This is a genomic window from Micromonospora sp. LOL_021, from assembly GCF_048060215.1.
Lineage (GTDB): Bacteria > Actinomycetota > Actinomycetes > Mycobacteriales > Micromonosporaceae > Micromonospora_E.
In genome coordinates this window covers 57672-112803 of record NZ_JBHMIN010000015.1, presented here as the reverse complement: position 1 = coordinate 112803, position 55132 = coordinate 57672, and the positions used below count along the sequence as shown (strand labels likewise).

Here is a 55132-nt window from a genome sequence, read left to right as displayed (position 1 = left end):
ACGGTCGACGACAGCGTCGGCTGGTTCGTCCGGCCCACCCTGTTGACCTGCACCGATCCCGGGCACGAGGTGTTCAGCACCGAGTACTTCGGCCCGATCCTGGCGGTGTCGGTCTACGATGACGACCAGTTCTGGGACGTGGTGGCCCAGGCCGAGGAGATCGCTCCGTACGCGTTGACCGGGTCGGTGTTCGCGACCGACCGGCGGGTGATCGACCGGGCCGGTGCCATGCTGCGGTACGCGGCCGGCAACTTCTACGTCAACGACAAGCCGACCGGGGCGGTCGTCGGGCAGCAGCCGTTCGGCGGCGCCCGGGGCAGCGGCACCAACGACAAGGCCGGGTCGAAGCACAACCTGCTGCGCTGGACGTCGCCGCGCACGATCAAGGAGACGTTCGTGCCGCCGGTCGACCACCGCTACCCGCACATGGGCTGAGCCGGTACCCGCACATGGGCTGTGACCGGGCCGGCTGGCCCGGTCACAGCAGCGTCTCCAGCTCGGACACGTCGTACCACTCCAGTTCGTGGTCCTCGGCACCGTCCACGACGAACTGGGCGTCGGGGTCACCGGCGGCGGCCTGCGACACGGCAGCCACCGCCGCCGACACGTCGTCAACCGCCTCGTCGCCGTCGACGTGCACCGCGGCGACCGAGGCGAAGGCGATCGGGCCGGCCAGCGTCACGGTGCTGGAGCCGAGCTCGGCGACAGACCGTTTCAGCGCGTCCGCCGGCAGGTCGACGGCGATCACCACCCGGCGGCGCGGGGCGGCCGGATCGTCGCGCAGGTGGCGCAGTGACTCCTGGGCGGCACGGGTGAACGCGACGTACTCCAGTTCCTCTTCGTCACCCTCGACGTACCACTCCCGCAGTGCGGGGGTCACCGTGTGCGCGACGTCGGCGGCGAGCTGGCCGGTGTCGCGGAGCCCGGCGAGCGCCGGCAGGGTGGCCGGGACGTAGACCCGGAGCAGGTTGTCGGACACGCTCGCCCCCACAGATGTCGTCGCTGATGCAATGTACGCCGCCGAGCGGCCCAGCGGGGCCACGGTGGCACACTGAACCGACCGACGTAGACGAGCCGGGAGTCACCGTGGAGCCGAGGTTCCTGCAGTTGTCCGACGTCGCCGCCGAACTCAACGTATCCGACTCGCAGGTCTATCACATGGTTCGCAGTGGCGAGTTGCCCGCGATCAAGATCGGCGGACGCGGACAGTGGCGGGTGGAACGCGCCCAGCTGGAGGAGTACATCCAGCGCAAGTACGCCGAGACGGCGCAGTGGGTGCAGAGCAACCCGCTGATCGAGCGCGAGCCCGAGTAGTCCGGCGACTACTGGTTGTCCGAACACCGTCATCGACAGACGTTGACGGAGGGTGTCATGCTGGCTTCAAATTGGTCTGCCGAAAGCAAACGAAGGCAAACGCAAGATCAACAGGAGCTCGGATGACTGTCGCGACCCGGATCCGACGTCCCCCCGTCCGACTGCGACCCGCCCCGCCGCTGGACCCGCCGTTCACCGACGAACCGGCTCAGTTCGACCTGCGTCCCGGTCCTCATCCCGGCGTACAGCTGGCACTCGACCTGGCCGGGGCGACACCCGGCGCGGTGGTCGCCGACCGGCCGGCGACAGCCGACGGCCAACCGGTCAACGGGTCAGCCGGTGGCCGCAGAAAAGGGCTGCCGCCGGACGCGCTCGCCGGCGCGTCACCGGAGGCCCGCCGGGCCGCGCACCGGTTCCTGGCCGCGAGCCTGGAGATCATCAACGGGTTCCGCCCCGCTGGCCACATCCGCCGGCTCGCCGACCCGGCACAGTCGCTCGCGGTCGGCGCCCAGCTGGCCATCGCCGTCGACCGGGCCCGGAGACCGGACGACCCGGGGCGGGCCCGACGCGGGCCGGCATCGCCGCAGCCGACGCCGGTCGTCCGGGGTGGGCGGCGCCCCGTCGAGCTGCTCCGGGTCCGTCAGCTGCGAGTCTGCGAGCCGGTCAGCGGCGTCGCGGAGGCGGTCGCGGTACTCGGCACCGACGAACGCAGCTGGGCGCTCGCCTTCCGGCTGGAACGCCGGCCGACCGGCTGGTTGAGCACCACGGTCGACGTCGTGTGACCGGGCAACCCGCCGGGGTCAGGTACCGCCGGGATCAGGCCCCGGGAGCGCCGTGGCAGCGCTTGTACTTCTTGCCGGACCCGCACGGGCAGGGCGCGTTGCGCGACGGCCCGTTGCTGCTGACGGCCTGGCCGGGCGCGGCTCGACGGCCAGCCGCCGCCGGCACCGGCGGACCGGCCTCCGGTCGGCTGGCGGCGGGCGGACGGCCCCGACCGCCCTGGCCCGGACGCTGGCCCTGGCTCTGGCCGCCCTGGCTCGGACGCCCGGCCGGCGGGCCGCCGACACCCAACGCCGGTGCCTGCTGCACCTGCACCCCGCCGTCGGCACCGGCGGCGCCGTCGATGGTGGGCGAGACGTACTGCAGGCCCTGCGGACGCGGTGCCGCGCCGAGGCCCTTGGCGCTCACCTGGACCCCACCGTCGGGCACCGGAATTCGGGTTCCGGGCCGCTCCCCCGCCGGCGCGCCGGCACCGTCAGCCGGGGCCCCCGGCTGCTGCACCTGCACCTCGACGTTGAACAGGAAGCCGACCGTCTCCTCCTTGATGCCGTCCATCATGGTGGCGAACATCGCGTAGCCCTCGCGCTGGTACTCGACCAGCGGGTCACGCTGGGCGTAGGCCCGCAGGCTGATGCCCTCCTTGAGATAGTCCATCTCGTAGAGGTGCTCACGCCACTTACGGTCGATCACCTGCAGCAGGACCATCCGCTCCAGCTGCCGCAACGCGTCGGTGCCGAGCTCCTCCTCGCGGCGCTGGTACGCCGCGTGGGCGTCCTCCAGCACCTGCGCCCGGAGGAAGTCGGCGTCCACCGCGCTCCGTTCGCCGCCGGCCTCCTCGATCAGCTCGTCGACGGTGATCCCCACCGGGTAGAGCTGCTTGAGGCTGGACCAGAGCTGGTCGAAGTCCCAGTCCTCGGCGTAGCCCTCGACCGTCGCCCCGTCGACGTACGCGCCGACCACGTCGTCGATCATCTTGGTGACCTGGTCGTGCAGGTCCTCGCCGTTGAGCACCCGCAGCCGTTCGGCGTAGACCACCTGGCGCTGCTTGTTGAGCACCTCGTCGTACTTGAGGACGTTCTTGCGGGTCTCGGCGTTCTGGCCCTCGATCTGCGCCTGGGCGTTCTTGATCTGCCGGGTCACCATCTTGGACTCGATCGGCACGTCCTCGGGGATGTTGAAGCGCTCCATCACCGCTTCGACCGCCCCGGCCCGGAACCGCCGCATCAACTCGTCCTGCAGCGACAGGTAGAACCGCGACTCGCCCGGGTCGCCCTGTCGGCCGGACCGGCCGCGCAGCTGGTTGTCGATCCGGCGCGACTCGTGCCGTTCGGTGCCGAGCACGTAGAGGCCGCCGACCGCGGAGACCTCCTCGGCCTCGGCCGCGCAGGCCTGCTTGACCTGCGGCATGATGTCTTCCAGCGCCTTGGCGTACTCCTCGGCGTGCTCGACCGGGTCGAGCCCACGCTGGCGCAGCTGGGCCGCGGCGAGGTAGTCCGGGTTGCCGCCGAGCAGGATGTCCGTGCCACGGCCGGCCATGTTGGTCGCCACGGTGACCGCGCCCTTACGGCCGGCCTGCGCGATGATCTCGGCTTCCTTGGCGTGGAACTTCGCGTTGAGCACCGCGTGCGGGATGCCCCGGCGGCGCAGCAGCTGGGAGAGGATCTCCGAGTTCTCCACCGACACCGTGCCGACCAGCACCGGCTGACCCACCGCGTGCCGCTCGGCGATGTCCTCGACGGCGGCGTTGAACTTGGCCTTCTCCGTCTTGTAGATGACGTCCGCCCGGTCCATCCGGACCATTTCCCGGTGGGTCGGGATGGTCACCACGCCGACGTCGTAGACCTTGTTGAACTCGCCGGCCTCGGTCTGCGCCGTACCGGTCATCCCGGCCAGCTTGCTGTAGAGCCGGAAGTAGTTCTGCAGGGTGATGGTGGCGAGGGTCTGGTTCTCCTGCTTGATCTCGACGCCTTCCTTGGCCTCGATCGCCTGGTGCATGCCCTCGTTGTAGCGGCGGCCGTGCAGGATCCGGCCGGTGAACTCGTCGACGATCAGGACCTCGCCGTCGTTGACGATGTAGTCCTTGTCCCGCTTGTAGAGCTCCTTGGCCTTGATGGCGTTGTTCAGGTAGCCGACCAACGGGGTGTTCACCGACTCGTACAGGTTGTCGATGCCCAGCCGGTCCTCGACCTTGGCGACACCCCGCTCGGTCACCGCGACGGTGCGCTTGGCGTAGTCGATCTCGTAGTCGCCCTCGCCGTCCTTGCCGGCCTGCATCCGCTTGACCACGGCGGCGAACTCGCCGTACCAGCGGGCGGAATGTTCGGCCGGGCCGGAGATGATCAGCGGTGTCCGCGCCTCGTCGATCAGGATCGAGTCGACCTCGTCGACGATGGCGAAGTTGTGCCCGCGCTGCACCAGGTCGTCCTTTGACCAGGCCATGTTGTCGCGCAGGTAGTCGAAGCCGAACTCGTTGTTGGTGCCGTAGGTGATGTCCGCCTGGTACGCGGCCCGGTGGTCGGCCGACGGCCGGTTGGGCAGGATCACGCCGACGGTGAGCCCGAGGAACTCGTGCACCCGGCCCATCCAGGCGGCGTCCCGCTCGGCCAGGTAGTCGTTGACGGTGACGATGTGCACACCTTTGCCGGACAACGCGTTGAGGTACGCCGGCAGTACCGAGGTGAGCGTCTTACCCTCACCGGTCTTCATCTCGGCGATGTTGCCGAAGTGCAGCGCCGCACCGCCCATGATCTGCACGTCGTAGTGCCGCTGGCCGAGCACCCGGGCGGCGGCCTCCCGGGCGGTGGCGAACGCCTCTGGGAGGAGGTCGTCGAGGGACTCGCCGTCGGCGTACCGCTGGCGGTACTGGTCGGTCAGCTCCCGCAGCTCCGCGTCGGTGAGGTCGACGTAGTCGTCCTCGATCGAGTTGACGGCCGTGGCGACCGCCTTGAGCCGACGCAACATGCGGCCCTCGCCGGCGCGGAGGACCTTCTCAAGAATCGACACGGATCAACGCTCCCCTAGACGGTGTGCCTCACCATCGTAGGCGCATCAATCGGTACGGCGGCAGTCGCAGCCCGCATCCAGCACCGGATATTCCGACATAACGGACCATGTCGACGAGGTCCGCCCGGCATATGCGTTATGCCCTGCGCGAAAGCTGCGTCAGGATGGGCCGGTGGAACCCGTCGAACTCACCGAGGGCGGCGTCCGGCTTCGGATGTTTCTGCCCGACGACGCCCCTGCGGTCGCCGAGGCCTGCGGCGATCCGACCACCCAGCGGTTCATCCCCGACCTGCCCCGGCCATACACGATCGTCGACGCACGGCGCTGGATCACCAAGGGGTCCACCGCCGCCTGGGCCGGCGGCGGCGCGGCCTGGGCGATCGCCGACCCGGGCAGCGACGAACTGCTCGGCTGCGTCGGGCTCAGCCGGGCGGTACCCGAGCGGGCCCAGATCGAGGTCGGCTACTGGGTCACGCCGCGGGCCCGGGGCAAAGGAGCGGCCACCGCAGCCGCCATCGCCGCCACCGGCCACGCGATACGCTCCGGGTTCGGCCGGGTCGAGCTGCTCACCGACGCGGCCAACGCGGTAAGCCAGCGGGTGGCGCTGGCCGCCGGGTTCAGCTACGAGGGGGTACGCCGAGGCGCCGCCAGCCAGCCCGGCCGAGGGCCGACCGCCGACCGGGAGGACCTGGTGGTCTGGACCCGCCTGGCCGGCGACCCACCGGGCCCGACCCCACGCACCCTGCCGGACCTGCCCGGCGACGGGTTGACCGACGGGGTGGTCCGGCTGCGTCCGCTCGGCCCGGCCGACGCCGACTTCGCATATCACCTGGAGTCGCTGCCCGACGTCGCCGCGACCTCGGTCCCACCGGTGGTGCCGACCCGCGCCCTGATCGAGGCGCAGTGCACCAGGGCACCGGGCAGGTGGCTGGCCGGCCAGCGGATCGACGTGGTCATCTGCGACGCGGCCAGCGGTACGCCGGCCGGGCGGATCGGGCTCAGCTATCTGAGTCCGGAGCTCGGCGAGGCGATGATCGGCTATTCGCTGCTGCCCCAGTGGCGCGGGCGCGGCTACACCGCCCGGGCGGTACGGCTGCTCGCTCGGTGGATCTTCGCCAACACGGCCATCGCCCGGTTGGCCGCCGGTGCGCTGCCCAGCAACGTCGCGTCCCAGCGGGTCCTGGAGCGGGCCGGCTTCCAGTACGAAGGGCGGAACCGGGCTCTGTTGCCCGGCGCGGACGGCAGCCGCCACGACAGCGTCCAGTACTCGCTGCTACCGGCCGACCTCGGCCACGGGTGAAACGCCGACGCCGGTGGCTACCGGCGCCGGTTCGATACCCCGCTACCGGTCGAATACCGCCGACGGCCACCGTTTGGCGGCGATAGCCGGCGGTATCCGACCGGTCGACCACGAATTGTCGAAGCGGCGGTCGGTTCAGGCGGTGACGGTCGGTTCAGCCAGCGCGATGACGCCGTAGTCGTAGCCCTTGCGGCGGTAGACCACGCTCGGCCGGCCGGACTCCTTGTCCAGGAACAGATAGAAGTCGTGCCCGACCAGTTCCATCTGGAACAGCGCGTCGTCGACCGTCATCGGATCGCCCGGGTGCTCCTTCTCCCGGACGATGTGCCAGGGCTGGTCGTCGTACTCGTCGGCGACGTCGTCGTATCCATCGTCGGTGAGATCCTGCGCGGCGCGGTCGAGTACCGCGACCGACGTCGTCGGCTCTGCGGTCGGCTGGGACGGTGGCAACGGAGCGAAGCCGTTCAGCCCGGCGGTGGGCAGCCCGGAGGTCGCCTCGGCCACCGATACCGGCGCGTGCCGGCCACGGTGCACCCGGCGCCGGTCAGCGGCCCGGCGCAGCCGGGTGTCCAGCTTGCTGATAGCGGCGTCGAGGGCACTGTAGAAATCCTTGGCGCATGCTTCCGCCCGGATCACCGGCCCGCGCGAGACGCAGGTGAGTTCGACCCGCTGGCAGTGGTCCGACTGACGGGGATTGCGCTCGTGAAACAACTCGACGTCGACGCGCATCAGCTTGTGGTCGTACCGTTCGACCTTGGCCAACTTCTCGGCTACATGGGCTCGGTAGTGGTCGGGGACCTCTACGTTGCGGCCTTTCACCACGATCTCCACGCGTGACCTCCCTGGAACGATCTCAACGATCGGTGTCGCTGCGAAAGAATGTGGGACCGGTCAGCGGACCAAGAGTGGTCGGCGTCAACCGGCCGGGTAGCGGAATACACCTCCCTCCGGGACACCTCAGGTGGTTGTTCAACCACCGGCCATACCCCTGATGCGCCTACGCTAACCCGCCGACGGCGGCGCGTCATCAGTTCGACAGAGACCGGTGCGCGAAGATTCCCAGATCACGAACAAACCCCGACAAAGGACCCCAGCAACTGGCTACCGTAAGTGACGGCGTCGCGTCGCTGCGAGCACCACGGCGGCGTACGCCGGCAGTCCCTGCGCGACAAGCAGCCGGTGCACGGCGGCCAATGTCGCACCGGTGGTGACGATGTCGTCCACCACGATCACCCGCAGTCGCGGATCAGCCCGCAGCGAGATGTCAAGTCCGACCCGCCGGGGCCGAAACGCCGTCCGGGCGGACGCCAGCCGCGCCGCGCTGTCCAACCCGGCCGAGTCCGGACGGGTCCGGGCCCGCAGCGGCCGCGCCACCGCGACCCGCCGGCCGTCGACCCGCAACCGGGCCGCCGCGTACCGGGTCAGCCGGGCGAGATGATCACCGTGCCGGGCCCGCGCCGCCGCAGCGGTGCTCGGCACCGGGACCAGCAGCACCGGCCGGTCCGCACCGGTGCCGACCGCGGCGGCGACCGCGTCGCCGAGCAGCCGGCCCAGCGGCCGACCCAGCCCGTGCCGGCCCCGTTCCTTGTACGCCAGCAGCAACTCCCGCAGCGCCCCCGCGTACTCACCCAACGCCACGCAGGGCGGCAGGTCCGGCGGGGCCGGCTCGGGGCGTACCGGCCGGGGACGCAGTCGCTGCACCTCGTCGGCGCACCGGCCACACACACCGAACCGCAGCCGGCCGCCGGTGCGGCGGCAACCGGCGCACTCCACCGGCAGCACCAGGTCGGCCAGCGCCGACCAGACGTCGCCCACCACCGCCGCAGGTCAGTACAGGAAGAACGGGGCGGTCGGATTGGTGGTGGGGTTCTCCGGCTCCTCGGTGCCGCTCGGCTCCACCCCTTCGATCTCCTCCGGCCGGATCTGCTCGCTCGGCTCGAACAGGTCGTACGGCACACCGTTCGCGACGTACATCCGGGCGCCGACCGTGCCGCCACCGACCGGGTTGGCCGGATAGCCGGCCAGGTGGGTCACGCTCGCCCCGCCGAGGTCCCGCAGCGAACTGGTCTCGATCGCGCCGTCCACTGTCACGTCGTACAGGCTGACTCGCCCGTCAGGGTTCGTGCCGGCTGCCACCAGCAGCGTCTCGGCCACCCAGTCGACCTGGGTCAGGTCGGACAGCGAGGTCGGCACCCGACGGGGTGGCAGCACCTCGACCTTGCCGCCCCGGCTCAGCGCGGCCACGTACAGCCGGCCGTCGACCACCAGCGCGATCCGGTGACCGTCCGGGGCCGCACCGACCGACTGCACCTCGCCGGTCACCCCGGGCAGCGTGACCTGCTCGACCGCACCGCTGCCGACCCGGAACGAGAACAGCCCGCCGTCCGCGACAACGAGACCCGCGTCACCTGGTGCCTTGAGCCAGACCGGCCGGCCGATGTCGTCGAAGGTCCGGGTGCTGGCGTCGAAGCTGGTGCCGGCCCCGGTCGCCGCGCCGACGATCAGCCGCTGGGCACCGCCGTCGGCCACCGCGAGGGCCGCGTACGTGCCACCACCGGCCTGAGTGAAACCAGCGGTGACCACGTTCTGGTTGACCTCCTCGGTGAGCACCGGGATCGGCTCGCCGGAGCGCGCCGAGCTGCGCAATCGGTGCACCCGGCCCTGGTAGACGGTGAACCGTTCGGGCGTCTCGGGCAGCGCCTGGGTGCCGTTCATCGCCAGCAGGTCGGCGCCCGGGTAGACCTTCGGACTCTGCCCCTGGATGGTCAACTCCAGGTCGTTGTCGAACTCCGGCCACAGCGACCACATCAGCTGGGCCGCCAATCGGTCGAGTTCGCGTTCGTCGGCGAACGGGGTCGCGTCGGCGATCAACGTCACCTTCAGCCGGTCCCCGGTATCGGGCACGTTGCCACCCGAGCGGATACCGCTCGGCAGCGCCTGCACCGCCGAGGCGAGCCAGTTCGACGGCCCGCTGATCAGCATTTCCAGCAGGACGGTGCGCTGGCGCTCCAACGGCACCGCCACCGGCAGGTAGCGCAGATCCGGCACCAGCGCCCGCTGGCTGGTGTCCCAGAAGTAGATGGTGCGCTGCAGGTAGAACGTGTTCAACGCGTCCACGCTGAGCAGCAGCGCCGCCGGCGGGTTGAGAACGAACTTGCCCGTCTCACCGGCGACCGACCCGACCTGGAAGGTGTACTCGGTGAACTCCGGCTCCTGGGCGGGCAGCGGCTCCAACGCCCCGTTCGGCCGCAGCAGGCCGAGCTGTTGGACGTCGAGCGCCACCTCCTCCACCCCGGCCTCGGCCCGGGTGATCTGCGGACGTTCCCGCAGTCGGACCACGGTCAGCGCGACCTCGGGGTTGGGGTCGCGGATGTCCGCGCGGTCCTGCGGCGCGACGTACTCGCGTACCTGTTCCACGGCCCGTTCCGCCTCCACGGCGGCGGCCTGCAGGAAGTTGACGACGAACGCCTCGGTGTTGTTGCGTTCGTCGAGCCGCGACGCCGGCGTCTGGGCCCCGCCGCCACCGGTCGGCAGGCCGGGTGCCGGACCCTGCCCGTCGACCCGCACGTCGGTGTTCTCCGGAATGCCGCACCCGGCGAGCAGCATCGCGGCGAGTACCGGCAGCAGCGCCAGTCGACGCCACCGGCGGGTCACGGTGCCGCTCCGGTCGCGGCCACGCCACTGGCCCGGTCGCCGGACCCGGTGCTCTGCTCCGGGAGGACCACCATCGTGCCGACCGGTTCGGCGGCCGCCGCTGCCGGCTGCGTCGACTGCGTCGGTGCCCGCCACGGCTCGTCCGGATCGGCGCCGTCAGATCCGCCGTCAGATCCGCCGGACGGCGGCCGGCGGTCCTCCGGTACCAGCCGCAACGGTGACGAGGTGAGCCGGTCACCGGCCCGGGCCGGCAGGGTGAGCCGGAACTGGGCACCCTCGCCGGGCGCACCCCACGCTTCCAGCCAGCCGCCGTGCAGCCGGGCGTCCTCCACACTGATCGACAGGCCGAGACCGGTCCCACCGGTCTGCCGGGCACGGGACGGATCCGCCCGCCAGAAACGGTTGAACACCAACTTGTCCTCCCCGGCACGCAGGCCAACCCCATGATCACGTACGGTCACCGCGACCGCCGCGTCATCGACGCCGAGAGTGACCACCACCGGCCGGCCCTCGCCGTGCTCGACGGCGTTGCCGACCAAATTGCGCAGCACCCGCTCGACCCGACGGGGATCCACCTCGGCGATCACCGCCGTCGCGGGCAGTCGCAGCTCGATCCGCACGCCGAGCCGGGCGGCCAGCCCGTCGAGCCGGTCGGCGACCCGGCGGACCACCGACACCAGATCGGTCGGCTCGGCGTCCAGTACCGCGAACCCGGCATCGAACCGGCTGATCTCCAGCAGGTCGGTAAGCAGGCTCTCGAACCGGTCCAGCTCGGTCTGCAGCAGCTCGGCGCTGCGGGCCGCCGCCGGGTCGAAGCCGTCCCGCTCGGCGAAGAGCAGATCGGCGGCCATCCGTACGGTGGTCAGCGGGGTACGCAGCTCGTGCGACACGTCGGAGGTGAACCGACGCTGCAGCCGGGACATCTCCTCCAGCCGGGTGATCTGCCGCTGCAGGTTGGTCGCCATCTGGTTGAACGAGGCGGCCAGCATTGCCAGGTCGTCCTCGCCGTCGACCACCATCCGTTGGTCCAGCAGCCCGGCGGAGAGCCGCTGCGCGGTGCGCGCGGCCACCCGTACCGGCGTGACGACCAGTCTGGTCACCAGCGCGGCCAGCAGGCCGAGCAGCATCACCAGCGCCAGTCCGGTGATGAGCACGGTCGCCCGGATCTGGTTGGCGGCCTGGTCCTGGGTGGTCAGCGGCACCAGGTAGTAGAGCTCGACCTGACCGAACTTGGTCGGCACCGGGGAGCCGTAGACCAGGTACTTGAGCCGCCCTTCGCCGAGGTCACCGGTGCGAATCTGATGCGCCTGGGCACCGGAGCCGACGTGCCGGGCCAGCTCGTCGCTGATCATGCCGGACGCGTCCACCGCCGGTGAGGTCGCCGACTGGATCAGTGGGTAGCTGCTCGCCGCCATCACCACGACCACCCCACCCACCTGGTCGGGATCGCCGCCGGCCAGGGTGCTGACGGTCAGCTCGAAGGTCACCCGGACCTGCGGGTCGAAGTACTGCGGATGCACGCTCATCTGCTCGGCGGCGTAGTCCCGCCCGTGGGTCAGCCGCCGCTGCACGTCTTCCCGGGCCCGGTCCAGCAGAATGTTGGTGCTCTGCGACGCCACCATGTACGCGAACCCGCCGACCAGCAGGCCGGACGCGACCAGGGTGATGGTCACCACCCGCAACTGCAGGGACCTGCGCCACATCCGCTGGGCTCCGCTGGTCACCGGCCGAGTCCGGGCCAGCAGCAGGTCCCGCGCCGGGCGCAGTGCGCCACTGACACGGGAGAACAGGTCGGACACGGTGCGGGATCGGCCAGCCACAGTACCGACCAGGCTAGCCGGTGCCCGCCTTGTAGCCCACGCCCCGAACGGTGAGGATGATTTCGGGTCGCTCCGGATCCGGCTCGATCTTGGCGCGCAGCCGCTGCACGTGCACGTTCACCAGCCGGGTGTCGGCCGCGTGCCGGTAACCCCAGACCTGCTCCAGCAGCACCTCGCGGGTGAACACCTGGCGCGGTTTCCGGGCCAGCGCCACCAGCAGGTCGAACTCCAGCGGAGTCAGCTTCACCTCGTCACCGTCGCGGCTGACGGTGTGCGCCGGCACGTCGATGGTGATCTGGTTGCCCGGTGGCCCGATGGTGAGCAGTTCGGGCGCGACGTCCTCGCCCCGGCGCAGCCGGGCCCGCATCCGGGCGACCAGCTCCTTGGGCTTGAACGGCTTCACCACGTAGTCGTCGGCGCCGGACTCCAGGCCGAGCACGACGTCGACGGTGTCGCTCTTGGCGGTGAGCATGACGATCGGGATGCCCGATTCGGAGCGGATCGCCCGGCAGACGTCGATCCCGCTCATCCCGGGCAGCATCAGGTCGAGCAGCACGATGTCGGGCCGGTTGTCCCGGAACGCGGCGAGCGCCCGCTCACCGTCGGCAACGAACGACGGCAGGAAGCCCTCGCTGCGCAGCACGATACCCATCATCTCCGCCAGGGCGGGATCGTCATCGACAACCAGCACGCGGGCTCTCATGTGACCAATATTCCATCCCGGTTCCAGCGGTGGGGGACCGCCACCGGCCGGGCCGGTCGCAGCGACCCCGGCACGGTCACGACATCCCCGCACGGTCACGACATTCCGGACGCCGCGCCGCCCTACAGCGGCTGACGGCGATCCGCGTGCCACGATGGTAGGCCGGCCGTCCCGTCCGAACCATCGACCACCTCGTCACCAGGAGTCCGCGTGAATCACGCCGACCCGCCCGACGTGCTGCCGCTGCGCCCGCTCACCACGGGCGAACTGCTGGACGCAGCCGTGGGTCTGCTCCGCGGCCACGCGCCCGTCCTGTTGACCGTCGGCGTCGTACTCGCTCTCGGTGAGCAACTGCTGCTGCTCCCGTTGCGCGAGGCGGCCGGAGCCACCGCCCCGGCGTACCTGCCGAGCTGGAACCGGCTCGGCGTCTACTGGCTGCTGCTCGCCGCCGGGGCGGCCCTCGAAGTGACGGCGATCGCCCTGCTCAGCGGCCTCACCTCGCGGGCGGCCGGAGCAGCGCTGGACGGGCGGCGCGTCACCGGGGCGCGGCTGCTCGACCCGCGTGGCGGCCGGTTCGCTGCCGTCGTGCTGGTCGCCTGGGCGGCCGGCACCATCATGTTCACCGCCGCGCTCGCCGGGCCGGTCTGGTTCATCGGGTACGCGGTCCTCGGGCTGGCGGTGCCCGCCGTGGTGCTGGACCGGGTGCCGGTCTGGCAGTCGCTGGCCCGGTCGGCCGCGCTCGCCACCCGCGCCGGGCTGCGCGCCGGGCTGATCCGCGTCCTGGGCTACCTGATCTGGTTCGCCATCCGCGCCGGCCTGGCGATCGGCGCGGTGCACCTGGTGGACCGGGACGCGCCGTGGCTCGCCGTCGCGACCGTCGCCGGCTGGACACTTCTCAACGCGGTCGGCTACCCGGCACTCGCCTGCCTGGACGCCGTCCTGCACGTGGAGACGCGGATGCGCACCGAAGGGCTGGACATCCGCCTGCGGCGCGCGTCGACCCCGACGGCCACCTCCCGGGCCGCAGCGTCGGTGACACCGGGCACCGGATCTCTGGTGGTCGGCAGGTGATCGCGACCGTGAGCCGCTGGTGGACCGAGTCCGTCGCCGCCGTCGGCGACGTCGTCCCGCTGCCCTTTGCCACAGTGCTGCTGCTGGCCGGTGCCACACTGGCCGCCCTCGGCTGGTTCCACTGGCCACGCTGGTGGCCACGGCGCCGACCCGGTTCATGGGGCTGGCTACGCCGGCCGGACCTGGCCGGCTGGCTACGCCGGCCGGGCCGCTGGCGGCCGGCACCGCCCGGCCGGCCCCGCTGGCTGACCGCGTTCGATCCACGCCGCTGGCTCGCCGCACTCCGCTCACGCCGCTGGCTCGCCGCGCTCGACCCACGCCGCTGGCGACGGCGGCCGGTGACCGCCGCCGGCGGCCCCGGTCGTTCGCCGGTGCCGCCGCCCCGGTCGACCGACGTGCCGGCCGCACTCGCCGACCGGTACGCCGACCAGGGCCGGTACGCCGAGGCGGTCCGGGAACGGCTGCGCGCGATGGTCGTGGAGATCACCGACCACGGGGTGCTCACCGACCGACCCAGCTGGACCGTCACCGAACTCGCCGACGTGGCCGGGCGGGCCGAGCCGGCCGCCCACCCCGTGCTGACCGAGGCCGGCGGCATCTTCAGCGACGTGTGGTACGGCGAGCACCCGGCACTGCCCGGCCACGACCGGCGGATGCGCGAACTCGCCGGCCAGTTGCGTCACGCGCTCGACCAGAACCGTCGGCCCGCCGGCCAGCGACCGGGCCGGCGACGGTGACCCGGCCAGGTGCCCGCCACCAAGGGCTGCTACCGCAGCGGTGGCTGCGGATCGCGGTCCCGTTCACGGTGGTCGGCGTACTGATCGTCGGCACCGCCGTGGCGTACCAGCTGACCCACCCGGACCCGACCCGACCCGGCTTCCTCTCCCCGACCAACCACGGCCCGGAGGGCGGCAGCGACCTGGCCGCCGCGTTGCGCGGCGACGGTATCGCCGTCCACTCCGCCGACGGGACCGTCGACGCGATCCGCGCCGCGCTGACCGGGCCCACCACGCTGTTCGTTCCCGCACCAACCCTGGTGCACCCGGACTACCTGCGGGCGCTCGGCCGGATGCCGGCGGGGACCCGGGTGCTGCTGGTCGACCCGCCGGCCCGGCTGCTGCGCGGCGAGCCGCTGCCGGTCGAGCGCCGTACCCGGCGCTGGGCTGCCCGGGTCGACGGTCCGGACCACGACGGTCGGCCGTGCGCACTGCCCGAGGTGGCCGGCACCGGGCCGGCGGCGGCCGTACGGCAGCGTTACGCTGCCCCGCCCGGGATCGACCCGGACCGGTTCGACCTGTGTTTCGACGCCGGCTTGGCCCGGCTCGACTGGGGGCAGGCCGAGCTGGTGGTTGTCGGGGCGAGCGACCCGTTCCGCAACGACCGGTTCGACGAGCACCGCAACGCGCGGTTCGCCGCCGAACTGCTCGGCACCCGTGCGCAGGTGGTCTGGCTCGACCTCGCCCGCCCGGACACCCCACCGGAGCCCGGCGAGCCGGTGCAGCAGCCCTCGATCCACCTCGGCGAGGACGACCCCGGTGCCGGCCCGCAGGTCAGCGCCCGACCGACCGGGCAACCGCAAGGACCCGTGGCCAGTGACGTCCGGCCCCCGCAGGACACCCTGCTGGATGCCTTCCCGCCGTGGTTCTGGGCATTGCTCGCCCAACTGGCCGCCGCCGCCCTGGTGCTGGTGCTGTGGCGGGCCCGCCGGTTTGGTCCGCCGGTGACCGAGGCGCTGCCGGTGACGGTCCCGGTCGCCGAGACGATGCTGGGCCGCGGGCAGCTCTACCGGCGGTCCCGGGACCGGGCCCCCACCGCGGGTATCCTGCGTACCGCCGCGCTGGCCCGGCTCGTTCCGCTGCTGGATCTGCCGGATCAACCCCAACCGGCGGACGTCGTGGCGGCGGTCGCCGCCCGTACCGAGGCGTCCGCCGAGCAGATCGACGCGTTGCTGTACGGGCCGCCGCCCACCACCGACGGCGACCTGCTGCACCTGGCCCGGCGGCTGGCCGTCCTGCCCGCCGAGGTCGCCGGTCCGGCCAACCGTGTCGAGCCGTCCGGCAGCCCGGACCGGAGTCTGTCCGCCGGCCCGGACGGACCACCACCCGACGGGCCAGCCGGGCCGGTGGCCCCGGCACCCCGGTCCCCATCCGCGATCGAAGGAGAGCCCTGGTGACCCGACCCAGTGTGACCGGTCCGGCGGACGCCGTGCCCGCAGAACGGCACAGCGGCCCCGCCGGCCACGACACCGACCTCGGCGGTCACGGCCCCGGCCTCGCCGGCCACGACACCGCCCGCGACGCGCTACGCCGGCTGCGCGCCGAGGTCGCCAAGGCCGTGGTCGGGCAGGACGCCGTGGTCACCGGTCTGGTCATCGCGCTGCTCTGCCGTGGGCACGTGCTGCTGGAAGGCGTGCCCGGCGTCGCCAAGACCCTGCTGGTACGGGCGTTCGCCGCAGCGCTGGATCTGGACGCCAAGCGAGTGCAGTTCACCCCGGACCTGATGCCGGGCGACGTCACCGGGTCACTCATCTTCGATCCACGAAGCGCGGCGTTCACCTTCCGGGAAGGCCCGGTCTTCACCAATCTGCTGCTCGCCGACGAGATCAACCGGACACCGCCGAAGACGCAGTCGGCCCTGCTCGAGGTGATGGAGGAGCATCAGGTCTCGGTGGAGGGGGTCCGCCGGCCGCTGCCGGCACCGTTCATCGTGGCCGCCACCCAGAACCCGATCGAGTACGAGGGCACCTACCCGTTGCCGGAGGCGCAACTAGACCGGTTCCTGCTCAAGTTGTCCGTACCGCTGCCCAGCCGGAACGAGGAACTGGGCGTGCTGCGGGCTCACCACGCCGGCTTCGATCCGGCGGATCTGGCCGCTGCCGGGGTGCGCCCGGTCGCCGGGGCGGCCGACCTGACCGCGGCCCGCCGGGCCGTCGGGCAGGTGCGGGTCAGCGAAGAGGTGTTCGGCTACATCGTCGACCTGTGCCGGGCCACCCGGACGGCTCCCGCGCTGGCGCTCGGTGCCTCACCGCGGGGCACCACCGCGCTGCTCAACACCGCCAAGGCGTGGGGGTGGCTGGCCGGCCGCGACTACGTCACACCGGACGACGTGAAGGCGGTCACCCGGGCCACCCTGCGGCACCGGATCCGGCTGCGGCCGGAGGCGGAACTGGAGGGGGTCACCGAGGACGCCGTACTCGAATCGGTGCTCGGCGCCGTCCCGACGCCACGGTGACCGGGCCTGACGCCACGGTGACCAGGTCGGTGGCGCCGCCGGCCGGGGCCGGACGGCCGCCGTGCTGACCTGGCGGGCGGCGGTGCTACTCGGGGTCGGCGCGGTGACCCTGCCGTGGTGGCCGCGGCCCTGGCTGGGTCTGGTGGTCGGCACCGGATCGGTGGCCCTGCTCGCGCTGATCGACCTGGCGTGGGCCGCCCCGCTGAGCGCGCTGGAGCTGCACCGCGACGGCGACCGGACCAGTTGGTTCGGCACTGCGGCGACGGTGACGTTGCGGCTGCGCAACGGCTCCAGACGGCGGCTACGGGCCGAGGTCCGCGACGCCTGGACCCCGTCGGCCGGTGCCGCCCCAGCCGGCACCGCCGGTGCCGGTCCAGCCGTTCGCGCCGGCGCCGCCGCCTACCCCGCCGGCGCTACCGGCGCTGCCGGCGGTGGACCGATCTGGCGGGTACGGCTGGCGCCGGGAGCCACCGCCGCGCTGCCCGCCGTACTCAACCCGACCCGCCGCGGCGACCGACGGGCAGTCGAGGTGACCGTCCGGTCCGCCGGCCCACTCGGGCTGGCGTTCCGGCAGCGCCGCCGACGGCCGCCCACCCCGCAGTGGACGCTGCGGGTGCTGCCCCGCTTCGACTCCCGGCGACTGTTGCCGGAGAAGCTGGCCCGGCTGCGGGTGATCGACGGCATGCGGGCGACCCGGGGACGGGGGCAGGGCACCGAGTTCGACAACCTGCGCGAGTACGTGATCGGCGACGACGTACGGTCCATCGACTGGCGCGCCAGCGCCCGGCGCTCCGACGTGCTGGTTCGGACCTGGCGCCCGGAACGGGACCGGCGGGTGGTGTTCGTCCTGGACACCGGGCGCACGGCGGCGGTCCGCGTCGGAGACCAGCCCCGGCTGGACGTGGCGATCGACGCCGCGCTGCTGCTGGCCACGCTGGCGCACCGGGCCGGCGACCGGTTCGACCTGCTGGCGGTGGACACGAAGGTCCGGGCACGGATCTGGGGTGCGAACCGGCAAACGCTGCTGCCCCGGTTGGTCGCCGAACTGGCGGCGCTGCAACCGGCGCTGCTGGAGACGGACCACGAACTGATGGTCGGTGAGGTGCTCCGCCGGGAGACTCGCCGGTCTCTGGTGGTGCTCTGCACCGCGCTGGAGCCGGCTGCGCTCGGCGACGGGCTGCTGCCGGTGCTGCCCCGGCTCGTCGCCCGGCACCAGGTGGTGGTGGCCGCGGTCGGAGATCCGGCGGTGTCGGCCGTCGCCGACGGGCCGGTGCGCGACGTCGCCGACGCGTACCTGGCCGCCGCCGCGGCGCGGACCACGGCCGAGCGGGACCGGGTCGGTGGCGCGCTACGCCGGCACGGCGTCCCGGTGCTGGACGCGGCCGCGCCGAGCTTCGCCGGCCGGCTCGCCGACCTCTACCTTCAGCTGAAACTGCTCGGCCGGCTCTGAACCGAGTCGGCGGGGTGCCGGGCCGGGTCGGCGGGGTGCCGGGAGCCGAGGATGAGGACGTAGCCGAGGAAAGCGAGCCAGGCGGCGACCCCGATGGTGACCCGCAGCCAGGTCGGCAGCGGTGCCGGGGTGACGAAGGCCTCGATCAGCCCGGCCACCGCGAACAGCAGCACCAGCCCGAGCGCCACCAGCACGCCGGAGAGCCCGGCCTCGGCGACCGCCCGGCCCCGGGCCAGGTGTGCCGGCGGCGCGATCCACGCCCCGCCGATCCGCAGCCCCACGCCGGCAGCGATGAAGACGCCGGTGAGCTCAAGCAGACCGTGCGGCGTGACCAGTCCAAAGAAGACGTCCGCCCGGTCGTACGAGATCATCACCCCACCGGTGACCCCGAGGTTCAGCGCGTTCACCCAGAGTAGGTAGAGCACCGGAACCACCAGTACGCCGGCGGCCAGGCACTGCGCGGCGAGCCAGGCGTTGTGGGCCCACAGCTGGGCGGCGAAGTTCGGTGCCGCGTACCGGGTGTAGTAGCCGGCGAAGCTCGACTCGGCGAGCTCAGCGGCGGCCCGGTCACCGATCAGCAGCCGGGCGCTGTCTGGATTGCCGGCCACCCACCACATCAGGAAGCCGGTGAGCGTGCAGAAGGCGACGGCCACCGCCGCCCACCAGGGCGCCGCCTGGAACACCGCCCGGGGGAACCCGACGCCGAAGAACCGGCCGACCTGGGCCCAGGAGAATCCCCGGCCCCGGGTGAGCCGAGCGCGGGCCGCCAGCACCAGCCGGGACAGCCGGGCGACCAGCGCCGGATCCGGCGAGCGGCTGCGGACCGCCGACAGGTGGGTGGCGGTCCGTTGGTAGAGCACGACCAACTCGTCCGCCTCGGCGACGGTGAATCGCCGGGCACGCACGAGCTGTTCCAATCGTCGCCACTGGGGTTCGTGCTCCGCCACGTACGCGTCGAGGTCCACGGTCACCTCCCGTCCCATAGTGTTCACTGGGAGGGTGGCCATGCAGACAACCGGGGGCGGCAGGCTGGTCAGCGGTGAGGCTGTCGAGGTGGAGGTACGGCTGGCCCGGCTCGGCTCGCGGCTACTGGCCCTGCTCGTCGACCTCGTCGTACAGGCGTTGATCGCGGTGGTGCTGGCGGTCCTGGTCGGGCTGCTGCTCGCGTCGATGCGCGCGTCCATCGAGGTCGACGAGGCGCTCGGACAGGCCCTGCTCACGGTCGGCGCGGTCCTGGTATTGGTCGGCTACCCGGTGCTGGGCGAGACGTTGAACGCCGGCCGTACCGTCGGCAAGCTGGCGGTCGGCATCCGGGTGGTACGCGACGACGGCAGCCCGCCACGTTTCCGGCACTCGCTGACCCGCGCCCTGGTCGGCGTGGCCGCGGAGTGGCCCGGTCTGCTGCTGCCGCCGCTCACCTGGCTGGCCAGCCTGGTGACGATGGTGATCAACCGGGACGGCAAACGCCTCGGGGACCTGGCCGCCGGCACAGTCGTGGTGCACGATCGGGCCCCGGCGGCCTGGGGGTGGGTGCCGGACATGCCGCCGGTGCTCGCCGGTTGGGCCCGTACCCTCGATCTGAGCCGCTTCGACGACGACCTCGCGCTGGACGTACGGCATCTGCTCGCCCGGGGGCACGGGTTCGCCGAACCGGCCCGCTCCGACCTGGTCCGATTGGTGACCGAACAGGTCGCGGCGGTGGTCACTCCCCCGCCGCCGGCCGGTGTTCCGGACTGGGCCTACCTGGCGGCGGTTCTCGCCGAACGCCGTCGCCGGTCGGCGCAGCGGCTGGCCCGGACCAGGTCGGTGACCGCCGCGCTCTGGCCGGAACTCGCCGCGGTGAGTCCGGCCCGGACCAGCGCCCCGCGTCCGGCGGCGCCGGTCCGGGCCGCTACGCCCGAGTCGGTCGCGCCGGCACAGCGGGACGGACCGGACTGGCCGCGCGGCAGCTGGCCGCGGCCGCCCTGGCTGGGCCCGACGGCGGAGCAGCCGGACTGGACCGGGGTACGCCGTCCACCGGTCGCCAGCACGCTGCGCACCGCCGGTGCTGATCCCCAGGTGGGCGCCGCCGACGCATCATCCGACCGAGAGCGGACGCCCGGATCCGCACTGTCGTGAAGCGGCCAGCGGCTGGCCAGGTGTGGCAGCATCGGTGCGGTGAAGGCATTCCTCCCGTGGCTGGTCGTCCTTGCCCTGGTGATCTTGCTGAACGCGGTCGGGTTGCGCCCACTGGCCACCGCGCTGGCGCTGGGTTGGCTGGCGTACTGCATCTGGACCTGGGTACGACCGGGTAGCCGCTCCCAGGGTTGACCCCGCCGGCACGCCACGAGTCGGTAATTTCCGGATTAGCTTGACAGTCTGACTACTCACTGCAAATCTATGGCTACGTCGCGTCACGATGATCGTCACGCTGACGCGCGGGGGAACCAAACCGGGGGGATGCGCGGGGCGGCTGTCGGTGAGCGGAGCGGACGCTCACCCGGCCGCCCCGCGTGCTTGTCCGCCAGCAGCCAGCTAGCCGGCCGAGCCGGCTGAGGCGACCGAGGCGACGAATGCCGTACCAGTGCCAGAGACCACCAGCGGTGTCCCACCCGCCGGCCCCACCGCTGCCTGTCCGGACGGGATCGGAACGGTCGCCACACCATCGTCGACGGCGACCTCACCGGCGACGCAGAGCACCACCCGGGGGCCTTCGACCGGCACCGACACCCGCCGCACCGCAGCGTCGAGCACGACCCGGTGCAGCGCGAACTCGGCGACCGGCACCGGCCAGGTGACCACCCCGGAAGCGACCGGCCGGGCCCGTACCACCGGATCGTCGAGCACCTCGAAGCGCAGCACCCGCAGCAGCTCCGCGACGTCGACACGCTTGGGGGTCAACCCACCGCGCAGCACGTTGTCACTGGCCGCCATGATCTCCACCCCGGCACCCCGCAGGTACGCGTGCAGGTTGCCGGCCGGCATCCAGATCGCCTCCCCCGGAGCCAGGGTGACCTGGTTGAGCAGCAGTGCCACCAGCACGCCGGGGTCGGCCGGATAGTGCCCGGCCAGCCGGCGCAGCAGCGCCGCGTCGGCGGCGTACCGCGTCGGCAGCCGGTCGGCGCCGGCCACCGCCGCCGCGACCAGAGCTGGCCGTTGCGGCCCCGGCCACCGCAGCAACCGCTCCATCGCCTCCGGCAGCCCGTCCAGGCCGACCCGCAACGCCTTGGTCACCGGCTCCAACTCGTCGACAGCCAACGCCGCCAGCACCTCGGCGGAGAGCTGCGGCACCCGGAAGCCGCAGAGCGCATCGAACTCGCTGAGCGCCACCAGCAGCTCCGGCTTGTGGTGCGGGTCGACGTAGTTGCGCCCCGCCGAGGTGGCCGGCAGCGTCGACTGCGCGGCGTACCCGGCGCGGGCCTGCATCGCGTCCGGATGCGCCTGCAACGACAGCGGCGTCTCGGCGGCCAGCACCTTCATCAGGTACGGCAGCCGCCCGTCGAACCGGGTCGCGGTCGGCTCGCCGAGCCAGCCCACCGGATCCTGGTCGATCAGCTCCGGCAGCCCGACCAGCGCCCCGCCCCGCCGCACCTGGGACGGCGCACCGGGGTGGGCACCCAGCCAGAGCTCCGCCTCCGGCCCGGGCGCCGGAGCCGGGCGCCCCTGCAGCCGCGCGATGACGGTCCGCGACCCCCAGGCGTAGTCCCGGATCCGGCCGGTCAACAGTTCCACGACGCCCGCCTCAGGTGGTGGAGAGTTCCTTCATCTCGCTCACCGCCGGCACCGCCATCGGGTCCAGATGGTGCGCCAACGCCAGGTAGACGGAGGCGAAGTCGGGGACCGAGATCAACGAGGCGAGCCGTTCCAGCGCCGAACCGCCCTCCGCGGTGATCACGTCGCACCGCACACCGCGCCGGTCCGCCAGGGTCTGCACCGCCTCGGCCCGGCGCTCCTCGACCACGAAGGGTTCGTCGGCGTCGTCCTCCGGGTTCAACCCACCGTCACGCAGCAGCACCAGACGCAACCGGGTCGGCGACTCGGACTGGTCATCGTCGTCGTCCGGGTCGGCGAAAATGTCCCGGGTCGACTCCCCCAGGCCGCCGAAGACCCCGTCGAGCAGCCCCACCCGACCCCGGCCGGCTTCACCGAGCGCCCCGGTGACCACCGGATAGCGGGCGTTCGTCGACAGCGTGTCACCGAACCGGCGGGCGGCGACCGACGCCACCGGCGACGAGCCCCAGACGATCGGCACCGAGCCGGCCAGCCCCAGAGCGAGAGCCTTCGCCGGGTTGACGAACGACTCGGCGGCCGGGCGGCACCGCTCGGCGTCGGCGTCCAGCCGGGCCGCCGTCTCCGCCAGATCCGCTTCGTTGACCTTGACCAGGCCCAACGCCCGCGCTGCCAGCAGCACCGGCACGGTCAACGCCCAGAGGCTGGCCCGGGCCGGGGCGCGTCGCGGCACCGGGACGAACGGGGCGCGTACCCCTTCGGCGACCGACTGCAACTGCGAGTCAGGCGGCCCGACGGCGACCAGCCGGGCACCACGCCGGGCGGCGGCCTGAGCCGCGCCCAGCGCCTCCGGGCTGCGCCCCGAAGCGCTGACCGCGATGACCACGTCGGCCGCACCGACCCAGCCGGGCACGCCGGAGCTGCGGTGCGGGATCACCGGTACCGGACAGCGCGGTCCAGCCACAGTGGCCAGCACGTCACCGGTCCGCCCGGCGGTACCGATTCCGGCGATGACCACCGCCCGGGGCCGCCCCTCGTCGCTGAGCATGCCGAGGTTGGCGTCGGCGGCCAGCGCCGCCGACTCGCGCACCTGGGCACCGGCCGACGCGGTGAACCGCAGCATGCCGCCGGGATCGGTCGAGTTGAGCCCGTCCACGTCGTCCAGCAGCGCCTCGTCGGCGACCCGCCGACCCACCACCCCGGACGTGCCGTCGATGGGAACCGCCATCAGCTGGCCTCGCCGGGCCGGCGGGCCTCGTCCAGCAGCAGCACCGGAATCCCGTCCCGCACCTCGAAGACCCGCGAGCACTCCGGACAGGTGAGGGTCGCCGCGTCGGCGTCGTAGGTCAACGGCGTGTGGTGCGTGTCCGGGCAGGCTAGGATCTCCAGCAGCTGCGAATCCAGGGCCATCGGATGGCTCCTTCCACGTGTCTCGCCGGCGGACCCCGTCCCGGGGCGCGCCTTCCGGTGAAGATCCTAACCGCGAACCAGCGCGAGCACCCCGTCGCGCAGCTCGGCCATCCGCTCGGTGGTCGGCGCCTCCACGTTGAGTCGCAGCAACGGCTCGGTGTTCGAAGCACGGATGTTGATCCAGGCACCGTCGTCGAAGCGTACGGTCAACCCGTCCAGCTCGTCGGTGTCGGCGTCGGCGTACGCCGTCTTGATCTCGGCGAGCTTGGCCTGCTGGTCGGTGACCGTCGAGTTGATCTCACCGGAGGCGACGTACCGCTCGAACTCGTGGGCCAGCTCGGACAGCGGCTTGTCCTGCTCGCCCAGCGCGGCAAGCATGTGCATCGCGGCCAGCATGCCGGTGTCGGCGAACCAGAAGTCCCGGAAGTAGTAGTGCGCCGAGTGCTCGCCACCGAAAACCGCGTTGGTCCGGGCCATCTCGGCCTTGATGAACGAGTGGCCGACCCGGGAGCGCACCGGCTCGCCGCCGTTCTCCCGGACGATCTCCGGCACCGCGCTGGAGGTGATCAGGTTGTGGATGACCGTCTCGCCGGGATGTTTGGCCAGCTCCCGGGTGGCGACCAGGGCGGTGATCGCCGACGGTGAGACCGGCTCGCCACGCTCGTCGACGACGAAGCATCGGTCGGCGTCACCGTCGAACGCCAGCCCCAGGTCGGCGTTGTGCTCCCGGACCGCCTTCTGCAGGTCGACGATGTTCTCCGGGTTGAGCGGGTTCGCCTCGTGGTTCGGGAACGAGCCGTCCAGCTCGAAGTACATCGGCACGATGGTCAGCGGCAGGGCCGGCAGCACCGTGGCGCCGAGCACCGCCGGCACGGTGTAGCCGCCCATCCCGTTGCCGGCGTCGACGACCACCTTGAGCGGCCGGATCGCGGACAGGTCGACCAGGGTACGCAGGTGCGCGGCGTAGTCGGCGAGCAGCTCGCGCCGCTCGACCCGGTCCCCGCCGGACGGCACCTCGCCGCTGTCGAGCAGCGCCTGCGCCCGGTCCCGGATGTCGGTCAGCCCGGAGTCCTGGCCGATCGGCGCCGCCCCGGCCCGGCACATCTTGATGCCGTTGTACTGGGCCGGGTTGTGGCTGGCGGTGAACATCGCACCGGGCAGCTCCAGCGCGCCGGAGGCGTAGTAGAGCAGGTCGGTGGAGGCCAGCCCGGCGTGCAGCACCTCGGCACCAGCGGCGGTGGCCCCGGCGGCGAACGCGTCGGCCAGCGGCGGCGACGACTCACGCATGTCGTGGGCGATGACGATCCGGTCGGCTTTGTCGCCGCGCTCGGCCAGGACCTGCACGAACGCGGTGCCGATGGCCCGGGCCACGGTCTCGTTCAGCTGATCCGGAGTGGTGCCACGGACGTCGTAGGCCTTGACGATTTTAGACAAGTCAGACAAGGTCTCGCTCCTCAGCCGTGCCGATGCCAACACGAGTGAGGGTAACGGAGCGGTGGGCAATGCCTTCGGCCAAGGCTGACGGTCCATCCTCCGGCAGCACGATGTTCATCCTCCGGCCTGGTACGCCCGCTCCTGGGACTGCCAACCGCTGGTCAGCGCCGGATCCGGGGCAACAACACGGTCGCCCCGCCGTCCCCACCAGGACCACTGGCACCGAGCGGACCGCCGGAACCATCCGGACCGGAGCGGCCATGCCGGGCACCGCTGCCGGCGGGGCCCGACCGGGCCGGGCGCAACCTGCGGACCAGCAGCACCAGCAGGGCGATGCCGACGGCGACCATGCCGACCCCGGCGGCCATCACCCCGGTGCCGACGCCGGAACCGTCGTCACCGGCCGGCCCACCGGCGGTGCCGGCCGCGGCCAGCAGGTCCTGGTCCGGCAGTACGGCCGGCGCGTCACTCGGCTCGGCGGCCGCGCTGTCGACCGTCGGTTCCGGGGTCGGTTCCGCGCTCGGCGACGGGGTCGGCGGACCCGGCTGGTAGGTGCCGGCGAGCCGGCCGCCGACCCGCTTCGCCCCGGCTTCCCGGCCGAGCAGCACCCCGCCGGCGGTGTACGCCTCACCGACGATGTTCGCGACTCCGGCGGGCGCACCGGCCCGGAACGCCATCCGGTAGCGCACCGAGCGGCTCTTGCCCTTGCACAGCTCGTCCTTTTCCGGCGCGGTGTGCTCGGTCAGCAGCAGCCCGTCGCCGTTGTCCCACAGCGGCACGGTCACCCAGTCGTCGTCGATCCGGGCCTGTACGCCGACCTGGTCGGGAGTGACACCGGGCAGCCGGATCGCCAGGGCGGTACGCACCGCCACGCACCCGTCGGTGCGTTTGGTCACCTTCACGGTCACCCCACCGGCCTTCTCGCCGGCCGTGAACTTGCTCGGCAGGCCGATCCGCACCCGCTCGTCCTGGCCGTACGCGGGGCCTGCGGCGAGTGCCGCTGTGCCGACGGTCAGTGCGAGCACCGTCGCCAGTCGAGCCGCGCCACGCCGTACCGACATCTCCGCCTCGCCTTCCGCGTCGCCGGCACCCGCGCTTCGGACGCCACCGCGCGACAGGCTACCGCGCTCCGGCTACACCCCCTGGTACGCGCGGCACGCCTGGGCAAACCGGTGGGGCGACGGCAGCTGTGATCGGCGGCGGTCAGAGGTCGAGTCCGGTGAGGACCATCACCCGGGGATCGGTGTAGTCGTCCATCGCGCTGCGGACCCCTTCCCGGCCGACCCCGCTGCCCTTGACCCCGCCGTACGGCATCTGGTCGGCCCGGTACGACGGTACGTCACCGACGATCACCCCGCCGACCTGCAGGACGCGGTGCGCGGTGAACGCGGTCTGCAGGTTGTGGGTGAACACGCCGGCCTGCAGCCCGTACGCCGAGTCGTTGACCGCCGCGAACCCGGCCTCGTCGTTCTCCACCCGGTCCACGACGAGCACCGGGCCGAAGACCTCCTCGGTGAGCACCTTCGCGCCGGCCGGCACCCCGGTCAGCACCGTCGGCGGGTACGTCGCGCCGTCGCGTCGGCCGCCGACCTCGATCGTCGCCCCGGCGGTCACCGCCTCATCCACCCAGGACTCGACGCGCATCGCGGCGTCCTCGTTGATCAGGGGCCCAACGTCGGTCGCGTCGTCGGCCGGGTCACCGGCCCGCAGCGCCTGTACGGCGGCGACGAGCCGGGGCAGGAAGCCGTCGTAGAGCCATTCGTGCACGTACACCCGTTGCACCGCGATGCAGCTCTGCCCGGCCTGGTAGTTGGCGAAGGTGGCGATCCGCTGTGCCGCCTGGGTCAGTTCCTCGTCGCCGGTCCAGTCCTCGCAGATCACCGCGGCGGCGTTGCCGCCCAGTTCCAGGGTGACGTGCTTGTCCGGCACTGAGCGACGGATCAGCGCGCCGACCGGCCCGGAGCCGGTGAACGACACCACCGGCAGGCGTGGGTCGGCGACCAGGTCGCCGGCCCGGTCGTTCGGCACCGGCAGGACCGAGACCATCCCGGCGGGCAAGCCGGTGCCTGATCCACTGCCCGGCGCGGCGGCCGGATCGGCCGGCTCGGTCACCTCGGCGATCAACTCGCCGAGCAGCAGCGCGGTCAGCGGGGTCGCCGGTGCCGGCTTGACGATGATCGGTGCGCCGACCGCGATCGCCGGGGCGACCTTGTGTGCCACCAGGTTCAGCGGAAAATTGAACGGCGAGATGCCCAGCACCGGCCCGCGCGGCACCCGCCGGACCACCGCCATCCGTCCGGCGGCGGCCGGGTCGGTGTCCAGGCGCTGCAGGTCACCGGAGAACCGCCGGGCCTCCTCTGCCGCCCAGCGGAACGTGGAGACGGCGCGCGCCACCTCAACCCGCGCCCATTTGATCGGTTTGCCGTTCTCGGCGGTGATCAGCCGGGCGATCTCGTCGGCCCGCTTCGCGAGCCGGGCACTGATGTGGTCCAGCGCGGTCGCCCGGCGGTACGCGGGCAGCGCGGCGGCCTGCGGCGCGACCCGGTGCGCGGCGGCGACCGCCTGCTCGACCTGGTCGGGCGTGGCGTAGCTGGTCTGTCCGACGAGCCGACCGTCGTACGGGTGGTGCACGGCCAGTGGCGCGTCACCGTGCGCCGGCTCGCCGGCCAGCCAGAACGGCGTACGCGGGGTCGGGTCGGGGTGATCCATCCGGCCAGCCTAAAGCCAGTGACCGAGGCACTCGATGGCCTTGACAACGTACAACCGATCGGTTGTATATTGGCGTGGTGATCGAGGAGAGCGCGGACCGGGCAGACGCCATGTTCCACGCGCTCGCCGACCGCACCCGGCGCGACATCCTGCGCCGGGTGCTGGCCGGGGAGCACTCCGTCTCCGCGCTCGCCGCCAAGTACGACATGAGCTTCGCCGCCGTACAGAAACACGTCGCCGTGCTGGAGAAGGCCGGTTTACTGATCAAACGACGCAGTGGTCGCGAGCAGTTGGCCAGCGGCGACGTGCAGGCGGTGCGCTCGGTGGCAGCGATGCTCACCGAGCTCGAACACATCTGGCGTGGCCGCATCGCACGCATCGACGCGCTGCTCGCAGCCGACCCCGATGGGTCGCAACCGATCCCGACGAAAGGACCGAACAATGCCCGTGACCGACGTCCAGCAGGACCTTGACAACCGGACCCTGACCATCACCGCGGACTTCGCCGCGCCGGTGGAGCGGGTCTGGCAGGTCTACGCCAACCCTCGCCAACTGGAGAAGGTGTGGGGACCGCCGACGTACCCGGCGACCGTGGTCGACCACGACCTCACGCCCGGCGGACGCGTGACCTATTACATGACCGGCCCGGAGGGCGACAAGCACGCCGGGTACTGGCTGATCACCGCCGTGGACGAGCCGACGAGTTTTTCCTTCGACGACGGCTTCGCGGACATGGACTTCAAGCCACTGTCGGAGATGCCGACCTCCCGCAACACGTACACATTCGCCGAGCACAACGGCGGCACCCGGGCAACCTACGTGGGCAAGTACGAGTCTGCCGAGGCCCTGCAACAGGTGCTGGACATGGGCATGGTGGAGGGCTCCACCTCGGCGATCAACCAGATCGACGAGCTTCTCACCCCCGCCCCTTGATCAAAAAGCGCTGCTGCGAGAAGCGCTCCGATTTCAGCATCCACGGCAATTCACCCTGTGGTCTACTTCCACGCTGGACTATCAGTCGGTGTCGTTAGAAGATGAACCTCGTTGAACCCGCTGCCACTTCTGGGTATTCGAGGTGATAATCATGAGTGAACTCACGACAGAGCTTCGGCGACTCCGACTGGCCCGGCGCATGAACCAGACGCAGCTGGCAAAGGCGCTCCGCGTGTCGAAGTCGTTGATAGCCAGCTTCGAGACCGGTCGGCTGGTGCCGAAGGAGGACACCGCACAGGCGCTCGACGAGGTGCTGAACTCCGGTGACAAGATCCAGCAACTGGCCGACGAGGCACGCGGAGACCGCCAGCCCTGGCTGCGTCCGTGGGCCGAACACGAACGGCGGGCCGCGTTGCTGCGCTGCTGGGAGTTGTCGATCATCCCTGGGCTGCTGCAACGCGAGCCCTACATGCGTGAGCTGTTCGCCGCCTCACCCTGGAGCAAGAGCAAGGTCGACGATCTTATTCGGATCCGGCTCGGCCGGCAGGCGGCGGTGTTCACCCGTGACGAGCCGGTCGAGCTGTCCTGCCTGATCGGCGAAGCCGCTCTGCACCAGGGGTCCCGTGAGGTTCTCAAGGATCAGCTCGGCTACCTGGTCGACGCCAGCCACCAGTCGAACGTCCGGATACGGGTGGTGCCCGACCGCAACATCGGCCTCAACCCAGGTCTAAACGGACCACTTTCGCTGGCCACCCTGGGCGACGGCCGCCGGATCGCCTACCTGGACGACCAGCTGCGCGGCAGGATGGCGAGCACGGCAGCCGACGTCATCGAACTGGAGTGGGTCTGGGAAGCCATTAACGATCTCTCGTTATCGACTACCCAGAGCCGGGACCTGATCCTAAGGTTGATTGATGAACACAACTGACCCTTCATGGCGGAAATCCACCAGGTCAAGCGGCGTGAGCAACTGTGTCGAGGTGGCCGACAACCTGCCCGGCCGGGTCCTGGTCCGGGACACCAAGGACCGCGACGGCGCCACCCTCGCGTTCGCCCCGTCTGCCTGGCGCTCTTTCGTCGCGCTGGCCAAGCACCACCACTGACCCAGCCGCTCACCCGCCGGACACCGTCGGGGCGCCGGCCCTGCCAACCAGGGCCGGCGCTTCATCTCGGTCAGGCCGGCCCGGTCCCCCTCGACGGGCCGTGGGCCCGCACCCAGCGTCAGGTCGGTCGGCTACGCCGATGACGTGGATCAGGGGCATTGAGTGTTCGACAGACGGCCACCCCGCCGCCACACCCGTCCGGCCGGTGACCCTGGACGAACAACCGAGTCTGCTGGACGCCTTGGCGATGGTGTCGAATCCCCGCAGCCCACGCGGGCTACGCTATTCGCTGGCCGGGCTACTCACCGTCGCGGTATGCGCGGTGATGGCCGGCGCATCGAGCATGACCGCGATCGCGGACTGGCTACACGATCTCGACGACATCACCCAGGCCCGACTCGGCTTCGTCCGCCGGGCGCCCGCCACGGCCACGGTATGGCGGCTACGCCACCCGTGCCAGCCGCGCCCTGGTCGGCTCCCGGTTGTGGGTTCCCACCGCGCACCTCGACGCCGACACCCGCCGCGCCGCCACCGGCGTCCCCGCCGACCTCGAGTTCGCGACCAAACCCCGACTCGCCACCGACCTGCTCACCGAGACACTCGACGCCGGCGTACCCGTGCGGTGGTGCACCGCCGACGCGTCTACGACCGGGACCGGCGACTACGCGGCCTGCCAGACCCGGGGAATCGGCTGCAGGCCTCAGCGTGCCGTGCTTGTCCCGGATCACTCCGCCCAGCTGGAGGACGAGGACGAAGGCCCGCGCCGGAACGGCGGCCGCGACCCTGACCACCGACACCGCCTGGCAGGCCAGGTCCTGCGGGGAGGGCTCCAAAGGCGACCGCTGGTACGCGTGGGCGTGAATCGCCGCCGCCGGCCTCGCCACTACCTGCTCGTGCGCCGGAGCCTGGCCGAACCCCAACGACCTGACCTACTTTATTCCGCTGAATACCCGAACACCTCCCGGCGGCCCTGACCGCGCCGGTACAGGTGACCGGCCGCGGTGCACGATCGACAAGGACCACGGGTTCGGCAGGGACCACTTCGGGTTCGACCAGCTCCTCCAACCGGCCCCACACCCCGATCGTGTGGCACGTAGTGCTGGTCATGGCCGCTCTCGCCGTCTGCGCGGTCACCGCCGCCGACGCCGCAGCCAGGACCCCGCCACCACTCGACCGACCTCGGACACGCCCGGCTGACCATCGTCGGGATCAGAGGCTGTACGACCTCGCGACCATGGCCTGGCACAGCATCGAGCACGATCTCCGCTGGTCCTGGTGGCGCCGTCGCCATCAAGCCCGCGCCCGCTGGTACCACTACCGGTCCAGACTCACATGATCGAGTCGCAAAGTACGGCTGTCCCAAGGCTGCCCCACTAGTGAACTACATCTACCACAGCGTAGACGGCCAAAGTATGATCATTTATCAAGAACCATCGGAAACCTCTTGTGTGAGCGCAGTCTGTCTGTAACTCTTGGTGCCAAGTAGCCACTCATGGCAACGAAGTCACCACAGAGAGGAGTGACAATGCGTAGCGGAGCAATCAGGGCGGTGGTTGCGGCGGTTGTGACTGCGGTGCTGGCGGTCACCGCCAGTTCGGCGGCCGCGCACGCAGCGACCGATGACAGGACCCCGGTACCAATCTCGGTGGCCTTGTCCCAGTCAAAGTCGCTGGCAGTGACACCCTTCGCGATCAAGAACAAGAATTCCTCCAAGTACCTACAGGCAAGTAGTACGGCCAACAACGCCATTGTTCGCCAGCAGCTCGCCGGCCCAAATGCTCTCCAAGGCTGGGTCCTTGTCAACGATTCCGGGTACACTACCTTCTGGAACTACGGCGTAGACCGGAACATGGGAACCTCAGGCGCCAGCACCGCCTCCAACACGTCCGCAGTCATCGTCAACGGATCCTCCAGCTTCGACCAAGACTGGGTCATTTCCGCGATCGATAGTACGTTCTTCAACCTCAGAAACCGCAAGAACACCTCAATGTGCTTGGGAATCGACGGCGCCAGCACCGCCGCCGGCGCGAGGGCTGCCATCTACGCCTGCGCCAGCGCAGCCAATCAGACGTGGTCATTCACCAACTTCTGACTGAGGCCATCTATCTGGTCCGGCCGAGCAGACTGGCTCGGTTCGGCCGGACCGGGCACCAGGGGACCCTTGATACAAAGCCCATGGCAGAAGTTGCTCATAGTTTGAGCCGAAGCTTTGATCGTTGTGGCAGCGCGACGAGGCGGGACGGCGCTCCGGCCACGGGTTATGACGCCAGTTGTGATGATCAGTTGTCGGTGGGACGTAATCGATGTGGCGGTTGTCTCGCACATCGTGGGTTCGAAACGGTCAGACGGGAAGTTGCCGGCACAAGTGTTGGTGAATCTGACTACGGGGGTTAGCCTGTTCCGATCACGACTACACCGAAGGTCGGTGTGGAAGCAGGACCTAGACGAGTAGTTCCGAAGTCAGGGGTCGATGTCCGGGCATGTGGAGAGGGCATCCAAGATCATGTTGTGACGCAAGACCTGGACACCCTCTTGACCGCACTGTACGTGAAGATCGACGACAGCATCCGCACGCCCCGGTGGCGCGGCAGACCACCACTGCTGACCGACTCCGAACTGGTCTGCCTGGCCGTGGCCCAGGTCCTGCTCGGCGCCCGTTCCGAAGCCCACTGGATCCGCTACGCCCGCGTCCACCTGGCCGGCATGTTCCCCTACCTACCGCAGCGGCCCGGCTACAACAAACGGCTCCGCGCCGCCGCCCTTCCGCTGATCCAGAAGACGATCCGGAACCAGGCCCGCGACAGCGACTTCTGGTTCGACAACCACTGGATCGTCGACTCCACCCCGGTGCCGTGCGGCATGTCCCGCCCCACCGTGCAACGCTCGGACCTGGCCGGCTGGGCCGGATACGGCTACTGCGCCTCCCACTCCCGGTTCTTCTGGGGACTGCGCCTGTACCTGGTCTGCACCCCGACCGGGATGCCGATCCTGTGGGCCCTGGCCAACCCGAAGATCGGCGAGCGGGAGGTCCTCACCGCGATGCTGCAGGTCGAGGCCGGTGTCGTCGCAGAACACGACGGCATCCTGCTGATCAGCGACAAGGGCTTCGCGTCCAAGGTGTTCGAGCGGAACCTCGCCGACCAGGGCATCACCCTGCTACGCCCATCCCGCAAGAAGGAGAAGGCCCGCTACGGCGAACCGCTGCTCAAGAAGGTCCGCCAGTTGATCGAGTCGGTCAACGACACCCTCAAAGGCCAACTCGACCTGGAACAACACGGCGGACGGACCTTCGCCGGCGTCGCCGTACGGGTGGCCCAACGCCTCCTCGCGATGGCCGCCGCGATCTGGCACAACAACAAGACCGGCGCACCCGTCACCCGGTCCCTGATCGCCTACGACCACTGACCGGACTTCGGAACAACTCGTCTAGTGATCCCCCACAGGCCGACTTCACGATGGCGCGTTCCACCTGTCCGCTGCGGGAACACGGGGTGGATCTCCTCGACATCCTACGGCCCGTCACTCCCGTCCAGACCCAGCCGCCGGCTCGAGCCAGATGCGTACACTGTGATACCCTGCGTCGATGAGCTCGACATCGGAGCGTGTAGCATCTGGACTTGGTCACGTTGATCGCGTCGCCGACTACTACGACGACAACACGCGTCGGTTCCTTTTGGTTGCCGAGAGCCCAGGCAGTGACGCAATACACCGTGGGGTATGGACGCCGGATGTCACGAATGTGACTCAGGCTGTGGACACCGTAAACCGCCTAATGATCGAGCGCTTGCGCGGGCAGACTCCTTCGGAAAACGCAAGGGTGCTTGACCTTGGCTGTGGCGTCGGTGGGACGATGGTGCGCTTGGCCCGCGAGGTGGACGGGATCATTTCTGGCGTGACCATCAGCCGAGTGCAGGCCGAGATCGCAGCGAAACGGTTCGCCCGCGAAGGACTGAGCGACCGCTGTCACGTATTCTGTGCTGATTTTGCCGAACTGCCCGCAGAACCACACTACGACGCCATGGTCGCCGTTGAGGCAGTCGTCCACTCGCCGTCGCTGGAGAGCCTACTCCCGTCCCTGGCTGAGCGGCTGCGCCCTGGAGGTCGCCTTATCTTGTGCGACGACTGGATGACCGACAAGGATCGTGGGCTCGCCGCTCGTAAACTCTGTCTCGACCAGTTCCGCGCCGGGTGGCGTATCGGAAGTTTGCATACTGTGGCAGAGTTGGTAGCCATGTCCGGACGCGCCGGCTTACACCTGGTCGAGGACAAAGATCTTACTGAATATTTGCGTCTCGGGCGGCCACGCGACCGCGTGGTCAAGATGGCTGTCGGCGCCACAGCCGCAGTTCCACGGCTTCGCAACCGTCTTGTTGAGATCCCCTTCTGGGCCAACATGATTGGCGGGTCGGCGCTGCAAGTTGGATTGTCGCGGCGTTGGCTGGAGTACCATTTCATCGTGCTTGAAAAGGCATGAGGCAGACCACATCTTCTCCTTCTCTCGACACCTTGGCCGCTACCTGCGCCTGACAACGGGATTGGGACGCGACTGGCGAGCCACCGCCGCATGACGGCCTTCGACCTGCATCGCTTCGAGATTGCGACGGTCGACCGACTGAATTCGCCGGCTCCGGAGCCGCCGCCAGCGGGACGAACGGCAGCGCGGTCGGGATCGTTGGCCATATGGGTGGGACCTGCATCTGGCAGGTGTGGATGGTCGGCCCAAACGGTCAGGCAGCCTGCTGATCGGCAGAGTGTGCGGGCATCGAGATCGTGGATGGGATGGTCCTCGTGAGTCCGAGTGCCTTCAATCGGCACAATCGCCTTGCCAGGCTGCTGGCGAACGCTCTGGATGGTGCCGCCGGGCCGGATTGGAACGCTGACACCGACTTCGATGTTCGGCTCCAGGACGTGCCGTTGAACAACCGTCGTCCCGATGTGACGGTTTACCGGGCGGACACCATCGACGTCACCCCGACCCGCCCCGAGCATGTGCTGCTGGTGGTCGAGGTGGTCTCTCCCGGATCGGAAACGACCGACCGGATCGTCAAGGCTGACCAGTACGCCAGGGTTGGCATCCAGTTCTACTGGCGGGTCGAGCAGGCCGCCACCGGCGCACCGCTGGTCTACACGTACGTTCTTGACTCGGCGACTGGGCGCTACCGCGATGGCGAGATCTTCACCGGCGTCGTAAAACTGACCGCGCCCTTCTCCGTTGAAGTCGATCTCGGCCAACTCTGAACGCCACGCTGCGAGGTCGGGCGGGGTCAGGTGGCTGCCGGGGTGTCGACGTCGCCGACGCGGTCAAACCCCGCCCTGCGGTTGAGGTTGCCACTCAGGCGCGCTGCCCGCTTGCGGCTCAGGAGGCGCGAGGCGAACGCGATGCCGCGATCGGACAGACCGCCGGGGAACGAGATCTCTTTGCCACGCGCGAAATCGTCGAGCGACTTCGCCGCGATACGCTCGGGCGGGACGGCTCTGGTGTGCATCTTCGCGGTGGTGCCATCGAAGAACCCGGTCGCGACAGGTCCGGGATGCACCGCCATCACCCGTACTGCGGTGTCGTGCAGTTCCTCGGCGAGGGCTTCGGTGAACGACAGCACGAACGCCTTGGTCGCGGCGTAGCTGGCCTGGAACGGCATGGGTTGGAAGCCGGCCACCGAGGACACGTTGATGATGCCGCCGTGGCCACGCTCCAGCATGCGGCCTCCGACGCTGTGCACAAGGCCCATGAGGGCGGTGATGTTGAGCTCGACCGAGTCGACGTTCGGAGCCAACGGGCGGGTCAGGAACGGGCCGACCGCGCCCATACCCGCGTTGTTGATCAGCAGGTCGATCTCGACGCGCTGCTCGGCGAGGGTGTCGACGATGGCGTGCGGCGCGGCGCGGTCGGACAGATCAGCGGCGAGTACGACGATCTGGGACTGGTGGGTCTGCCGCAGTGTCGCGGCGAGCTTCTCCAGCGCTTCGGTCGAGCGGGCGACGAGGACGAGGGCGGCTCCGCGGGACGCGAGTTCCCGTGCGTACGCCTCCCCAATGCCCTTCGAGGCCCCGGTGATCAGCGCAGTGGTTCCGGCAAACGAGTGCATCAGGACGTACCTTTCCGGGCCACCGGCCCCACCATGTTACTTCGAGCCTCGAAGCATAGGTTACTTCGAGTCTCGAATCAAATGCGGTCGGCCCCGCTAAGCGCCGTCGTCGCCATCGCGCAGGGAACGGACCATCCGCCGCAGGATCCGCAACGCCTCCGACTGCTCGGTCTCGGTCAACCCGGCCAGCATCCTGACCTCGACCGACCGGACCGCGACGGTCGCCTTTTCGAGACTCTGCCGACCCAGAGGCGTGAGCCGCGTGGGCAGCACCTTCCCGACGGGCGCTTCCGCCGGTCTGGTCACGTAGCCCTCTCGCTCCAGCGTCTGGAGCAGCACGTTCATTGACTGCCGGGTCACGAAGGCGCCCCGCGCGAGCTCGGAGTTCGACAGGCCTGGCCGTTGCGCCAGCAACTCCAGGCACGAGTAACGCGTCACGCTCATCCCGAGTGGTCGCAGAACCTCCTCCATGGCCATCCGGAGCGCGCTCGACGCCTCCTTCAGCAGATAGCCCAGCGATGTCTCCAGGTCGACGCCCTGCCCATTGCCCCGCCCGCCTTGACTCATGTCAGCATCCTGACATACATTGCGCGATGTCAGGAACCTGACACGACCGGAGGAGATCATCATGCCCGTCACCGGCCCCGACTTCATCTCGCTGCAGGCACGCGACCTCGACGCCTCGCGGGCGTTCTACGAGCAGTACCTCGGGCTCGTACGCTCGCCGGCCGGGCCTGCGCACGCCGTCGTCTTCGAGACCAAGCCCATCGCGTTCGCGCTGCGCGAGATCGTCCCCGGCACCGACCTTGGATCCGTTGCTCAGCCGGGCATCGGTGCAGCCATCTGGCTCCACGCCACAGACGTACAGGACATTCACGATGCTCTCGTCGCCGACGGTCACACCATCGTCTCCGCGCCGATCGACGGCCCCTTCGGTCGGACCTTCACCTTCGCCGACCCCGACGGCTACCAGGTCACTCTGCACGACCGCGCCTGACGAGCCCCGGACCCACATGATGCCTCCGATGGCTTGATGCTTCAGGTGCATCAAGATGCACCTGAGGCATCAAGCTCAACCAGTACCAACGGCTGACGTGCTCGATCCCGTCCTGCGGTATCAGCAGGTCGCCGCCGGTGTCGGGTCGGCGCCGATGACCGCCGCAACCTCGACCGGCAACGGATAGACCCGCTCGGCCGGCAGCAGGGCGGCAGCACCCGCGTCATCACCAGCGGAAAGCCGGTCACGCACGGCGTGCGCCAGCCCGGTCACCTCGGTGATGGCGACGGTCCACTCGTCGACGTACCGGTCGACCGCTTCGCCGGACAGCCCCGCCTGCAGCGACCGGTACGGCAGCGGCCCGAGCCGCAGCGACCGCTCAGGATCCCACTGCACCCGCACCGGGCTCGTCCTCACCCGTCGCGCCCACGTACCGCGGTCCGGGTACAAGCTTCGGTCGAAGTGGCTCAGGCACGCTGCCGCCAGCGCCCACTCGAACCCGCTGCGCCGGATCTCGACCGCCAGCACCCGCTCCTGACCGGGCTTGGACGCCCACCCGCACCGATACATCATCCACAGGAACGACGGCTTGATCCACGTCATCCGGCCCCGCTTGAACGGAGCCACGAACCGCCCGTTCGCCAACGCCGGCACAGCGATCTCCGCCGGGTACGCCTGGTACACGGTGACGGTGTCGGCGGTGTACCGAGCCCGGACCTGCCGATGACGAGCGTCCACGCATGAAATCATCGCCGATGCCGGCGACGGTCATCCACCAGATTTCACCCAGCATCCGCACGGCCGTAACCCGTTCCGCCCGCCAGGCCCTTACGCGCCGACGTCACTCAGAGCTGCGACAGCGGTGCTGCCGGTGCATGCGTTTTACGCGTTGTACGCTGGTGCCGTGATTGCGCGAGAGTACGGGTGGACTGAGGCCGGCAAGATCAGCGCGGCACGGCACGGCGTCTCCGAACAGGAGACGGTCGAAGCGCTCCACTCGCCGCAGCGGATCGAGAACCACATCGGGACACTCCTGCTGGCGTTGACATCCTCGCAGCCCTAAACGGCGGCGATTCCAGCCACGCTGCGCGTGACACGCACAGTGTTCTGGTGGGTTACCGTTTCACCGCGCGGTGCCGGGACAAGTCTCGGTCCTACCCGCGCTCCACGGTCGTTGAAGTCCGCCTGCCCGGCGGCCTTGATGTTGATCGCCGCGTTGACGTCCCGGTCGTGGTGACCGCCACACGGACACACCCACGACCGCACGTTCAGCGCCATCTTCTCGTTGATCCGGCCGCAGTCCGAGCACATCCGGGTGGACGGGAGCCACCGGTCCACCCGGCCGAAGGTACGCCCGTACCGCGCCGCCTTGTACTCCAGCATGCCGACGAACGACGACCATCCCGCGTCGTGCACCGACTTCGCCAGCCGGGTCCGGCCGAGACCGACGACACACAGGTCCTCGACGTACACCGCTTGATTCTCACGGATGATCGTCGTGGACAGCTTGTGCTGCCAGTCCCGCCGGGTGTCGGCCACCCGGGCGTGCACCCTGGCGACCTTCACGACAGCCTTCCCACGGCGGTTGCTGCCCCGCTGTTTGCGCGACAGGGCCTGTTGCAGCCGTTTCAGTTTGCGGGCCGCGCGGCGCAGGAACCTGGGTGCGGCGACCTTCGTGCCGTCCGACATGACCGCGAAGTGCGTCAGCCCCAGATCGATCCCCACCTCGGCGTCGGTCGGCGGCGACGGCTCGTCCGTGGCCCGCACGACGAACGAGGCGAAATACCGTCCGGCGGCGTCCCGGATGACCGTCACGGACGACGGGTCCGACGGCAGTATTCGGGACCAGCGCACCGCCAGGTCGCCGATCTTCGGCAGCCGCAGACGACCGTTGTCCAGGACCGTGAACCGGGAATTACGGGTGAAGCGGATGGCCTGCCGGTTGTCCTTACGGGACCGGAACCTCGGCGGGGCCACCATGCGGCCCTTGCGTCTGCCCGTGATCGAGGCGAAGAAGGTGCGGTACGCGGTGTTCAGGTCCGCGAGGGCCTGCTGCAACACCACCGCCGGACACCTCGCCCAGCCACGCCCGCTCCGGAGTCGTCTTGGCCCGCGTGATGACCCGCTTCGACAGTTCGGCGTCCGAGATGTACGGCAGGCCCTGCTCGTGGGCGGTCTGCCGGAGGCGCAGCCCGTCGTTGAACACCACCCGGGCGCATCCGAACGCCCGGGCCAGCGCGATCTGCTGGCCGGGTGTCGGGTAGACCCGGAACTGGTACCGGAGCTGCACGAACCACACGATATCATGTTGGCCTATGGCAGAACTCGAGGGTATCCGTACCGGCAGGCACTGCGTTTTCGCGATGCATGTTCACTTGGTCTTCGTGACGAAGTTCCGGCACACGGTGTTCACCGACCGGCACCTGACCCGCATGGAACAGATCATGCGGGACGTATGCACGGACTTCGAGGCCGAACTGGTCGAGTTCAACGGCGAGGACAACCATGTCCACCTGCTGGTCGACCACCCACCCAAAGTCGCCGTTTCCCGCCTGGTCAACTCACTCAAGGGCGTCTCGTCGCGCCGCCCGCGGCAGGAGTTCCCCGACCTCGCACGCCACTTCTACCGGGCCAACAAGCTCTGGTCGGGCTCGTACTTCGCCGGCTCCGTCGGCGGCGCGCCACTGAGCATCGTGACGCAGTACATCGAGCAGCAGAACCGGCCAGGTTAGAGCACTGCTCGGGCCCTGGCGGCCTCCCAGCGCGGGCCTTCACCCCCGGCCTGAAGGCCGGAGCACCGGCCCGCATTCCGGTAGCTGGCCTGGCTGACACAGCACGCGTGATCATGGTGCTGTGTGAGCGGGTGGGGAAGGTCAACAGCTACGCGACCCTGGCGGCTCGGCCCGCGACGCCGGAGGAGGTCAAGCAGTGGATGGAGGGGACACGATGAGTGCGAGCCGTGATCCGCGGACGATGAGCCGCGAGGAGCTGGTGGCGTATTTCGACCAGGGTGGCGACATCTCGGAGCTGCTACGCGACGCCTCCAGAGGCCCCGATCTTGGCCCTGCGCCGTCACCGGAGAGCGTACCCATGATCGTTACCGGAGTCCGCCTCTCCGCGACGGCCGTGCGGCGGCTGGACGAACTCGCCGGCAACGACAAGGGAGGCCGGTCGGGGCTCATTCGTCAGGCGATCGACGAGTTCCTCGCCCGACACGCCGACGAAGCGGCGTGAGACACGCTGACGAGGCGGCACGGTCCAACAACGCGCGCACGGAAACAGTTGCCGTACCTCTTGTCTGCTGCGATTTCGGTCGCGAAGATGGCTCCTAGCTGGCGGATACCTCATCCTGCCTGATCCAGGCCGAGCCGACGTGCAGGAGCCGAACCATGACCGACAAGCAGACGGTGCGCAACTTCGTCGACGGCGCCTACGTCGACCCGGTCGACGGCGGCTACCAGGACCTGGTCGACCCGTGCACCGGTGAGGTGTTCGCCCAATCACCAACGTCCAGCCCCGCCGACGTCGACCGGGCCATGTCGGCCGCCGCCACCGCCTTCGAAAGCTGGCGGGACACCACCCCGGCGCAGCGGCAGCTGGCCCTGCTCAAGCTGGCCGACGCGGTCGAGGCCCGCGCCGCCGACCTGGTCGACGCCGAGGTCCGCAACACCGGCAAGCCACGCCAGCTGACCGCCGACGAGGAGCTGCCGCCCAGCGTCGACCAGCTCCGGTTCTTCGCCGGGGCGGCCCGGGTGCTGGAGGGCAAATCGGCCGGCGAGTACCTGGCCGGGCACACCTCCTACGTACGCCGGGAGCCGATCGGGGTCTGCGCGCAGGTGACGCCCTGGAACTATCCGCTGATGATGGCGGTCTGGAAGATCGCCCCGGCGCTGGCCGCCGGCAACACGGTGGTGCTCAAACCGTCCGACACCACCCCGCTGTCCACCCTGCTGCTGGCCGAGATCGCCGCCGAGTTCCTGCCGCCGGGCGTGTTCAACGTGGTCTGCGGCGACCGGGACACCGGCCGGGCGCTGGTCGCCCACCCGACGCCGGAGTTCGTGTCGATCACCGGCTCCACCCGGGCCGGCATGGAGGTGGCGGCCGCCGCCGCGCCCGACCTCAAGCGCACCCACCTGGAACTGGGCGGCAAGGCCCCGGTGGTGGTCTTCGACGACGCCGACGTGGCGGCGGCTGCCGAGGCGATCGCCGGTGCCGGCTACTTCAACGCCGGGCAGGACTGCACGGCGGCGACCCGGGTGCTGGCCGGGCCGGGCGTGCACGACGACTTCGTCGCCGCCCTGGCCGAGCAGGCCCGGTCGACGAAGACCGGGCTACCGGACGAGCCGGACGTGGCGTACGGGCCGTTGAACAACGCCGACCAGCTGGGCCGGGTCACCGGCTTCGTCGACCGGCTACCGGACCACGCGCAGCTGCACACCGGCGGCGTACGGGTCGGCGACCGGGGCTTCTTCTACGCCCCGACGGTGGTCGCCGGGGTACGCCAGCCCGACGAGATCATCCAGGACGAGGTGTTCGGGCCGGTGATCACCGTGCAGCGGTTCACCGACGAGGACGAGGCGGTCCGGTGGGCCAACGGCGTCCGGTACGGCCTGTCCGCCTCGGTGTGGACCCGCGACCACGGCCGGGCGATGCGGATGACCCGCCGGCTCGACTTCGGCTGCGTCTGGGTCAACACCCACATCCCGATCGTGGCGGAGATGCCGCACGGCGGCTTCAAGCACTCCGGCCATGGCAAGGACCTGTCCATGTACGGGCTGGAGGACTACACCCGGCTCAAGCACGTCATGCACGCGATCGAGGACTGACCTGGCCCCGCCGCCGCCCGAGGGCACCGCCGAGCACCACCAGCAGCAGCGCGACCGCGAACATCGCCGTACCGACCACGTTGACCTGCGGCGGGATGCCACGCTGGGCGGCACCCCAGACGTACATCGGGAAGGTCACCGTGGTTCCGGAGTTGAAGTTCGTGACGATGAAGTCGTCGAACGACAGCGAGAAGGCCAGCAGCGCGGCGGCCACGATGCCGGGCAGCACCAGCGGCAGGGTGACCAGACGGAACGTCTTCCATTCGGCGGCGTACAGGTCCATCGCCGCCTCCTCCAGCCGGGTGTCCATGCCGGCCAGCCGCGCCTTCACGGTGACCACCACGAAGCTCAGGCAGAACATCACGTGGGCGGTCACCACGGTCCAGAAGCCGAGCGGCACCGCCCCGGCCACGAACAGGGTCAGCAGCGACGAGCCCATCACCAGCTCCGGCGTGGCCATCGGCAGGAAGATCAGCAGGTTGACCGCGGACCGCCCCCGGAACCGGTGCCGGACCAGCGCGAACGCCATCAGGGTGCCGAGGATCGTGGCCCCGGCGGTGGCCAGGAACCCGATCTGTACGCTGCGCAGCACCGCGTCGCACATGTCGCTGGTCGCACACGGCTGCCGCCAGTTGTCCCACGTGAACTCGTTGAAGTCGTAGGACAGCCGGCTGGACGGCCGGTTGAACGACAACCCGGCGACCACCGCCACCGGCAGCAGCAGGTAGCCGAGCACCAGCAGACCCACGCCGAACACCCAGCGGTCGACCAGCCACCGGGCCAGCCGCGCACCGGTCCCCGTCGCGCTCGGGTCCATCACAGCACCTCCTCGGTGCCGGCGCGCCGGACGTAGACCGACACGATGATCAGGATCGCCGCCATCAGCAGGAACGACAGCGCCGCCGCCTGCGGATAGTCCAGCCGCACCAGGAACGCCGAGTCGATCACGTTGCCGATCATGTACTCGTTGGGGGTGCCGAGCAGCCGGGCGTTGATGTAGTCACCGGAGGCCGGGATGAAGGTCAGCAGGGTGCCGGCGACCAGGCCGGGTGCCGACAACGGCAGGGTCACCCGCCAGAAGGCCCGCGCCGGGCTCGCGTACAGGTCGCTGGCCGCCTCCAGCAGCCGGGGATCGAGCCGGTCCAGGCTCGCGTACAGCGGCAGCACCATGAACGGCAGAAAGTTGTACGTCAGCCCGAGCACCACCGCGACCGGGGTGAACAGCAGGCGGCCGTCCGGCGCGAGCAGGTGCAGATCCCGCAGTACGCCGACCAGCCAGCCGTTCTCCGACAGGATCGTCTTCCAGGCCAGGGTGCGGACCAGGAAACTGGTGAACATCGGGGCGACGACGCAGATCAGCATCAGGTTCTTCCACCGGCCGGCCCGCCGGGCGATCGCGTACGCCAGCGGGTAGCCGAGCAGCACCGCGATCACGGTGGCGATGCCGGCGAAGAGGAAGCCGCGCCCGAACTGCGTCCAGTACGCCGACAGCGCGTCCGGATAGTTGCCGAACGACCAGGTCATCGCGTACCCGGTGGCCAGCGAACCGGTCGGGTCGTACAGGCTGGTCGCGGCGAGCTGCACCGCCGGCACCGCGAAGAACAGGGTCAGCCACGCCCCGCCCGGCAACAGCAGCAGGTACGGCAGCAGCCGGCTGCGCCGCCGGGCAGCCGGCACCAGGGCGGGGGGCTTGCCCCCCGCTCCCCCGCCGACGTGGGCCAGGATGCTCATGACGCGGGTACGGCGTCGTCGAGCAGCGGGGCGGTCTGGTCGCCGGCGCCCTGCTCGCGGGCCAGCAGGAAGGCGTGCGCCGGCTGCCAGTAGGCGGCCACCTCGGCACCGACCGGCAGCAGAGCTCCGTCCCCGCTGTTCGGGCTGAACACGCTCAGCTCGGTGCCCCAGCCGGTGCGCACCTGGTACTGGGTGCTGACCCCGAGGTACGCCAGCTCGGTGACCACGCCGGTGACCGACTGCGCCCCGGCCGGTACGGCCTCGGCGTCCCGGGTCAGGGCGAGCTTTTCCGGGCGTACCCCCAGATGGACCGGACCGTCGACGGACCGGGACCGGGCCGCGGGCACGGTGAACCGCGAGCCGTACGCGGTGACCAGCACGTCGTCGCCGGACCGGCCGGTGGCCTCGCCGGCAAGCAGGTTCGACTGGCCGAGGAAGTTCGCCACGAACGCGGTCGCCGGGAACTCGTACATCTGCGCGGGCGGGCCGAGCTGCTCGATCCGGCCGGCGTTCATCACCGCGACCGTGTCGGCCATCGTCATGGCCTCCTCCTGGTCGTGGGTGACGTGTACGAAGGTGATGCCGACCTCGGTCTGGATGCGTTTCAGCTCGGCCTGCATCTGCCGGCGCAGTTTCAGGTCGAGCGCGCCGAGCGGTTCGTCGAGCAGCAGCACCTGCGGGTGGTTGATCAACGCGCGGGCCAGGGCGACCCGCTGCTGCTGCCCGCCGGAGAGCTGCTGCGGTCGGCGCGGGCCGAAGCCGTCCAGCTGCACCAGCTCCAGCATCTGCTCGGCCTGCGGGCGCACGTCGCGGATGCCGCGCCGCCGCAGTCCGAACGCGACGTTGTCGGCCACACTGAGGTGCGGGAAGAGTGCGTAGCTCTGGAAGACGGTGTTCACCGGCCGGCGGTACGGCCGCAGCCGGGTGATGTCCCGCCCGCCGAGCAGCAGCCGGCCGCTGGTGGGCTGCTCCAGCCCGGCGACCATCCGCAGGGTGGTGGTCTTGCCACAGCCGGAGGCGCCGAGCAGGGCGAAGAACGCCCCCTGCTGGATGGTCAGGTCGAGTCCGTCCACTGCGGTGAACGGGCCGAACCGCTTGGTCAGGTCGACCAGTCGCAGGTCCCCGGCGGTCGGGTCGGCGGGACGTGGGTCGCCGCCGGTCGGGTCGGTCGCCATCGGTGCCTGCCTCAGACCCCGATGACCTGCTGGAACTTCTGCTCGTACGTGCGTTCCTGCTCCTCGGTCAACGCCATGAACACGGCCGACCGGGCGAGCAGCGCCTCGTCGGGGAAGATCAGCGGGTTGGCGGCCAGCTCCGGGTCGATGGCGGTCATCGCCTCCTGGGCACCGGCGACCGGGCAGATGAAGTTGACGTATGCGGCGACCTCGGCGGCGACCGCCGGGTCGTAGTAGTGGTCCATCAGCTTCTCAGCGTTGGTCTTGTGGGCGGCCTGGTTGGGCACCTGCATGTTGTCGGAGAACAGGATCAGCCCGGATTCCGGTGCCTGGAAGACGATGTTGGGGTCTTCGGCGGCCAGCTGGATCACGTCGCCGGACCAGCCGATGCAGGCGGCGACGTCGCCCCGGGCCAGGTCGGCGGCGTAGTCGTTGCCGGTGAACCGGCGGATCTGCCCGTCGGCGACCGCCCGGCGCAGCTTCTCCAGAGCGTCGTCGAACTGCGCGTCGGTGAAGTCGGCCGGGTCGTGCCCGCTCGACTGCAGCAGCAGCCCCATGGTGTCGCGCATCTCGGTCAACGCGGTCACCCGGCCCTTGAGGTCGGCTCGGGTGAGCAGGTCGTCGATGGTGCGGACCTCACCGGTGACGCTGCCGTTGTAGGCGATCCCGGTCAGACCCGACTGCCACGGTACGGCGTAGGAGTCGTCCGGATCGAACGGCCGGGCCTTGAGCGACGGCAGCAGGTTGGCGGTGACGTTGGGCAGGTTGGCCTTGTCGAGCTGTTGCACCCAGCCGAGTCGGATCATCCGGGCGGCCAGCCAGTCGGTGAGCACCATGATGTCCCGCCCGGTGGGCTGGCAGGCGGACAGCTGGTTCTGCACCTTGCCGAAGAACTCGTTGTTGTCGTTGATGTCCTCGGTGTACGTGACCGTGATGCCGGAGGTCTGCTGGAACGCCTCCAGGGTGGGTCGGCGGCTCTCGTCGTCGGCGTCGACATCGATGTACTGCGGCCAGTTCGAAAAGTTGATTACCTGTTCGCTGTCGGACAGGTCCTCGCTGACGCAGCTCTCCTCGGTCTGCTGGGCGGCCGGGGTGCCGCAGGCGGCGAACGCGCCGCCGGCGAGCAGCAGCCCGCCGGAGGTGGCGGCGCCACGGACCAGGGTGCGCCGGGTGAGGGTACGGCGCATGCCAAACGCCGAGAGCAGGGCGGCGGCCGGCACGGACGGTGGGGGGCGGAGGCGACTGCGCATGGACGGCTCCTGAGGGGTACGGGCCGGCGGGGCCGGGAAAGGTGCGGGCCAGCGGGGCCGACCCGGAGGAAAGGCGTAGCTTGTGAATCGATCAGACGCCGATCCTGGCATGCAGATGCGCACTTCACAAGGGATTCCGTTGCGTCGCTCGCCATTGACCACGAAATACGCCAGACTCGGACTCTTAACGCCGAGCCGCTCGGCGACGTATCAGCGGTGCGGCACAATGCGCCGATTCTGACAGACGAGGAGACCCGGATGGGGACACGACAGCAGGGTGGCGGCGGCTCCGGTCACGTCGTCCTCGACGACGTGGCGAAACAAATCATCGAACAGTTGCAGGAGGACGGGCGGCGCCCGTACGCGACGATCGGCAAGGCGGTCGGGCTGTCCGAGGCGGCGGTCCGCCAGCGGGTGCAGCGGCTGCTCGACGCCGGGGTGATGCAGATCGTCGCGGTCACCGATCCGCTGCAGCTCGGCTTCCCCCGCCAGGCGATGATCGGGCTGCGTACCGCCGGGGATCTGGAGACGGTCGCCGACCGGCTCGCGGAGCTGGACGAGGTCGACTACGTGGTGATCACCGCCGGGTCGTTCGACCTGCTCACTGAGGTGGTCTGCCGCAACGACGACCACCTGCTGGAGATCCTGCAGCGGCTGCGTTCGGTCGAGGGGGTCGTCTCCACCGAGGCGTTCGTCTATTTGAAGCTGCGCAAGCAGACCTACACCTGGGGTACGGCCTGACCTGCGTCAGCAGCGCCCCACCGGCGGGACCACGGGTGGGCGCCGGTGCGGCATATGTCGATTGTTCACCGGGGTCCACAGAGGTCACCACTCGGTGCTACTTTAGAGCAACCCATGGTGACCAAACGGAGAGGCATCAGCCGTGCGCAATTATCTTCGCAGCGCCCTGGCGGCGACGCTACTGGCCGTGGCAACCACCATCGCACTCACGGCCACCCCAGCGCAGAGCGCCCCGCCCGACTATCACACGGTCATCTACTACTACTACTCGGACAGCAGCCACGCCACCGAGGTCGGTATCGGTTACCACTTCAGGTGCCCAGATGGCAACTACAAGTATCTGACGGGCGAACGTACTGCGTACTTCACCTCGATCACGGTCCCGTACTGCTTCTAGCCCGACCAGGACGGCGCGGTGCGGCCGCAAGCCGACCGCACTGGCAGCTGACACCTACGGTACGGCCGGACCAGTCGGATTGATTCGCTTCCCTACCCTGACGGCACACGTCGAGGGAAGTGGGGCAAACGGATGCGTCGTCAGCTACGGGTGATCGCGGGTGTCGGTGCGCTGCTGGTGTTGACCGTGACCGGCTGCACCACGGTGAGCACCGAGTCGGACCAGGTGGCGCTGCACTACGACGCGGGCGCCTTCTCCAGCACCACCTACCAGGCCTGCGTCACCCAGAACAACCGCACCTGGGACGGGCCGGGCGAGCGGTACTACGTGTACCCGGCCGGCCAGCGGACGTTCGACTTCACCGGCAACGAGGGCTCCGAGTCGACGCCGTTCGTGGTGGTCTCCAAGGACAACCAGGAACTGACCGTCTCCGGCGGGCTCACCTTCCACCTGGACACCTCGTGTGCCGACGAGGGTGGGATGCTGCGGGAGTTCCACGAGGAGATCGGGCTGAAGTTCCAGCCGGTGATGGACGGCGACGGCCGGACCACCAAACACTGGTTGGACCTGCTGCGGTTCTACATCGGGCAGCCGCTGCACAAGGCGATGACCACCGAGGCGCAGAAGTACGACTGGCTGGCGCTGTACAACGACCCGGCCACCCGGGCCGCGTTCGAGACGGCGATCAACGAGGATCTGGGCGCGGCGGTGCAGGCCACCACCGGTGGGCGGGCGTACTTCCTGCAGTTCAATCTGACCCTGCAGAAGCCGACGCCGCGTCAGGACCTGGTCGACGGCCTGGCCGCGGTGCAGGTGGCGATCACCGAGCGGCGGGCGATCACCGAGCAGAACGCCACGGTCGAGGAGAAGCTCAAGCAGATCCGCCAGCTTGTCGAGGTGCTCGGCCCGGAGGGTTACATCCTGTACGAGGTGTTCCAGCGCTGCCTGACCGACGAGACCGCCAAGGGTTGCCCGACGTTCCTGCCCATCCCGGCCGGCGGCAGCGTCGACCTCAACGCCGGCCGCCCGGCGACCACCGACTGACCGCTCGCGGGTGTTTGTCGGATCTTCACCGCGCCCCACGCCTCACCCACGGACTGCTACGGTGCTACTACCGAATGTCGACCATCCAGAAGGGAACCGGACGATGCTGACCTTGATCCGCAACACCTTCGCCGCGGCTCTCCTCGTGGTGGCCACCACCCTGGTAGCCGCCAGCGCTCCGGCACAGGCCATTCCACTCGAGTACCACCTGATGGTCACCATCTACTACTCGGACAGCAGTCGCACCACCCAGGTCGGCACCCGTTGGTACGGCCGCTGCCCCGACCGGGACTGGGACCACCTGTCCGGCGTGCGCACCCCGCACTCCACCAGCGGCATTCACCCGTGCCCGTAGGGCACGAGCAGGATCCTCCCCGGGCTGACCGGCGGCGACGACCTCGACGCCGGCCACCCGAGGGCCCCGGCTCAGCTCTGGCTGGCTCAGCCCCACCTTGCGGGAGAGGCTGAGCTAGCCGCCGCATACTTCCCCGGCCGGTACCTCCGGCATCCAGATTTTCCGCGAGTTGAAGCTGAGAGACCTTGAAGCGCTGGCGTAACGTGTCTGAGCTTCAACTCGCGGGTCGGCAAGGCTGAACCAGTGCCCTGCTTGAAGGGGCGTGGTTGGACAACCGACGCAGAGATCGGCGCGCATCGGCACATCGGCTTCGTGTACGTGTGCCGCGCCTCCGGTGGCGACCTGACCGCGCAGCTGGCGGAAGTCGCCAGCACCCGCTGGGTGCCGGTCGCCAACCTCGCCGGCCTGCCCACCCCGGCCGAACTGCCCGAACTGGTCGCGGCAGCCGCCCGGTGGGCCACGGCACACCGGTAGACGAACCAGCGGATTCCACGGAACCGCACCGAAGGGCGGGCCCAACCCAGGTCCGCCCTTCGTCGTACCCGCGCTTGTACCGGGCCCGCGGATACGGATTTCGTCGATTCGGGTAGCTTAGACTGCTCAAATCGTGGCCGAACTGCACTATTGATCTCGTGAAACTTGCAGGAAGCGGCGGATCTGTGCGATAACCGTAGCCAGGACGGCGCCTGCGCAGGCGCCGGTGCGACCGACGCGATGGGGCCACGACATGGGCAACCCGACCGACCACCTCTGGCTGCACTTCACCCGGATGTCCAGCTACCGGGACGCCCCGGTGCCGACCATCGTGCGCGGCGACGGCGCGTACGTCTGGGACAGCGAGGGACGCCGGCTGCTGGACGGGCTGGCCGGGCTGTTCGTGGTCAACGCCGGTCACGGCCGGTCCGAGCTGGCCGAGGCCGCCGCGAAGCAGGCCGGCCAACTGGCGTACTTCCCGATCTGGTCGTACGCCCACCCGACCGCGATCGAGCTGGCCGAGCGGATCGCCGCGCTCGCCCCCGGCGACCTCAACCGGGTCTTCTTCACCACCGGCGGCTCCGAGGCGGTGGAGTCGGCGTGGAAGCTGGCCCGCGCGTACTTCAAGCGGGTCGGCAAACCCACCAAGCACAAGGTGGTCAGCCGGGACATCGCCTACCACGGCACCACGATGGGGGCGCTGGCGATCACCGGGCTGCCTGGCATCAAGGCCGACTTCGAGCCGCTGGTGCCGGGCGGGATCAAGGTGCCGAACACCAACTTCTACCGGGCGCCGGAGCACGGCGACGACCCGGTGGCGTTCGGCCGGTGGGCGGCCGACGAGATCGGTCGGGCGATCGAACGCGAGGGCCCGGAAACGGTCGCCGCCGTCTTCCTGGAGCCGGTGCAGAACGCCGGCGGCTGTTTCCCGCCGCCGCCGGGTTACTTCGAACGGGTACGCGAGATCTGCGACGCGTACGACGTGCTGCTCGTCTCCGACGAGGTGATCTGCTCGTGGGGCCGGCTCGGCGAGTACTTCGGCGCCGAGCGGTACGGCTACCGCCCGGACATCGTCACCACTGCGAAGGCGCTGACCTCCGGCTATTCGCCGCTCGGCGCGATGATCGCGGCGGACCGGTTGATCGAGCCGTTCCTGCACGGCACCGAGTCGTTCGGTCACGGGATCACCTTCGGCGGACATCCGGTCTCCTGCGCGGTGGCGCTGGCCAACCTGGAGATCTTCGCCCGGGAGGAGCTGACCGGGCGCGTACGGGCCAACGAAAGCGCTTTCCGGGGCACTCTCGAGAAGCTGTACGACCTGCCGATCGTCGGTGACATCCGGGGCGACGGGTACTTCTACGGCATCGAACTGGTCAAGGACAAGGTCACCCGGGAGAGCTTCGACGATGCCGAGTCGGAGCGGCTGCTGCGCGGGTTCCTCTCCGGCGCGCTGTTCGCCGCCGGGCTGTACTGCCGGGCCGACGACCGAGGCGATCCGGTGATTCAGCTCGCCCCGCCGCTGATCGCCGGCCAGGCCGAGTTCGACGAGATCGAACAGATCCTGCGGGCCGTACTCACCGAGGCCTGGCAGCGCCTGTAGCGCCGGGCCGACAACAGGAGGGTCGTGGAGATGCGCGGTCACGGTGACTACCGAGACGTGTCGCACTGGATGGCCACCGTGGAAGACGAGTTGGCGGCCCGGCCCGCGCTGGACGGCGACGCGACCGCCGATGTGGCGATCGTCGGCGCCGGCTACACCGGGCTGTGGACGGCGTACTACCTGGCCCGCGCCGATCCGGCGCTGCGGATCGTGGTGCTGGAGCGGGAGATCGCCGGGTACGGAGCCTCCGGCCGCAACGGCGGCTGGTGCTCGGCGCTGCTGCCCAGCTCGTCGACGGCGCTGGCCCGCCGGCACGGCCGGGACGCGGCGGTCGCCATGCAGCAGGCCATGTACGCCACGGTCGACGAGGTCGGCCGGGTCGCCGCCGCCGAGGACATCGACTGCCACTGGAGCCACGGCGGCACGGTCACCCTGGCCCGTACCCCGGCGCAGCTGCGGCGGGCCGAGGCGGCGGTCGCCGAGGTCCACGCGTACGGCGGCACCGACGCCGACCTGGCCCTGCTCGACGCCGACGCGGCGACCGCCCGGTGTGCCGCCGACGGCGTGCTCGGTGGCACCTACACCCCGCACTGCGCGGCGATCCACCCCGCCCGGCTGGTCCGTGGCCTGGCCCGGGCCGTCGAACGACGCGGCGTGACGATCCACGAACGGACCCCGGTCACCGGGTACCGGCCCGGGGCGGCCCGGACACCGACCGGCACGGTCCGCGCCCCGGTGGTGGTACGGGCGACCGAGGGCTACACCCCGGCGCTGCCCGGTGCCCGCCGCGCGGTGGCTCCGGTCTACTCGCTGATGATCGCCACCGAGCCGCTGCCGGACGAGGTCTGGGCCCGGATCGGGCTGGCGCGGCGGGAGACGTTCAGCGACTTCCGGCATCTGATCATCTACGGGCAGCGGACCGCCGACGGCCGGCTGGCGTTCGGCGGGCGCGGCGCGCCGTACCACTTTCGGTCCCGGGTCCGGCCCGAGTACGACCGCGACCATCGGGTGTTCACCGCGCTGCGCCGCACGCTCGGCGAGCTGTTCCCGGTGCTCGGCGACGCGGTGCCGGTGGCCCGGACCTGGGGCGGCCCGCTCGGCGTCGCCCGCGACTGGGCGGCGTCGGTGGGGTTGGCCCGGGCCACCGGGCTGGCCTGGGCCGGCGGGTACGTCGGCGACGGGGTGGGCACCGCCAACCTGGCCGGCCGTACCCTCGCCGACCTGATCCTCGGCGTGGACAGCGAGTTGACCGCGCTGCCCTGGGTCGGGCACCGCTCGCCGCGCTGGGAGCCGGAGCCGCTGCGCTGGCTCGGCGTCAACGCGGGCCTGCGGCTGGTGGCCGCCGCCGACGCGGCCGAGGCGCGCGGCGACCGGCCGTCCCGGCTGACCGGGCTGCTGGCCCGGCTGACCGGGCACTGACCGGGTCGGCCGTACCGTAGGAGTGTGAGGCGGCAGGCCCAGGGTCAGGCCGGCGGGATCACCCGGAGGTGGCCACGGCGGCCGGTCGACGGGTTGATGTCGATGTCGACGGCATCCGGGTCGCCGGGGCGCGGTGGCGGGGCCGGTCGGGCCGCCTCCCGGACCGCCTCGGCGAGCGCCACCAGATCGTCGGTGGTCGGCGGGGGCGGGTCGAACTCACCCTCGTGCCGGACGACCTGCCAGCCACGGGGCGCGGTCAGGCTGCGGGCGTGCTGCTCGCAGAGGTCGTAGGTGTGCGGTTCGGCGAACGCGGCGAGCGGGCCGACCACCGCCGTCGACTCGTTGTAGACATAGGTCAACGTGGCGACGGCCTGGCGGGGGCAGCCGTTGCGGGAGCAGCGCCGTGGTGACCTCACGGCGGCACGTTATCTCTAATACCGGCTCGACTACCAGCTTGCCGACGCGACACGCCGGGACTCCTGATCCCCACGCCCGGAAAGGGCCGATCCGGACTACGCTGGGCAGGTGACCGGAGGATTCCAGTGACCATCCCCGTGCCCGGCAGCGCGCAGACGCCCCGCCGGGCGCGTCGGGACCGCCGGGACCGGCACGGGCGCGGGCTGCGCGGTCGGCTGGTGCCGGCGACGGTGCCGTTGGCCCGGACCAAGGCCGAGGTCTTCGACGAGCTGGTCCTGGACACGGTCGAGACGCTGGAGCGGCGCTTCGCGAAGGAGCTGGCCGGCGTCGAGTTCGCCGTCGAGGACGTCCCACCGGATCTGAACGTCTACGACTCCGACGTGCTGGAGGACGGCGAGGTGCCGCTGGCCCGGTTGCTGCCCGGCCGGCCGGGGCGTCAGGAGATGCCGCCACGGATCGTGCTCTACCGGCGTCCGCTGGAGTTCCGGGCGTTGAACCGGGAGGATCTCGCCGACCTGGTGCACGACGTGATCATCGAGCAGGTGGCGAACCTGCTCGGCGTCGACCCGGACGAGTTGGCCTGACTCGGCAACTCGTCCGGGCCGACAGCGGCAGGTCAGGCGACCCTGCGCTTGAGCTTGCGTCGTTCCCGCTCGGACAGTCCGCCCCAGATGCCGAACCGCTCGTCGTGACCGAGTGCGTACTCCAGGCACTCGGACTTCACCTCGCAACGAGAGCAGATCCGCTTTGCCTCGCGGGTGGATCCGCCCTTCTCCGGGAAGAACGCCTCCGGATCGGTCTGCGAGCACAGCGCCCGCTCCTGCCACTCCGGGGCGTTACCGAGCAGGTCCGCGACCTCCAGCCGACCATCCATACGCGTGCCTCCTTTCGCGCGCCGCCCCACCCGGCCGGCGCAACCCCCCACGCGGAAGGCGTGTCCATCTTGCCCGTTCGATCCGGTTTTGATGCAGCCCGTCCGAGCGACCCCGTTGAAATTACACGCGTGTAATGCGTGCGTCGTCAAGACGAACCTGGTAAATGGGCTTGCTGTCGCGCACCGGTCACCCGCCCTCCCCGTTGTCATCCGGCCCGCAACCTGCCCTATCGATTCAGACCCCCACCGGGTAACGCGGGACCGGCGAGTCGCACCACCCCGCCCGGCCCGACCGGCGGATCCCAGCGGCGACGACGCTGTCCGCAGACGACACCGAGCCGGTGCCGCTCACGCGGCACCGGCTCGGTGTCCGGTCGGTCGACCGGTCTACCTCACTTGCCCTACTACCCTCCCCAGGGGTCGATCACGCGTCTACGACCCAGAGGTCGATCTCGTCACACCGTCGTGTGGGAGTCCTGTCACCCTGCCTTGGGGCCGCCCTGTCACCCTGCCTTGGGGATCAGCCGCCCGGCGGTGGCGTGCTGCGGCCAGACGAACTCGGTCACCGCCCCGCCGGTGATCGTCACCTGACCGGCGGGCACCTCGTCGGAGCGCCACACGGTGTAGGAACCCGCCGGCAGATCGGTGTAGACGGCGCTGAAGAAAACTCCGTCACGTACCTGCCGCTCCCGGACCGCCGCGTGGGTGCGCGGGGCCGCGCCCGGCCGGTCCGCGTCGGCGGTCGGGCTGATCTCGATCTCCCGGCCGTGAAACTCCTGTCCGGTGTAGATGATCAGCGCACCCATGTCGCCGCCGATGTCGAGGACGACGCCGCCGGTCTCCGACGGGGCCAGACTGTGCTCGTGCATGCTCCCCACCTTCTCTGGATGATGCCGGGGGTCGGCCCGGACGGGACGTGCGGGCCGGTCAGGACGGGTTGTTGAACCCGTCGTACGGCACGCCGAGATACGGGAAATGCTTCAGGAACGGGGCGGTCACGTCGGCGGCGCTCAGCCCGTGGGTCACCGCGCCGGCCGCGTCGTCCGGAGTGAAGTTCTTGTCGATCAGCGGGAACGTCAACCCGGCGATGGCCCGCAGCGAGATGGTGACCACGTCGTCGGTCGTTCGGCGGCCGTTCGGGAAGCCGGCCAGGTCACCGCCGAGCAGACCGAACCGGCTCGGCCGCTTCGCCGGCGGGATCGCGGTGTTCAGCCGCAGCATGTCCGCCTGCAGATCACCGGTGTTGTTCTGGAAACCGTCGATCAGCCCGGCCGGGATCCCGGTCAGCAGGATCGCCACCAGATCGGCGCGGGGCTTGCCGGACTCGTTGAGCTCGGCCAGGTTGGGAAAGACGTCCGGGTAGAGCACCGGCAGCAACTGCGCCAGTTCGGGCTTCTCCACCAGACCGGCGAAGCGCTTGTCCTCCGACGGGGGCAGAGTGTTCCAAAGGTCCTTCTGCGCCATCGGCACGATGACCTCGTTGAACAACGGGTTGCCGAGCCGCGACACCTGCGCCACCGGGCCGACGGTGACGTCGGCGGCCTTGGCACTGCCCAGCACCCGCACCTGCTGACGCCCGGCCGAGGTCCACACCCCGATCACCGAGCGCTGGTCGTTGACGTCGTACCGGCCGCCGCCGCTGACCAGGTGGGTGATCGGGATCTGCAACGCGATGCTGGACACGTTGAGCCGGTCGGTGGCGTTGACCGGCTCGTCCGCCACGTTGAAGATGTCCTTGCCGACCACGTGCAGCTGCTGGAAGGGCCGCAGGTTGCCCAGGTCGAAGATGGCGCCCAGGTCGACGAAGAACCCCTCGGCCCGCTGCCCGGCGAAGACCCGTTCACCGCTCTTGAGCTGGAACGTGGCGTCGTTGGCCAGCCCCACGTAGTCGGGGGTGGACAGCGGACCGATGTTGCACGGTGGGCAGGGCACGTTGCGGGCCAGCAACTGCGCCTTGCCGTGCGCGTCCACCTTGGTGACACTGTAGAACTGGCGCCGGTTCCAGTTCTCGCTGTCCAGCGCGTCGATCGGTCCGGTGTTGTAGAGAAACGTGTTCTCGTTGGTGATCTCCGTGTGGAACCGGAACTGGTAGGTGATGTCCGGATGACCGTCACCGTTGTTGT

The 55132-nt window shown here is 70.4% G+C and carries 60 protein-coding genes and 1 pseudogene (2 of these 61 only partly in view); 34 read left to right on the top strand and 27 right to left on the bottom strand.

Features of this window, described 5'->3' with window-relative positions:
* Positions 1 to 435 carry the 3' portion of an L-glutamate gamma-semialdehyde dehydrogenase gene (gene pruA, locus ACFHWT_RS12985; protein ID WP_416594848.1) on the top strand. 1194 nt of this gene lie to the left of the window's left edge, so only the last 435 of its 1629 coding nucleotides appear in the window; its start codon lies off the left edge, out of view; its stop codon occupies positions 433 to 435.
* A gap of 43 nt (positions 436 to 478) precedes the next feature.
* Here pruA and ACFHWT_RS12980 read toward each other — a convergent pair whose 3' ends face one another.
* The gene (locus tag ACFHWT_RS12980; protein WP_282233694.1) at positions 479 to 979 is read right to left on the bottom strand and encodes a DUF6912 family protein; all 501 of its coding nucleotides are present in this window, start codon (positions 977 to 979) and stop codon (positions 479 to 481) included.
* Positions 980 to 1086: 107 nt separating this feature from the next.
* Between ACFHWT_RS12980 and ACFHWT_RS12975 the strand changes: the two genes are divergently transcribed.
* Together ACFHWT_RS12975 and ACFHWT_RS12970 are read left to right on the top strand one after the other, a co-directional pair.
* On the top strand, positions 1087 to 1314 hold the full coding sequence (locus tag ACFHWT_RS12975; RefSeq protein ID WP_281551696.1) for a helix-turn-helix transcriptional regulator: 228 nt from the start codon (positions 1087 to 1089) through the stop codon (positions 1312 to 1314).
* 122 nt (positions 1315 to 1436) lie between these two features.
* Positions 1437 to 2096, top strand: a complete 660-nt coding sequence (locus ACFHWT_RS12970; protein ID WP_416594847.1) for an Rv3235 family protein — start codon at positions 1437 to 1439, stop codon at positions 2094 to 2096.
* A 34-nt stretch (positions 2097 to 2130) separates the two neighbouring features.
* Here ACFHWT_RS12970 and secA read toward each other — a convergent pair whose 3' ends face one another.
* Complete coding sequence (gene secA / locus ACFHWT_RS12965; protein WP_416594846.1) at positions 2131 to 5097, bottom strand: preprotein translocase subunit SecA; 2967 nt, start codon at positions 5095 to 5097, stop codon at positions 2131 to 2133.
* 172 nt (positions 5098 to 5269) lie between these two features.
* Between secA and ACFHWT_RS12960 the strand changes: the two genes are divergently transcribed.
* Positions 5270 to 6397: a GNAT family N-acetyltransferase gene (locus ACFHWT_RS12960; RefSeq protein ID WP_416594845.1), complete on the top strand. Its 1128-nt coding sequence runs from the start codon at positions 5270 to 5272 to the stop codon at positions 6395 to 6397.
* A 135-nt stretch (positions 6398 to 6532) separates the two neighbouring features.
* Here ACFHWT_RS12960 and hpf read toward each other — a convergent pair whose 3' ends face one another.
* From hpf to mtrA, 5 genes are all read right to left on the bottom strand, one after another.
* A complete protein-coding gene (hpf, locus tag ACFHWT_RS12955; RefSeq protein WP_416594844.1) occupies positions 6533 to 7228 on the bottom strand; it encodes a ribosome hibernation-promoting factor, HPF/YfiA family in 696 nt (231 codons plus the stop codon).
* Between the two features lie 270 nt (positions 7229 to 7498).
* Positions 7499 to 8215, bottom strand: coding sequence for a ComF family protein (locus ACFHWT_RS12950; protein ID WP_416594843.1), 717 nt, complete (start codon positions 8213 to 8215; stop codon positions 7499 to 7501).
* A gap of 9 nt (positions 8216 to 8224) precedes the next feature.
* Entirely contained in the window at positions 8225 to 10051 is a 1827-nt protein-coding gene (locus tag ACFHWT_RS12945; protein ID WP_416594842.1) for an LpqB family beta-propeller domain-containing protein, read from the bottom strand.
* Entirely contained in the window at positions 10048 to 11754 is a 1707-nt protein-coding gene (gene mtrB / locus ACFHWT_RS12940) for an MtrAB system histidine kinase MtrB (RefSeq protein WP_416594864.1), read from the bottom strand. The genes ACFHWT_RS12945 and mtrB overlap by 4 nt, the downstream gene beginning before the upstream one ends.
* 130 nt (positions 11755 to 11884) lie before the next feature.
* Positions 11885 to 12574, bottom strand: a complete 690-nt coding sequence (gene mtrA, locus ACFHWT_RS12935) for an MtrAB system response regulator MtrA (protein ID WP_123603719.1) — start codon at positions 12572 to 12574, stop codon at positions 11885 to 11887.
* 210 nt (positions 12575 to 12784) lie between these two features.
* Here mtrA and ACFHWT_RS12930 point away from each other — a divergent pair, with 210 nt between their 5' ends.
* The 5 genes from ACFHWT_RS12930 to ACFHWT_RS12910 all read left to right on the top strand — a co-directional run bounded on the left by ACFHWT_RS12930 (position 12785) and on the right by ACFHWT_RS12910 (position 18326).
* Positions 12785 to 13645: a hypothetical protein gene (locus tag ACFHWT_RS12930; RefSeq protein WP_416594841.1), complete on the top strand. Its 861-nt coding sequence runs from the start codon at positions 12785 to 12787 to the stop codon at positions 13643 to 13645.
* Positions 13642 to 14382, top strand: a complete 741-nt coding sequence (locus tag ACFHWT_RS12925; RefSeq protein ID WP_416594840.1) for a DUF4129 domain-containing protein — start codon at positions 13642 to 13644, stop codon at positions 14380 to 14382. The genes ACFHWT_RS12930 and ACFHWT_RS12925 overlap by 4 nt, the downstream gene beginning before the upstream one ends.
* Positions 14379 to 15818 carry a DUF4350 domain-containing protein gene (locus tag ACFHWT_RS12920; RefSeq protein WP_416594839.1) on the top strand — a complete coding sequence of 480 codons (1440 nt, stop codon included), beginning with the start codon at positions 14379 to 14381 and terminating at the stop codon, positions 15816 to 15818. Before ACFHWT_RS12925 ends, ACFHWT_RS12920 begins: the two co-directional genes overlap by 4 nt.
* Before the next feature lie 137 nt (positions 15819 to 15955).
* A complete protein-coding gene (locus ACFHWT_RS12915; RefSeq protein ID WP_416594863.1) occupies positions 15956 to 16876 on the top strand; it encodes an AAA family ATPase in 921 nt (306 codons plus the stop codon).
* Positions 16877 to 16937: 61 nt separating this feature from the next.
* On the top strand, positions 16938 to 18326 hold the full coding sequence (locus tag ACFHWT_RS12910) for a DUF58 domain-containing protein (RefSeq protein ID WP_416594838.1): 1389 nt from the start codon (positions 16938 to 16940) through the stop codon (positions 18324 to 18326).
* Here the strand turns inward: ACFHWT_RS12910 and ACFHWT_RS12905 are convergent.
* A complete protein-coding gene (locus ACFHWT_RS12905; RefSeq protein ID WP_416594837.1) occupies positions 18299 to 19309 on the bottom strand; it encodes a stage II sporulation protein M in 1011 nt (336 codons plus the stop codon). The two genes, ACFHWT_RS12910 and ACFHWT_RS12905, sit on opposite strands and share 28 nt — an antisense overlap.
* Before the next feature lie 22 nt (positions 19310 to 19331).
* Between ACFHWT_RS12905 and ACFHWT_RS12900 the strand changes: the two genes are divergently transcribed.
* Both ACFHWT_RS12900 and ACFHWT_RS12895 read left to right on the top strand, forming a co-directional pair.
* Positions 19332 to 20444: an RDD family protein gene (locus tag ACFHWT_RS12900; RefSeq protein WP_416594836.1), complete on the top strand. Its 1113-nt coding sequence runs from the start codon at positions 19332 to 19334 to the stop codon at positions 20442 to 20444.
* Positions 20445 to 20483: 39 nt separating this feature from the next.
* A complete protein-coding gene (locus tag ACFHWT_RS12895) occupies positions 20484 to 20636 on the top strand; it encodes a hypothetical protein (protein WP_278173964.1) in 153 nt (50 codons plus the stop codon).
* A gap of 204 nt (positions 20637 to 20840) precedes the next feature.
* On the opposite strand, the gene manA is transcribed toward ACFHWT_RS12895, so the two are convergent.
* From manA to ACFHWT_RS12865, 6 genes are all read right to left on the bottom strand, one after another.
* Complete coding sequence (gene manA / locus ACFHWT_RS12890; protein ID WP_416594835.1) at positions 20841 to 22037, bottom strand: mannose-6-phosphate isomerase, class I; 1197 nt, start codon at positions 22035 to 22037, stop codon at positions 20841 to 20843.
* Positions 22038 to 22047: 10 nt separating this feature from the next.
* Positions 22048 to 23262 (bottom strand): SIS domain-containing protein, encoded by a 1215-nt coding sequence (locus tag ACFHWT_RS12885; RefSeq protein ID WP_416594834.1) that lies wholly within the window; start codon positions 23260 to 23262, stop codon positions 22048 to 22050.
* Positions 23262 to 23444: a Trm112 family protein gene (locus tag ACFHWT_RS12880; RefSeq protein ID WP_416594833.1), complete on the bottom strand. Its 183-nt coding sequence runs from the start codon at positions 23442 to 23444 to the stop codon at positions 23262 to 23264. The genes ACFHWT_RS12885 and ACFHWT_RS12880 overlap by 1 nt, the downstream gene beginning before the upstream one ends.
* A gap of 66 nt (positions 23445 to 23510) precedes the next feature.
* Positions 23511 to 24887 carry a phosphomannomutase/phosphoglucomutase gene (locus ACFHWT_RS12875; protein ID WP_416594832.1) on the bottom strand — a complete coding sequence of 459 codons (1377 nt, stop codon included), beginning with the start codon at positions 24885 to 24887 and terminating at the stop codon, positions 23511 to 23513.
* A gap of 152 nt (positions 24888 to 25039) precedes the next feature.
* Positions 25040 to 25939 carry a hypothetical protein gene (locus tag ACFHWT_RS12870; RefSeq protein WP_416594831.1) on the bottom strand — a complete coding sequence of 300 codons (900 nt, stop codon included), beginning with the start codon at positions 25937 to 25939 and terminating at the stop codon, positions 25040 to 25042.
* Between the two features lie 142 nt (positions 25940 to 26081).
* Entirely contained in the window at positions 26082 to 27587 is a 1506-nt protein-coding gene (locus ACFHWT_RS12865; RefSeq protein WP_416594830.1) for an aldehyde dehydrogenase family protein, read from the bottom strand.
* 77 nt (positions 27588 to 27664) lie between these two features.
* On the opposite strand from ACFHWT_RS12865, the gene ACFHWT_RS12860 reads away from it, so the two are divergent.
* The 10 genes and pseudogenes from ACFHWT_RS12860 (at position 27665) to ACFHWT_RS12815 (ending at position 34861) form a co-directional block, all read left to right on the top strand.
* Positions 27665 to 28060 carry an ArsR/SmtB family transcription factor gene (locus ACFHWT_RS12860; protein WP_416594829.1) on the top strand — a complete coding sequence of 132 codons (396 nt, stop codon included), beginning with the start codon at positions 27665 to 27667 and terminating at the stop codon, positions 28058 to 28060.
* The gene (locus tag ACFHWT_RS12855; protein ID WP_416594828.1) at positions 28029 to 28520 is read left to right on the top strand and encodes an SRPBCC family protein; all 492 of its coding nucleotides are present in this window, start codon (positions 28029 to 28031) and stop codon (positions 28518 to 28520) included. The genes ACFHWT_RS12860 and ACFHWT_RS12855 overlap by 32 nt, the downstream gene beginning before the upstream one ends.
* A 151-nt stretch (positions 28521 to 28671) precedes the next feature.
* Positions 28672 to 29448, top strand: a complete 777-nt coding sequence (locus ACFHWT_RS12850) for a helix-turn-helix domain-containing protein (RefSeq protein ID WP_416594827.1) — start codon at positions 28672 to 28674, stop codon at positions 29446 to 29448.
* Positions 29435 to 29623, top strand: a complete 189-nt coding sequence (locus ACFHWT_RS12845; RefSeq protein ID WP_416594826.1) for a DUF397 domain-containing protein — start codon at positions 29435 to 29437, stop codon at positions 29621 to 29623. Before ACFHWT_RS12850 ends, ACFHWT_RS12845 begins: the two co-directional genes overlap by 14 nt.
* 139 nt (positions 29624 to 29762) lie before the next feature.
* Positions 29763 to 30056: pseudogene (locus ACFHWT_RS12840) on the top strand (transposase family protein); the annotation flags it as partial.
* A 49-nt stretch (positions 30057 to 30105) separates the two neighbouring features.
* Positions 30106 to 30597 carry a hypothetical protein gene (locus tag ACFHWT_RS12835; RefSeq protein ID WP_416594825.1) on the top strand — a complete coding sequence of 164 codons (492 nt, stop codon included), beginning with the start codon at positions 30106 to 30108 and terminating at the stop codon, positions 30595 to 30597.
* A gap of 551 nt (positions 30598 to 31148) precedes the next feature.
* Positions 31149 to 31715 carry an RICIN domain-containing protein gene (locus ACFHWT_RS12830; RefSeq protein WP_416594824.1) on the top strand — a complete coding sequence of 189 codons (567 nt, stop codon included), beginning with the start codon at positions 31149 to 31151 and terminating at the stop codon, positions 31713 to 31715.
* A gap of 416 nt (positions 31716 to 32131) precedes the next feature.
* Complete coding sequence (locus tag ACFHWT_RS12825; RefSeq protein ID WP_416594823.1) at positions 32132 to 33028, top strand: IS982 family transposase; 897 nt, start codon at positions 32132 to 32134, stop codon at positions 33026 to 33028.
* A gap of 178 nt (positions 33029 to 33206) precedes the next feature.
* Positions 33207 to 34097 (top strand): SAM-dependent methyltransferase, encoded by an 891-nt coding sequence (locus ACFHWT_RS12820; RefSeq protein WP_416594821.1) that lies wholly within the window; start codon positions 33207 to 33209, stop codon positions 34095 to 34097.
* Between the two features lie 296 nt (positions 34098 to 34393).
* Positions 34394 to 34861, top strand: coding sequence for a Uma2 family endonuclease (locus ACFHWT_RS12815; protein ID WP_416594820.1), 468 nt, complete (start codon positions 34394 to 34396; stop codon positions 34859 to 34861).
* A 26-nt stretch (positions 34862 to 34887) separates the two neighbouring features.
* On the opposite strand, the gene ACFHWT_RS12810 is transcribed toward ACFHWT_RS12815, so the two are convergent.
* Positions 34888 to 35709 (bottom strand): SDR family NAD(P)-dependent oxidoreductase, encoded by an 822-nt coding sequence (locus ACFHWT_RS12810; protein ID WP_416594819.1) that lies wholly within the window; start codon positions 35707 to 35709, stop codon positions 34888 to 34890.
* Positions 35710 to 35805: 96 nt separating this feature from the next.
* Positions 35806 to 36276: a MarR family winged helix-turn-helix transcriptional regulator gene (locus ACFHWT_RS12805; RefSeq protein ID WP_416594818.1), complete on the bottom strand. Its 471-nt coding sequence runs from the start codon at positions 36274 to 36276 to the stop codon at positions 35806 to 35808.
* Positions 36277 to 36337: 61 nt separating this feature from the next.
* Here ACFHWT_RS12805 and ACFHWT_RS12800 point away from each other — a divergent pair, with 61 nt between their 5' ends.
* The gene (locus ACFHWT_RS12800; RefSeq protein WP_278173945.1) at positions 36338 to 36706 is read left to right on the top strand and encodes a VOC family protein; all 369 of its coding nucleotides are present in this window, start codon (positions 36338 to 36340) and stop codon (positions 36704 to 36706) included.
* 120 nt (positions 36707 to 36826) lie between these two features.
* Here ACFHWT_RS12800 and ACFHWT_RS12795 read toward each other — a convergent pair whose 3' ends face one another.
* A complete protein-coding gene (locus tag ACFHWT_RS12795; RefSeq protein WP_416594817.1) occupies positions 36827 to 37456 on the bottom strand; it encodes a DUF4291 domain-containing protein in 630 nt (209 codons plus the stop codon).
* 154 nt (positions 37457 to 37610) lie between these two features.
* Here ACFHWT_RS12795 and ACFHWT_RS12790 point away from each other — a divergent pair, with 154 nt between their 5' ends.
* Positions 37611 to 37769, top strand: a complete 159-nt coding sequence (locus ACFHWT_RS12790) for a hypothetical protein (RefSeq protein ID WP_416594816.1) — start codon at positions 37611 to 37613, stop codon at positions 37767 to 37769.
* Here ACFHWT_RS12790 and ACFHWT_RS12785 read toward each other — a convergent pair.
* Together ACFHWT_RS12785 and ACFHWT_RS12780 are read right to left on the bottom strand one after the other, a co-directional pair.
* Entirely contained in the window at positions 37766 to 38770 is a 1005-nt protein-coding gene (locus tag ACFHWT_RS12785) for an RNA-guided endonuclease InsQ/TnpB family protein (protein WP_416594815.1), read from the bottom strand. The two genes, ACFHWT_RS12790 and ACFHWT_RS12785, sit on opposite strands and share 4 nt — an antisense overlap.
* On the bottom strand, positions 38655 to 38996 hold the full coding sequence (locus ACFHWT_RS12780) for a helix-turn-helix domain-containing protein (protein ID WP_416594814.1): 342 nt from the start codon (positions 38994 to 38996) through the stop codon (positions 38655 to 38657). Before ACFHWT_RS12780 ends, ACFHWT_RS12785 begins: the two co-directional genes overlap by 116 nt.
* Positions 38997 to 39021: 25 nt before the next feature.
* On the opposite strand from ACFHWT_RS12780, the gene tnpA reads away from it, so the two are divergent.
* The 3 genes from tnpA (at position 39022) to ACFHWT_RS12765 (ending at position 41532) form a co-directional block, all read left to right on the top strand.
* Positions 39022 to 39438 (top strand): IS200/IS605 family transposase, encoded by a 417-nt coding sequence (tnpA, locus tag ACFHWT_RS12775; RefSeq protein ID WP_416594813.1) that lies wholly within the window; start codon positions 39022 to 39024, stop codon positions 39436 to 39438.
* A 214-nt stretch (positions 39439 to 39652) separates the two neighbouring features.
* On the top strand, positions 39653 to 39940 hold the full coding sequence (locus ACFHWT_RS12770; RefSeq protein ID WP_289211355.1) for a CopG family transcriptional regulator: 288 nt from the start codon (positions 39653 to 39655) through the stop codon (positions 39938 to 39940).
* 155 nt (positions 39941 to 40095) lie between these two features.
* On the top strand, positions 40096 to 41532 hold the full coding sequence (locus tag ACFHWT_RS12765) for a gamma-aminobutyraldehyde dehydrogenase (RefSeq protein ID WP_416594812.1): 1437 nt from the start codon (positions 40096 to 40098) through the stop codon (positions 41530 to 41532).
* Here ACFHWT_RS12765 and ACFHWT_RS12760 read toward each other — a convergent pair.
* Genes ACFHWT_RS12760 through ACFHWT_RS12745 form a run of 4 tightly spaced genes read right to left on the bottom strand, consistent with a single transcriptional unit; the run spans position 41510 to position 45688 of the window.
* Positions 41510 to 42349, bottom strand: a complete 840-nt coding sequence (locus tag ACFHWT_RS12760; RefSeq protein WP_416594810.1) for an ABC transporter permease — start codon at positions 42347 to 42349, stop codon at positions 41510 to 41512. The two genes, ACFHWT_RS12765 and ACFHWT_RS12760, sit on opposite strands and share 23 nt — an antisense overlap.
* Positions 42349 to 43263: an ABC transporter permease gene (locus tag ACFHWT_RS12755; protein WP_416594809.1), complete on the bottom strand. Its 915-nt coding sequence runs from the start codon at positions 43261 to 43263 to the stop codon at positions 42349 to 42351. The genes ACFHWT_RS12760 and ACFHWT_RS12755 overlap by 1 nt, the downstream gene beginning before the upstream one ends.
* Positions 43260 to 44438, bottom strand: coding sequence for an ABC transporter ATP-binding protein (locus ACFHWT_RS12750; RefSeq protein WP_416594808.1), 1179 nt, complete (start codon positions 44436 to 44438; stop codon positions 43260 to 43262). The genes ACFHWT_RS12755 and ACFHWT_RS12750 overlap by 4 nt, the downstream gene beginning before the upstream one ends.
* An 11-nt stretch (positions 44439 to 44449) precedes the next feature.
* Positions 44450 to 45688 carry an ABC transporter substrate-binding protein gene (locus tag ACFHWT_RS12745; protein ID WP_416594807.1) on the bottom strand — a complete coding sequence of 413 codons (1239 nt, stop codon included), beginning with the start codon at positions 45686 to 45688 and terminating at the stop codon, positions 44450 to 44452.
* A gap of 258 nt (positions 45689 to 45946) precedes the next feature.
* On the opposite strand from ACFHWT_RS12745, the gene ACFHWT_RS12740 reads away from it, so the two are divergent.
* The 7 genes from ACFHWT_RS12740 (at position 45947) to ACFHWT_RS12710 (ending at position 51718) form a co-directional block, all read left to right on the top strand.
* Entirely contained in the window at positions 45947 to 46429 is a 483-nt protein-coding gene (locus ACFHWT_RS12740; protein ID WP_416594806.1) for an Lrp/AsnC family transcriptional regulator, read from the top strand.
* Between the two features lie 142 nt (positions 46430 to 46571).
* A complete protein-coding gene (locus ACFHWT_RS12735; RefSeq protein WP_416594805.1) occupies positions 46572 to 46826 on the top strand; it encodes a hypothetical protein in 255 nt (84 codons plus the stop codon).
* 132 nt (positions 46827 to 46958) lie between these two features.
* Positions 46959 to 47870, top strand: coding sequence for an SPFH domain-containing protein (locus ACFHWT_RS12730; RefSeq protein ID WP_416594804.1), 912 nt, complete (start codon positions 46959 to 46961; stop codon positions 47868 to 47870).
* A gap of 103 nt (positions 47871 to 47973) precedes the next feature.
* A complete protein-coding gene (locus ACFHWT_RS12725; RefSeq protein ID WP_416594803.1) occupies positions 47974 to 48225 on the top strand; it encodes a hypothetical protein in 252 nt (83 codons plus the stop codon).
* A gap of 243 nt (positions 48226 to 48468) precedes the next feature.
* Positions 48469 to 48699, top strand: coding sequence for a hypothetical protein (locus tag ACFHWT_RS12720; RefSeq protein WP_416594802.1), 231 nt, complete (start codon positions 48469 to 48471; stop codon positions 48697 to 48699).
* A gap of 253 nt (positions 48700 to 48952) precedes the next feature.
* On the top strand, positions 48953 to 50299 hold the full coding sequence (locus tag ACFHWT_RS12715) for an aspartate aminotransferase family protein (protein WP_416594862.1): 1347 nt from the start codon (positions 48953 to 48955) through the stop codon (positions 50297 to 50299).
* 30 nt (positions 50300 to 50329) lie between these two features.
* The gene (locus ACFHWT_RS12710; protein WP_416594801.1) at positions 50330 to 51718 is read left to right on the top strand and encodes an NAD(P)/FAD-dependent oxidoreductase; all 1389 of its coding nucleotides are present in this window, start codon (positions 50330 to 50332) and stop codon (positions 51716 to 51718) included.
* A gap of 44 nt (positions 51719 to 51762) precedes the next feature.
* Here the strand turns inward: ACFHWT_RS12710 and ACFHWT_RS12705 are convergent, their stop codons facing one another.
* Positions 51763 to 52134 carry a DUF3499 domain-containing protein gene (locus ACFHWT_RS12705; protein WP_278173927.1) on the bottom strand — a complete coding sequence of 124 codons (372 nt, stop codon included), beginning with the start codon at positions 52132 to 52134 and terminating at the stop codon, positions 51763 to 51765.
* A gap of 219 nt (positions 52135 to 52353) precedes the next feature.
* Here ACFHWT_RS12705 and ACFHWT_RS12700 point away from each other — a divergent pair, with 219 nt between their 5' ends.
* Complete coding sequence (locus ACFHWT_RS12700) at positions 52354 to 52719, top strand: metallopeptidase family protein (protein WP_233606708.1); 366 nt, start codon at positions 52354 to 52356, stop codon at positions 52717 to 52719.
* 32 nt (positions 52720 to 52751) lie between these two features.
* Here ACFHWT_RS12700 and ACFHWT_RS12695 read toward each other — a convergent pair whose 3' ends face one another.
* The 3 genes from ACFHWT_RS12695 to ACFHWT_RS12685 all read right to left on the bottom strand — a co-directional run.
* On the bottom strand, positions 52752 to 53009 hold the full coding sequence (locus tag ACFHWT_RS12695; protein WP_123605977.1) for a WhiB family transcriptional regulator: 258 nt from the start codon (positions 53007 to 53009) through the stop codon (positions 52752 to 52754).
* Between the two features lie 503 nt (positions 53010 to 53512).
* Entirely contained in the window at positions 53513 to 53878 is a 366-nt protein-coding gene (locus ACFHWT_RS12690; RefSeq protein ID WP_416594800.1) for a phospholipase, read from the bottom strand.
* Between the two features lie 58 nt (positions 53879 to 53936).
* Positions 53937 to 55132: the 3' portion of a DUF4331 domain-containing protein gene (locus ACFHWT_RS12685; protein WP_416594799.1), read on the bottom strand. 193 nt of this gene lie beyond the right edge of the window; only the last 1196 of its 1389 coding nucleotides appear in the window; its start codon lies beyond the right edge, outside the window — the gene reads right to left on this strand; its stop codon occupies positions 53937 to 53939.

What these genes read in the sequence shown, in the direction of transcription:
- ACFHWT_RS12970 (WP_416594847.1), top strand. Translation starts at nt 1,437, where the DNA reads ATGACTGTCGCGACCCGGATCCGACGTCCCCCCGTCCGACTGCGACCC.
- mtrB (WP_416594864.1), bottom strand. Translation starts at nt 11,754, where the DNA reads ATGTGGCGCAGGTCCCTGCAGTTGCGGGTGGTGACCATCACCCTGGTC.
- mtrA (WP_123603719.1), bottom strand. Translation starts at nt 12,574, where the DNA reads ATGAGAGCCCGCGTGCTGGTTGTCGATGACGATCCCGCCCTGGCGGAG.
- ACFHWT_RS12905 (WP_416594837.1), bottom strand. Translation starts at nt 19,309, where the DNA reads ATGGGACGGGAGGTGACCGTGGACCTCGACGCGTACGTGGCGGAGCAC.
- ACFHWT_RS12900 (WP_416594836.1), top strand. Translation starts at nt 19,332, where the DNA reads ATGCAGACAACCGGGGGCGGCAGGCTGGTCAGCGGTGAGGCTGTCGAG.
- ACFHWT_RS12885 (WP_416594834.1), bottom strand. Translation starts at nt 23,262, where the DNA reads ATGGCGGTTCCCATCGACGGCACGTCCGGGGTGGTGGGTCGGCGGGTC.
- ACFHWT_RS12880 (WP_416594833.1), bottom strand. Translation starts at nt 23,444, where the DNA reads ATGGCCCTGGATTCGCAGCTGCTGGAGATCCTAGCCTGCCCGGACACG.
- ACFHWT_RS12870 (WP_416594831.1), bottom strand. Translation starts at nt 25,939, where the DNA reads ATGTCGGTACGGCGTGGCGCGGCTCGACTGGCGACGGTGCTCGCACTG.
- ACFHWT_RS12865 (WP_416594830.1), bottom strand. Translation starts at nt 27,587, where the DNA reads ATGGATCACCCCGACCCGACCCCGCGTACGCCGTTCTGGCTGGCCGGC.
- ACFHWT_RS12855 (WP_416594828.1), top strand. Translation starts at nt 28,029, where the DNA reads ATGCCCGTGACCGACGTCCAGCAGGACCTTGACAACCGGACCCTGACC.
- ACFHWT_RS12850 (WP_416594827.1), top strand. Translation starts at nt 28,672, where the DNA reads ATGAGTGAACTCACGACAGAGCTTCGGCGACTCCGACTGGCCCGGCGC.
- ACFHWT_RS12845 (WP_416594826.1), top strand. Translation starts at nt 29,435, where the DNA reads ATGAACACAACTGACCCTTCATGGCGGAAATCCACCAGGTCAAGCGGC.
- ACFHWT_RS12830 (WP_416594824.1), top strand. Translation starts at nt 31,149, where the DNA reads ATGCGTAGCGGAGCAATCAGGGCGGTGGTTGCGGCGGTTGTGACTGCG.
- ACFHWT_RS12820 (WP_416594821.1), top strand. Translation starts at nt 33,207, where the DNA reads ATGAGCTCGACATCGGAGCGTGTAGCATCTGGACTTGGTCACGTTGAT.
- ACFHWT_RS12810 (WP_416594819.1), bottom strand. Translation starts at nt 35,709, where the DNA reads ATGCACTCGTTTGCCGGAACCACTGCGCTGATCACCGGGGCCTCGAAG.
- ACFHWT_RS12805 (WP_416594818.1), bottom strand. Translation starts at nt 36,276, where the DNA reads ATGAGTCAAGGCGGGCGGGGCAATGGGCAGGGCGTCGACCTGGAGACA.
- ACFHWT_RS12800 (WP_278173945.1), top strand. Translation starts at nt 36,338, where the DNA reads ATGCCCGTCACCGGCCCCGACTTCATCTCGCTGCAGGCACGCGACCTC.
- ACFHWT_RS12795 (WP_416594817.1), bottom strand. Translation starts at nt 37,456, where the DNA reads ATGATTTCATGCGTGGACGCTCGTCATCGGCAGGTCCGGGCTCGGTAC.
- tnpA (WP_416594813.1), top strand. Translation starts at nt 39,022, where the DNA reads ATGGCAGAACTCGAGGGTATCCGTACCGGCAGGCACTGCGTTTTCGCG.
- ACFHWT_RS12770 (WP_289211355.1), top strand. Translation starts at nt 39,653, where the DNA reads ATGAGTGCGAGCCGTGATCCGCGGACGATGAGCCGCGAGGAGCTGGTG.
- ACFHWT_RS12765 (WP_416594812.1), top strand. Translation starts at nt 40,096, where the DNA reads ATGACCGACAAGCAGACGGTGCGCAACTTCGTCGACGGCGCCTACGTC.
- ACFHWT_RS12760 (WP_416594810.1), bottom strand. Translation starts at nt 42,349, where the DNA reads ATGGACCCGAGCGCGACGGGGACCGGTGCGCGGCTGGCCCGGTGGCTG.
- ACFHWT_RS12755 (WP_416594809.1), bottom strand. Translation starts at nt 43,263, where the DNA reads ATGAGCATCCTGGCCCACGTCGGCGGGGGAGCGGGGGGCAAGCCCCCC.
- ACFHWT_RS12750 (WP_416594808.1), bottom strand. Translation starts at nt 44,438, where the DNA reads ATGGCGACCGACCCGACCGGCGGCGACCCACGTCCCGCCGACCCGACC.
- ACFHWT_RS12745 (WP_416594807.1), bottom strand. Translation starts at nt 45,688, where the DNA reads ATGCGCAGTCGCCTCCGCCCCCCACCGTCCGTGCCGGCCGCCGCCCTG.
- ACFHWT_RS12740 (WP_416594806.1), top strand. Translation starts at nt 45,947, where the DNA reads ATGGGGACACGACAGCAGGGTGGCGGCGGCTCCGGTCACGTCGTCCTC.
- ACFHWT_RS12730 (WP_416594804.1), top strand. Translation starts at nt 46,959, where the DNA reads ATGCGTCGTCAGCTACGGGTGATCGCGGGTGTCGGTGCGCTGCTGGTG.
- ACFHWT_RS12725 (WP_416594803.1), top strand. Translation starts at nt 47,974, where the DNA reads ATGCTGACCTTGATCCGCAACACCTTCGCCGCGGCTCTCCTCGTGGTG.
- ACFHWT_RS12715 (WP_416594862.1), top strand. Translation starts at nt 48,953, where the DNA reads ATGGGCAACCCGACCGACCACCTCTGGCTGCACTTCACCCGGATGTCC.
- ACFHWT_RS12710 (WP_416594801.1), top strand. Translation starts at nt 50,330, where the DNA reads ATGCGCGGTCACGGTGACTACCGAGACGTGTCGCACTGGATGGCCACC.
- ACFHWT_RS12695 (WP_123605977.1), bottom strand. Translation starts at nt 53,009, where the DNA reads ATGGATGGTCGGCTGGAGGTCGCGGACCTGCTCGGTAACGCCCCGGAG.
- ACFHWT_RS12690 (WP_416594800.1), bottom strand. Translation starts at nt 53,878, where the DNA reads ATGCACGAGCACAGTCTGGCCCCGTCGGAGACCGGCGGCGTCGTCCTC.